The organism is Streptomyces sp. NPDC021224, assembly GCF_044332905.1.
Lineage (GTDB): Bacteria > Actinomycetota > Actinomycetes > Streptomycetales > Streptomycetaceae > Actinacidiphila.
In genome coordinates this window covers 400,374-458,044 of sequence record NZ_JBIRPW010000005.1, presented here as the reverse complement: position 1 = coordinate 458,044, position 57,671 = coordinate 400,374, and the positions used below count along the sequence as shown (strand labels likewise).

The following is a 57,671-nucleotide window of genomic DNA, read 5'->3' as shown; positions in this document are numbered from 1 at the left end:
CGCCGAACACTCATGGGCTGTACAAGTCCTTCGGAATACTCACGGCGACACGCCAGCCGCCCAACCCGGGCAAACGGGAAGTGAAGTGATGATGACTCACAGACCACGCAAACCCGCTGCCAGGAGAGGCGGCGCGGCACTCGCGCTCGGCGCGCTCTCCGCGGCATTCCTCGTTGCGCTGCCCCCCGGCACCGCGGCGGCCGACAGCGGAATTCCGGCTTCCCCTTCCACTGCTGCGCCCGCGAGCAATTCGGCACACAAAGCACTCTCGGCCGACGAGGCGGCGGCAAAGGCCCAGTCGACGGGCCGCCCGGTCGTGGCCTCGGCCCTGACCACCGCGGTGTCGCAGACGACGGCCAACCCGGACGGCACCCTGACGCTGACTCAGACCGCCGCTCCCACCCGGGTACTCAAGGACGGCGCCTGGACGGCGATCGACCCCACCCTGACCGCCAACCCGGACGGCACGCTGTCCCCGAAGGCCGCCCCCAGCAGCGTGGTCCTCTCCGGCGGCGGCACCGGGCCGCTGCTGTCCCTGCACACCGGTGGCCAAGGCTTCACCCTCACCCTGCCCACCAGCCTCCCCGCGCCCACCCTGTCCGGTCCCAGCGCCGCATACGCCGGTGTCCTGCCCGGCGTCGACCTCACCGTCACCGTCGACCCCAGCGGCGGCGTCAGCGACGTCTTCACCCTCCACACCCCGGCGGCGGCGCGGAACCCGCAGCTCGCCACGCTGCTGAACGCCGACATCGCCACCACCCCCGGCCTCACCGTCGGCTCCGACGCCAACGGCACCGTCCAGGTCAAGGACGCCGCCGGGCACCCGATCTACACCGCCCCCACCCCGCTGGCCTGGGACTCCGCCGACACCGCCGCTGCGACCCCGGACACCACCGCGGAGATCGCCCCGGCCACCGCGAACGCCCTTCGCCGTGACGCGTCCGGCGCCCGCCCCTCCTCGGCCCTGCGCCGCGGCGCCGCCGCCCGCAACGGGCGCGTGGGCGTCACCGCCGGGCACGGCAGACTCGCCCTCACCCCGCCCGCTGCCCTGCTCGGCGCGAGCGACACGCAATACCCCGTCTACCTGGACCCGACCTATTCGCCTTCCTACGGTTCCACCGGCTGGGCGAGCCCCGGATCCGGAGTGCCCTCCCAGAATTTCTGGAAGAGTTCGGTCTCCTACACCGGTGACGCGGAGGTCGGCCCCAGCGGCGACGTCCAGGACGAGGCGATCAGCCTTTTCAATTTCCCCGTGACGACATCGCTGAAGACGGCGAAGATCTACAGCGCCTCCTTCGACATCACCGAGACCTATTCCTGGGCATGCCCCACGTCCGGGCACAACCAAACGGTCGACCTCTACGCCCCCACAAAAGTCCTGTCGTCCTCCAACGCCACATGGAACAGCTGGTCCGGCAGCCTCGGCAGCAAGGTCGACTCCCATTCCTTCGCCCTCGGGTACAACAGCGGCTGCCCGGCAGGTGGCGCACCGCCCTTCGACGTCACGAGCACCATCGCGAAGGACCTGACAGCCGGAACCACCACACAGACCCTGGCGATGCGGGCGGACAGCCACACCGACAACTACGCCCTCAAGCGCTTCAAGGCCGGCTCGGCGCAGCTCGTCATCACCTACGACAAATACCCGAACACTCCCAAGGGGCTTTTCACCTCCCCGAAGACCAATTGCAAGGACACGCTCCTCGGCGACACCGCCGTCAGCCTCTACGCCCCCGTCTCCACCCCCACGGGCGCGGCACTGACCACGACGTTCACGCTCTACAAGACCGCGGACACCGCCAAGACCAACCTACTGACCTCGGCAAACGGAATCGCCGCCCGCACCTATCACGGCGCGTCCGGACAGAACGCGGTACTGAAGCTCCCGGAAACGTTCTTCAAGAAAGTCGCGTCCGGCGGGCTCGGTACCTTCAGCTGGACGGTGACCACCTCCGACGGCACGCTCAGCTCCAAGGCCTCGGCCACCCCCTGCACCTTCGGCTGGGACGCCAGCCGTCCCGGTGCCCCGGACATCGCCCCGGCCACCGCGCCGCGTGACGGCGGCCGGATCTGCCCCACGCTCGACGACCCCGACACCGGGGCGGTCCAGCCCATCGGCGCCCGCTGCTCGTTCAGCATCACCCCGCCCTCCGGCCAGTCCGTGTCGGGGTACGCCTACCAGATCAACCAGTCCTCTCCGGTGACGGTCGACGCGAAGGGCGCGCTCACGATCACCGTGCCGGTCAGCCGGCTCGTCAACACCCTCACCGTCACCGCGTTCTCGCCGGGTGGCAACCTCGGCCAGCCCGCGTCCACCGAGTTCCTCGGCACCGCGATCACCCCGGCGGCCGCGGACGGCGACGTCAACCTCGACGGCACGCCCGACCTCGTCACCGTCGGCGGGCCGGGCAGCTCGCTCCCGTCCGGGGCGTGGCTGGCCGCCGGGCACCCGTACGGCAGTGTGAGCGAGGCCGCGACGGACATCGGCGTGGGCGGTCTCCAGACCGACGACGAGGCGGGCACGCCGAAGCCGTCCGACTGGGACGGCGCCCAGGCCGTCACCGGCGACTTCTGCGGCAACGGCGCCCAGGACGTCCTGGCCTACTTCAGCGCTGACGGCAGCGGTGCGGTCGTGTGCAACGACGGGAGCAGCGGTGCCCTCGCGCCGGGCAACCCGACCACGATCGGCACGTCCTCGGCCCCGTACGAGATCCCGGACGGCACCTTCACCGACGCGGACGGCACCCCTGCCACCCAGGTCGTCACCGCGGGCGACACCAGCGGCGCGCACACCGGACTCCCCGACCTGCTCGCGACGATGGACAACACGCTCTACCTCACCTACAGCTTCACCGCCAACGGCTACGGCTTCCTCCTCGACCCCGACTGGGGCACCTGCGCGAGCTGCTACGCCCTCACCGCGCTCAACACCCCGGACGGCACCCAGGACTGGGACAGCTGGACACTCACGACCTCCCAACTGTCCACCGGGACCGCGCTCTACCTGTGGAACCCCGCCACCGGCGAACTCGACCTGTGGACCGGACTCGGCATCAGCGCCGACGGCACCACCCTCACCACGGCCGGCCGGATCCAGCTCGCCGCGGCAGGCTGGAACCAGGCCCCCGCGCACCCGCTGACCCTGCGCGCCGCCGACCTCGGCGGTGACGGCAACCCGTCGCTGTGGACGGTCGACCGCACCACCGGCCACGTCACCCCGTACCTCTTCAACGGCACCACGCTCACCCCGCAGACCGCGCAGACCGTCTCCAACCCCTCGCACGTCTGGCCGCTGAAGGACGGCACGGACGGCCAGGCCACCACGGCGGCCGACACCGTCGGCACCCTCGACCTGCACGGCGGCACGGGCGCCACCTGGAACGACAGCGACGACCAGCACAGCCCGGACGCCGCCTTCAACGGCACCAGCGCCGGGGTCCTCACGTCCACCGGCCCGGCGGTGACCACCAACGCGGCCTTCACCGTCTCCGCCTGGGTCAAGCCCGAGACGCTGGACACCAAGGTCCTCGAACAGGAAGCCACCGTCGAGCCCGGCTTCGTGCTGTACTCCAACTCCACGGACAACAGCTGGCGCTTCGCCATGGCGACGTCCGACACCGGCCCGACGTGGGACATCACGCAGTCCCGCACGAACGCCGCGATCCCCGGTTTCTGGACGCACCTGGTGGCCAACTACGACCCCGGCACGTCCACCATGGCCCTCTACGTGGACGGGGCGCTCCAGGGCAAGGTCAAGCACACCAAGACGTCCTGGAACGCCACCCACTCCTTCGACATCGGGGAGTTCTTCAGCAGCGGCAGCCGCAGCAGCTTCTTCAAGGGCCAGGTCTCCGACGTGCAGACCTGGAACTCCGTCCTGACCGCCGCGCAGATCGCCGACCTGTCGGGAGCGCGCCCGGCCGCCACGCCCTCCGGGCCATTGGCGTCCAAGGTGCCCGGCGTGTGCGCGGACGACCCCTCCGGGGCCACGGCCAACGGCACCAAGGTCCAGGTCTACACCTGCAACGGCAGTCCCGCGCAGAACTGGACCGCCTACCCCGACGGGACGCTGCACCCCGGCAGCCACGCCAAGATCTGTGTGGACGTCGCCTCGGCGGGCACCACCGCGGGCAGCCTCGTCCAGCTCGACGCGTGCAGCACCTCGGCAGCGCAGCAGTGGCAGGTGCTCGACGACGGGCAGGTCAAGAACGCCCACTCCGGGCTGTGTCTGGCCGACCCCGGCTCCACGACCACGCTCGGCACCCAGCTCGCGCTGGCCGCCTGCGACAACGGAACGGCCGTGACCTGGTCGATCCCGCAGACCGGTGCCGTCAACGAATGGATGCTCAACGAGACCGGTGGCACCACCGCGCACGACGCCGTCGCCGCGGATACCGCCACCGCCACCGGCGGCGTCACCTGGGGCACGAGCACCGACAGCGCCGGCCGTACCATGCCGGCCGCCACCTTCGACGGCACGGGCTCGCTCGGCACCCAGCACTGGGGCGTGGACACGACCGGCAGCTTCGCGGTCTCGGCCTGGGTGAACGTGACCGACCTCTCCAAGTACCAGACCATCCTGTCCGAGGGCGGCACCACCAGCTACGCCTTCGACCTGTACTACTCGCCCGTCTACCAGGCGTGGATCTTCAACCGCTCCGCCACCGACACCACCAACCCCACGCTGGTGCGCTCCAAGTCCACCGACAACCCGGCGATCCCGGCACCCGCGGTGAACACCTGGACGCTGCTCACGGGCGTGTACGACGCCACCACCGACCCCGCCCACCCGACCGTCCGCCTCTACGTCAACGGCATGCTGGCCAGCGCGATCCCCTTCCCGTACACCCCCTGGGACACCCACAGCCACCTCGACATCGGCCGGGACTTCTTCAACGGGGCCTACAACCCCGACGACCTGGTCACCGGCTCCCTCGCCGACGTCCGGCACTACGACCGGCCGCTCACCGACCAGGAGGCCTACGCCCTCTACGACGACGGCACGGGCATCCCGGCCTCGGCCGCCCACTGGCGCCTCGACGAGGCGAGCGGCAGCACCGCGGCCGACGCCGTCGGTGACGCGCACGACGCGACCCTGCACGGCACGGCGGCCTGGAACACCGCCGACCACGGCGGATCCCTCGCGCTGGACGGCACCACCGGTTACCTCGACACGGCGGGGCCGGTGCTCGACACCGGCAACAGCATGACCGTCTCGGCGTGGGTGAAGCTGAAGGACACCAGCGTCAACAGCACCTTCGTGGCCGCCGACGGCGTGCACACCAGCGTCTTCCAGCTCTACTACTCCACCACCTACGGCTGGACCTTCAACCGGCTCGGCTCCGACGTGGACACCCCCGTCATCACCCGGTCGTACAGCGGGACCGCCGCCGTGCACACCGGGGTGTGGACCCATCTGGTCGGCGTCTACGACAAGGGCTCGGGGACGGTCCGGCTGTACGTCGACGGCATCCCCCAGACCCCCAACTCCTTCACCACCCCCTGGACGGGCGAGGGGAACTTCCAGCTGGGCCGCCGCCGCTCGGCGGGCGTCTACGGCGAGTACGCCAAGGGCTCCCTCGCGGACGTGACCCTCTGGAGCACCGCCCTGACCCCGACCCAGATCGCCAACCTCGGCTGACGAGACCGTCCCCGGCACGTCCCGTGGTTCCGGGCTCCTTCCCGGGAGCCCGGAACCACGGGACGGCCGGCAAAGGAAAGACGTGATGATGGCTCACCCAAGACGCAAGTCCGCTGCCAGGAGAGGCGCCGCCGTGCTCGCGCTCGGCGCGCTCTCGGCGGCATTCCTCGTGGCCCTGCCACCCGGCGACGCGACCGCCGACAGCGGAACACCGGCTTCCACGTCCGTGAGCAGCCCGGCGCACCACGCCCTCTCGGCCGACGAAGCCGCGGCGAAGGCGGAGTCGACCGGGCGACCGGTCGTCGCCTCGGCCCTGACCACCGCGGTGTCGCAGACCACGGCCAACCCGGACGGCACCCTGACGCTCGCCCAGACGGCCACGCCCACACGCGTGCTGAAGGACGGCGCCTGGACCGCGATCGACCCGACCCTGACCGCCGACCCGGACGGCACGCTCTCCCCGAAAGCCACCCCGAGCAGCGTGATCCTCTCCGGGGGCGGCACCGGGCCGCTGCTCTCCCTGCACACCGGCGGCCAGGGCTTCACCCTCACGCTGCCGGTGTCGCTCCCCGCGCCCACCGTGTCGGGGGCGAGCGCCGAGTACGACGGCGTCCTGCCCGGCGTCGACCTCACCGTCACCGTCGACCCCAGCGGCGGCGTCAGCGACGTCCTCACCCTCCACACCCCGGCGGCGGCGCGGAACCCGCAGCTCGCCACGCTGCTGGACGCCGACATCGCCACCACCCCCGGCCTCACGGCCGCCTCCGACGCCAACGGCACCGTCCAGGTCAAGGACGCCGCCGGGCACCCGATCTACACCGCCCCCACCCCGCTGGCCTGGGACTCGGCGGAAGCGGCGGACACCGCGGACACCGCCACCGCGAACGCCCTCCGCCGTGACGCGTCCGGCGCCCGCCCCTCCTCCGCCCTGCGCCGCGGCGCCGCCGCCCACAGCCGGCAGGTGGGCGTCACCGCCGGGCACGGCAGACTCGCCCTCACCCCGCCCACCGCACTCCTCGACGCGAGCGACACCCGCTACCCGGTCTTCGTCGACCCCACCTACTCCCCCGCCTACGGCGCCACCGGCTGGGCCAGCCCCGGCTCCGGCGTCCCCTCGCAGAACTTCTGGAAGAGCTCCGTCTCCTACACCGGTGACGCGGAGGTCGGCCCCAGCGGCGACGTCCAGGACGAGGCGATCAGCCTTTTCAATTTCCCCGTGACGACATCGCTGAAGACGGCGAAGATCTACAGCGCCCATTTCGACATCACCGAGACCTACTCGTGGGCGTGCCACACCTCGGGCCACAACCAGAAGGTCGACCTCTACGCCCCCGCCAAGATCCTGTCGTCCTCCAACGCCACATGGAACAACTGGTCGGACGCACTCGGCACCCGGGTCGACCAGCAGGACTTCGCCCTCGGGTACGGCAGCGGCTGCCCGGCGGGCGGCGCACCGCCCTTCGACGTCACGAGCACCATCGCGAAGGACCTGACAGCCGGAACCACCACACAGACCCTGGTCATGCGGGCGGACAGCCACACCGACAACTACGCCCTCAAGCGCTTCAACCCGAAGACGGCGCAGCTCGTCATCACCTACGACAAGTACCCGAACACCCCCAAGGGCCTGTTCACCTCACCCCCGACGAACTGCTCGAACACCGTGCTGGGCGACACGGCCGTCAGCCTCTACGCCCCCGTCTCCACACCCACCGGCGCGGCACTGACGACGACCTTCACCCTCTACAAGACCGCGGACACCGCCAAGACCAACCTGCTGACGCCCGCGAACGGGATCGCCGCCGACACCTACCACGGCGGTTCGGGGCAGAACGCGGTGCTGAAGCTTCCGGAGGCGTTCTTCAAGGCCCGGGCGGCCGGGGCGAGCACGTCGTTCACCTGGCGGGTGCAGACATCGGACGGCACCCTCACCTCGGCCTCGTCCGCCACCTGCGCCTTCTCCTGGGACGCCAGCAGGCCCGGCGCCCCCGGGGTGAGCCCGGCGGTCTCGCCGCCGGACGGGAGCCACACATGCCCGACGCTCGACGCGTCCGACGTGGGCTCGGCGCAGTCCCTCGGCGCCCGGTGCTCGTTCGACGTCACCCCGCCCACGGGCGGCGCGATCTCGGGCTACGCCTACCAGCTCAACCAGTCCGCCCCGGTGACCGTGGACGCGACCGGTCCGACGACCATCACCGTGCAGGTCAGCCGACTGGTCAACACCCTCACCGTCAACGCCGTCTCCCCCGGCGGCAACCTGGGGTCGCCCACCTTCGTGGAGTTCACCGGCACGGGGATCACCCCACCGGCCCGGGACGGCGACATCAACCTGGACGGCACGCCCGACCTCGTCACGGTCGGCGGCCCGGGTACGGCGATGCCCTCGGGCGCATGGCTGGCGACCGGCCACCAGGACGGCACCGTGGCCCCGGCGGCGACCGACATCGGCGCCGACGGCCTGCAGAAGGACAACCTCGACACCACCGCGCCGCCCGCCGACTGGGACGGCGCACAAGCGATCACCGGCGACTTCTGCGGCAACGGCGCCCAGGACGTCCTGGCCTACTTCAGCGGTGACGGCAGCGGGCGAGTCGTCTGCAACGACGGCAGCAGTGACCCGCTGGAACCCGGCAACCCCACGACGATCGGCCAGTCCTCGGCGCCGTACGAGATCGCCCCCGGCTCGTTCCCCGGCGCGGACGGCACCCAGGCCTCCCAGGTCGTCGCCGCGGGCAACACCAGCGGCGCGGACACCGGGCTCCCCGACCTCCTCGCCAAGGCCGGTGACCAGCTCTACCTGGCGTACAGCTTCGCCGCCAACACGTACAGCACCGGCTCCGACCCGGGCTGGGACGACTGCTCCTCCTGCTACGCACTCACCTCGCTCACCTCGCCCGACGGCACCATGGACTGGGACAGCTGGACGATCGCGACCGCTCAGCTGGACTCCGGCACCGCCATGTACCTGTGGAAGCCCGCCACCGGTGAACTCGACCTGTGGACGGGCCTGTCGCGGACGCCGGACGGCACCTCGCTGACGACGACGGGCCGGTACCGGATCGCCCAGAGCGGCTGGCACCAGAATCCGTCCGACTCCCTGTCCCTGCGGGCCGCCGACCTCACCGGCCAGGGCGTGCCGTCGCTGTGGGCGGCCGACCTCACCACCGGCGAGGTCACCTGTTCCACGCCGTCCGCCCTGGCCGACGCCCCGGAACTTGACGCCACGACCACGAAGCTGCTCACCGCCGACCACTCCTGGCAGTTCGCGGACATCGGCGACAACGACGACGGCGCGGTCTTCACCGGCAGCGCGGACAGCACCGGCTCCCTCACGCTCGCCCCGGTGGCGTCGGGGACACCCGCCGCCCGCTGGAACACCGGCGACCTGTTCAGCCCGGACGTGCTCCTCAACGGCACCGCGGCGAGCGACCTGCACGCCGGGGCGGCCATCGGGCTGAAACAGAGCTTCACCGTCTCCCTGTGGGCGAACCCCTCCGCGTACGGCGGGGCCGTCCTCTCCCAGGACGGCACTTCGTACTCCGGCGTCAGCATCCGCGCCACCGCGGGCGGCTGGCAGGCGAGCCTCAGCACCGCTGACGGCTCGACAAGCGCCGCGGACGTCATCACCGGCGGCCGTACCCAGCTCAATACCTGGACCCATCTGACGCTCACCTACAACAGCGCCATCGGCGTCGCCGACCTGTACGTGAACGACACCTACGTGGCCACCGGCGCCCACGCGGCCCCGGCCTCCGGCGCGAGCGGCGGCTTCCACCTCGGCAGCGACCTCGTCGGCAAGAACCGCGCCGACTTCTACGCCGGGCAGGTGGCCGACGTCCAGGTCTGGGCCGGCCACGCGATCGCTCCCCCGCAGCCCTCGACCCCGCCCGGCTACCACCAGGCCGTCACCCCCACCCGGATCCTGGACACCCGCACCGCGGCCGGTCTCGTCCACGCGAGCCACAACGTCACGGCCGGGACCGCCACGGTGCCCGGCGGCTCGGTCGTCCAGCTCCAGATCAGCGGCGACACGGTCACCCCCGCCGTCGCGGGAGCCCCGACGAAGATCCCGGCCTCCGTCACCGCGGTCGCCGTCGAGGTGACGGCGGCGAACGAGCAGGACCACGGCTACGTCACGGCCTACGCGGACGGGGCCCAGCAGCCGCTGTCGTCGTCCACCAACTTCGCCCCCGCGGTCACCACGACCGGCTACCAGATCGTGCCCGTCGGCGGCGACGGGAAGATCGACCTCTACACGCACGGCAACACGACCAGCGACATCGCCCTCATCGTCGATCTCACGGGCTACTTCACCAGCGACGCCACGCTCACCGGCGACGAGACCTACCACCCCCTCCCCACCGCGAGCCGGATCCTCAACACCTCCGTCAGCACGGCGGGAACCAGCCTCACCGCCACCGGCACGGTACCGGCCAACACCACGTTCACCCTGGACGTCGCGGGCAAGGGCGGGATACCGGCGAACGCCACCGGGGTCGCCCTCAACATCACCACGTCGGGTGCCACGAGCGCCGGTTACCTCGGCGTGTACGCCAACGGCAGCACACCGGCCGATCCCGTCACCAGCCTCACCTACGGCACCGCCACGCCACGGGCATCCATGGCCGCCGACACGCCGACAGGCACCGGCGGGAAGATCACCGTCAGCAACCACAACGGGGTCACCGCCGTCATCGTGGACGCCTCCGGCTACTACCTCGCGGGGACGTCGGGGCAGACCTACCACGCGGTCAACCCCACCCGCCTGGTGGTGACGTCCAACGGCGTCGGCGGGCTGCCGCCCGGCCCCGTCACGTCGAACGGCACGTACACGCTCTCGCAGGCCGACGTCCGGCAGATCACCACGGCTGCCAGGCCCACGCTCGCCCTCATGCTCACGGAGGCGTCGGGCACCGACTACGGCTACCTCACCGCCTACCCGGCGGACGGTTCCCTCCCCCCGACGTCCAACCTGAACTGGGTCGCGGGCGACACCAACGCGAATCTCGCGGTCGTGCCGACGAGCGCGGACGGCAAGGTCGTCTTCTCCAACCACAGTCCCGGCACGCTGAACCTCATCGTCGACTGCAGCGGCTACTTCGCCGGCTGAGCACGCGGTCCCGTCCTGATCAACGCACAGAAAAGAGCACAGCAGTTGGACATCCAGATCGAGAGCCGCATGACGGTCGAGGACATCACCGCGGCGTCCTTCCACATCCAGCGCTGGGAGACGATGCGGATCCTGCCGGGAGCCGTCGTCTTCGCGGTGGTCGCCGTGCTGACCGCCTTCACGGTGCCCGTGGTCGCGATCGTGTGCGGGCTGGGCCTCGCCGTCGTCCTGGGGCTGCACCTGAAGTGGCGGCGGGACGCCCAGCGGATAGCGGAGAGCGCGGTACGGCTCGCCGATCCGTACTCCGTGCGCTTCACCGACACCAAGGCGACCTTCGCGCAGAACGGCAGCGCGGCGGAGTACCCGTGGAAGGAGATCGCGTACGTGACGCGGTCGAACGCCGCGTGGATCGTGGTGCCGGACGACCCGCGGGAGGTCTTCATGCTGCCGCACCGGGCGCTCTCGGCGTCGCAGACGGGTGAGTTCACCCGGCTGCTGTCGGGCTGGCCGCAGCGCAAGTACCGCAAGGCCAGGCTGCCGGAGCCGAGGATGCCGCGGTTCTGACCGGCGTACGGCAGCGGGCCCCCGCCGGGTGATCCGGCGGGGGCCCGCTGCTGCCCCGGGCTCAGCCGCCGACGTAGGCGGCGAGGTGTTCGCCGGTCAGGGTGGGGCGGGCCGTGACCAGGTCGGTGGGGGTGCCCTCGAAGACGATGCGGCCGCCGTCGTGGCCGGCGCCGGGGCCCAGGTCGATGATCCAGTCGGCGTGGGCCATCACCGCCTGGTGGTGCTCGACGACGATGACGGACTTGCCCGCGTCGACCAGGCGGTCCAGGAGGGCCAGGAGCTGGGCGACGTCGGCGAGGTGCAGGCCGGTCGTGGGCTCGTCCAGGACGTAGACGCCGCCCGTCTCGCCCATGTGGGTGGCGAGCTTGAGGCGCTGGCGCTCGCCGCCGGACAAGGTGGTGAGGGGCTGGCCGATGGTGAGGTAGCCGAGGCCGACGTCCACCAGGCGGCCGAGGATCGTGTGGGCGGCGGGGGTGCGGGCGTCACCGTCCGCGAAGAAGTCCGCGGCCTCGGCGACGGACATCGCCAGCACCTCGCTGATGTCGCGCCCGCCGAAGGTGTACTCCAGCACCTCCGGCGAGAAGCGCTTGCCGTCGCAGTCCTCGCAGGGGGTCGCGACGCCCGCCATCATCGCCAGGTCGGTGTAGACGACCCCGGCGCCGTTGCAGGTCGGGCAGGCGCCCTCGGAATTGGCGCTGAAGAGCGCGGGCTTGACGCCGTTCGCCTTCGCGAAGGCCTTGCGGATCGGGTCGAGCAACCCGGTGTACGTCGCCGGGTTGCTGCGGCGCGAGCCGCGGATCGGGCTCTGGTCGATCGACACGACGCCCGCCTCCGCGGCCTGCGCGCTCCTCATGAGCGAACCGTGCACGAGCGAGCTCTTCCCGGAGCCCGCCACGCCCGTCACGACGCACAGCACGCCGAGCGGGATGTCGACGTCCACGTCCTGGAGGTTGTTGGCGTCGGCGCCGCGCACCGCGAGGGTGCCGGAGGGCTTGCGCACCTCGTCCTTGAGCGTCGCCCGGTCGTCGAGGTGGCGGCCGGTGGTCGTCCCGCTGGCGCGCAGCCCCGCGACGCTGCCCTCGTACGTGACCGTGCCGCCCGCGGCGCCCGCTCCCGGACCGAGGTCCACGACGTGGTCGGCGATCTCGATCGTCTCCGGCTTGTGCTCGACGACCAGCACCGTGTTGCCCTTGTCGCGCAGCCGCAGCAGCAGGCCGTTCATCCGCTGGATGTCGTGCGGGTGCAGGCCCACCGTGGGCTCGTCGAAGACGTACGTGACGTCGGTGAGCGACGAGCCGAGCTGCTTGATCATCTTCACGCGCTGCGACTCGCCGCCCGACAGCGTGCCCGCGGGCCGGTCGAGCGCCAGGTAGCCGAGGCCGATCTCGGTGAAGGAGTCCAGCGTCAGCGACAGCGCCGCCAGCAGCGGGGCGACGGACGGCTCGTCCAGGCCGCGCACCCACTGCGCGAGGTCGCTGATCTGCATCGCGCACGCGTCCGCGATGCTCACCCCGCCGATCTTCGACGACCGCGCGCCCTCCGCCAGCCGCGTGCCGTCGCACTCCGGACACGTGGTGAAGGTGACCGCGCGCTCCACGAAGGCCCGGATGTGCGGCTGGAGCGACTCCTTGTCCTTCGACAGCATCGACTTCTGGATCTTCGGGACGAGCCCCTCGTAGGTGAGGTTGACGCCCTCGACCTTGACCTTCGTCGGCTCCCGGTAGAGGAAGTCCTGCATCTCCTGCTGCGTGAACTCCGCGATCGGCTTGTGCGGATCGAGCAGCCCGGACTCGGCGTAGACCCGTACCGTCCAGAAGCTGTCCGACTTCCAGCCGGGGATCGTGAAGGCGCCCTCGGCGAGTGACTTCGAGTCGTCGTAGAGCTGGCTCAGATCGATGTCGGAGACGGTGCCGCGGCCCTCGCAGTGCGTGCACATGCCGCCCGTGCGGTTGAAGGTCGCCTTCACGGCCTTCTTCGCGCCGCGCTCGACGGTGATCGCGCCGGACGCGTGGACCGAGGGCACGTTGAAGGCGTACGCGCTGGGCGGGCCGATGTGCGGGGTGCCGAGGCGGCTGAAGAGGATGCGCAGCAGGGCGTTGGCGTCGGTGGCCGTGCCGACGGTGGAGCGCGGGTCGGCGCCCATCCGCTGCTGGTCGACGCTGATCACGGTGGTCAGGCCCTCCAGCACGTCCACGTCGGGCCGGGAGAGCGTCGGCATGAAGCCCTGCACGAAGGCGCTGTACGTCTCGTTGATGAGCCGCTGCGACTCGGCGGCCACCGTGTTGAAGACCAGCGAGCTCTTGCCGGAGCCGGACACGCCGGTGAAGGCGGTCAGCCGGCGCTTGGGGATCTCGACGTGGACGTCCTTGAGGTTGTTCACGCGGGCGCCGTGCACACGGATCACGTCATGGCTGTCCGGGCCGGTGCCCGCGCTCGTTCCCGCGTCCGTTCCCGTTCCTGTTCCCGCTTGTGCGTCCGTCCCCGTCATCGCGCTCTCCCTCGTCGGTGCGGCCGTACTGCCCGCCGCCACCGTAGCCGGGCGCGGGGACGGGACGCTTCTCCGTTCCTGACCCGCGGGCGGGGCGTGCGGACACGCCGAAGGGCGGCGGGGCCGGTGTGGCCCCGCCGCCCTTCTTCCCGTGCTTTCGCCGGTGACGGATCAGTACGCGGAATTCACGTTGTCCATCGTGCCGTAACGGTCGGCGGCGTAATTGCAGGCGGCGGTGATGTTCGCGACCGGGTCGTAGATGTTGTGCGACGTACCGGCCACGTGGAAGCGGTTGAACGTCGGGTCGATCACCTGGAGCAGACCCTTCGAGGGAATGCCGTTGCGGGCGTTGATGTCCCACAGGTTGATCGCCTTCGGGTCACCACTGGACTCGCGGATGATGTTGCGGTGGATTCCCTCGTACGTGCCGGGGATCCCCTTCTTGTGCATGATGTCGAGCGACTCGCGGATCCAGCCGTCCAGGTTGTTCGCGTAGTGCTTCGCGGCCGGCTTGGACGCGGGCTTGGACGCGGTGGTGCTCTTCTTCGGCGCGGCCTTGGGCGCGCTCTTCTTCGGGGCGTCGGCGCGGTGCGACGAGCGGTTCGCAGCGGCCTCGGCCTTCGCGCGCTCGTTCGCCTCGGCGGCGGCCTTCTTCTTCGCGGCCGCGCCCGCGGCCTCCTTCTGGGCCTGCTCGGCCTTGGCCGCCTTCTGCTGCGCGGAGTCGGTGATCGCCTTCTGCGACGCCATACCGGTCTGCGCGCCCAGGTCCTTGGTGGGCGTACCGGTGGAGACGGAGAACCCGGTCGGGTCGCCCGCCGCGGTCGCCGAACCGGCTCCGGCGGTCGCCTCCAGGCCGGTGACGGTCAGCACGACCGCTGCGGCGGCGACAGCGCCGGCTGCGGTGATCTTGTGCTTCTTCGACATCTGCTGGAACTTCGCGAACGACGGGAGCTTCTTCGGGATCGTGGGGAGCTGCATGGAGAAATTACCTCTTCCGTAGCGGGACCCCTGAATTGTTAGGTGGCGGGGATCCGCCGGTCAACGACCCGCACTACGGCATGCATTCGTAGGACGCTTTCGGAAGTCCCATATTCCGTGCGATACGGCGGCCGAGGTCCACTAAGCGGCTTAGTATGTGACGCACGTCCCGTCGAGGACGTCACAAGGGGGCGCCCCCGCTCTCACCGCGAGTGAGAACGGGGGCGCCGGACGTGAGCGAATTGCGGCGGTCTTTGTGACCGCGGTCACGCGGAATTGAGGACGGAAAGGAAAGGGGGTGGGCTCCTGCGGTTCCTCAGCGGCCCGCGGGCTCGGGCGCGGGGGCCCCGGAGGGCGCGGGCACCGCCTTGTCGCCGCCGCCGGAGCGCGACGGCCGGACGAGCACCAGCACCAGCAGGCCGCCGAGCAGGCCCGCGACGGCCGCCCACACCGAGATACGGTCCAGGGCCGCCGCGTACGCCGCGTGCGTGGAGCCGCCGTGCCCGGCGACATGGCGCAGCCGCGCGGTGAAGACCGCGCCGAGGACGGCGACACCCAGCGTCATCCCCAGCTGGCGCGCGGTGTTCAGCGCCCCGCCCGCCATGCCCGCGCGGTGCGGCGGCACCGCGTCCACCGCGGCAGCGGCCAGCACCGGCGTGGTCAGCCCGACACCCACCCCGGTCACCGCGAAACCGGCGGCCAGCGAGGCCGCGCCCGACGAGGTGTGCACGGTCAGCGCCAGCAGGCCGCAGCCCGCGCCGATGATCACCAGGCCCACGCCGATCGGCAGCCGCGCCGGGAAGCGGTGCATCACGCGCCCGGCGATCGCCGCGACCACGAAGGCCGTGGCCGCCATCGGCATCATCGCCAGGCCGCCGCGGATCGGGCTGAGGCCCAGCACGTTCTGCAGCCACAGGGAGAAGTAGACGAAGCCGCTGAAGGCCGCCGCCTGGTACAGCAGGCCGCCCACGAGCAGGCCGCTGAAGCCGGGGCGGCGCAGCAGGGCCAGGTCGATCATCGGATGGGCCGAGCGCGCCTCGATCGCGACGAAGCCGACGGCGGCGACCGCGCTCACCACGAAGGCGGCGACCGTCAGCCCGTCCGTCCAGCCCGCGTCACCGCCGCGGATCAGGGCGTAGGTGACGGCGGCCACGGCGACCGTGAAGGCCGCGGCCCCCGGCAGGTCCAGCCGGCCCGTGCCGCGCCGGCCGTGATCGGGCAGCACCCGCAGGGTGAGCAGCACCGCGACCGCCGCGATCGGCAGGTTGACCAGGAAGATCGCCTGCCAGCCGAAGCCCTGGGTGAGCAGCCCGCCCAGGATCGGCCCGGCCGCGGCGGCGGCACCGTTGACCGCGCCCCACACACCGAACGCGACCCCGCGGTCACGCCCCTGGTAGGAGGACGCCACCAGGGCGGCGGAGGTCGCGAACATCGCCGCGCCGCCGATGCCCTGTACGCCCCGCGCGGTGATCAGCGCGGCGGCGTTCGGCGACAGGGCCGCGCCCAGCGAGGCCACGGCGAAGAGGACGAGCCCGGCCGCGTACAGCCGCCGGTGCCCGAAGAGGTCGCCCAGCGAGCCGGCCACGAGCAGCAGCGCGGCCAGCGCGAGGGCGTACACGTCCACCACCCACTGGAGGGAGGAGAAGGGTGCGTCGAGGTCGGACGCCATCCGCGGCAGCGCGACGTTCACGATCGTGACGTCGACCAGCAGGATGAAGGCGCCCAGGCAGATCGCCACGAGGGGCAGCCATTTGCGCATGGGACGGGGCTCCGTTTTCGGCTCGTTCGGGGGTGCGGGTCGGGTGCGGGCGGTTCGCTTGCGGGGGTCGGGGTACGCGGCTCGGGGATGAGGCCGGTCCGGGTGGGCCGGGGTCCGGGTGGCGCCCGTGCTCCACTGCTCCGGTACTGACACCGCCGGACGGCCCTTCCGGGCGGTCGCCCGGCTGTCCGACCGTCCAAGCGTGCGGCCCGCGTACCGAAATCCTCGTCCGATCCGCCCTGGCTGGCGGAATCCGACACGCAGTAGGCTCATCACGTGGAATCCGACACGACATGGGCACCCTTGCGCGTCTTCGACCCGCTCGACCAGCAGATCGTGCAGGCCCTGCAACTTGACGGGCGCGCCCCCTTCCGCCGCATCGGCGAGGTGCTCGGCGTCTCCGACCAGACCGTGGCCCGCCGGCACGCCAGGCTGCGCGAGACCGCCGGACTGCGTGTGCTCGGGCTGACCGAACCGCTGCGGATGGGGCTCACGCCCTGGTTCGTCCGTGTGCGCTGCACGCCGGACGCCGCCCAGCAGATCGGCGAGGCCCTCGCCCGGCGTACCGACACCCGCTGGGTGAGCCTGCTGTCCGGCGGCACGGAGATCGGCTGCATGACCCATGTCTCCGACCCGGCGGCGGACCCGCACGCCCTGCTCCTCCAGAAGCTGCCGCGCACCCCGCGCGTGGTCCAGGTCAGCGCGCACGCGCTGCTGCACGTCTTCTTCGGCGGCGAACTCAGCCCGTACAGCAGGCTCGGGCCGCTCACCCCCGACCAGGTCGCGGCGCTGCGCCCGGCGCCGCCCGCGGAGAGCACGGAACCGCTCCTCCTCGACGAGGGCGACCGGCGGCTGCTGGAACTGCTGGCGCGCGACGGCCGCACTGCGGCGGCGGAGCTGGCGGCCGCCACCGGGTGGTCGCCCACCACGGTCCGCCGCCGGATGACGGAGCTACGGGCGTCCGGCGTGCTCTACTTCGACCTCGACTTCGCCCCGGGCCTGCACCCGAACGAGCTGCGGACCTTGCTGTGGCTGGAGGTCGAACCGGCCCACCTCGCAGCGGCGGGAGCGGCGCTGGCCGCGCACACGGAGGTCGCCTTCGCGTCGGCCACCACGGGGACGTCGAACCTCTACGTGTGCCTCCTGTGCCGGGACGCGCCCTCCCTCTACCGCTACCTCACCGGTCCGGTGGCCGCCCTCCCCGGCGTCCGCCGCACCGAGACGGCCCCCATCCACCGCACCCTCAAGGGCGCGGGCCCCTTCTTCGTCCCGGGCCGCTGATCCCCCGGACGAAGAAGGGGCCCGGTCAGAAGCCGAGGCGGCGCAGCTGCTTGGGGTCGCGCTGCCAGTCCTTCGCGACCTTGACGTGCAGGTCGAGGAAGACCGGCGTACCGAGCAGCGCCTCGATCTGCTTGCGGGACTTCATGCCGACCTCCTTCAGGCGGGCGCCCTTGGGGCCGATGATGATGCCCTTCTGGGAGGGCCGCTCGATGTAGACGTTGGCGTGGATGTCGACCAGCGGGCGGTCGGCGGGCCGGTCCTCACGCGGGGCCATCTCCTCCACGACGACGGCGATGGAGTGCGGCAGCTCGTCGCGCACGCCCTCCAGCGCGGCCTCGCGGATCAGCTCGGCGACCATGATCTGCTCGGGCTCGTCGGTGAGGTCGCCCTCGGGGTAGAGGGCGGGGCCCTCCGGGAGCAGCGGGACCAGCAGGTCCGCGAGCAGGCCGACCTGCTCGCCGGAGACCGCCGAGACGGGCACGATCTCCGCCCACTCGATCCCCAGCTCGCGGCCGAGCTTGTCGACGGCCAGCAGCTGCCCGGCGAGCGCCTTGGAGTCGACCAGGTCGGTCTTGGTGACCACCGCGACCTTGGGGGTCTTGCGAATCTCGGCCAGCTCGCGCGCGATGTACGTGTCGCCGGGGCCGAGCTTCTGGTCGGCGGGCAGGCAGAAGCCGATGACGTCCACCTCGGCCCAGGTGCTGCGGACGACGTCGTTGAGGCGCTCGCCGAGCAGCGTGCGGGGCTTGTGCAGGCCGGGGGTGTCGACCAGCACGAGCTGGGCCTCGGGGCGGTGGACGATGCCGCGCACGGTGTGCCGGGTGGTCTGCGGCCGGTTGGAGGTGATCGCCACCTTCTGGCCGACCAGAGCGTTCGTGAGGGTGGACTTTCCGGCGTTGGGGCGGCCCACGAAGCAGGCGAAGCCGGACCGGTGGGCGGGGCCGGTGGCGGGGGTGCGAGCGCTCATGGCCCTCATTCTCCCCGATGGCGGCGGTGCGCGCGGACGCGCGGCTCCCTGCGGCGGCGCGGGCGGGCTCGGCCCGGCTGCGCGGGCGCGCGGACGGGCGCCCGCGGCGGCCGCAGCCTCACGCATCGTGAGGATGGCGTAATGCCCACGCAACACGAAACACGGCGGAAACACCCGCGCCCACATCCGGAAACGCGCACCCGTGACGCTTCCGTACAACCGCCTGTGGAAGGACCCCGCCCGTGCTGCTGCTGTCCTCCGGCCCCTCCGGCCAGACGGCCGTGAACGCCGCCGACACCGCGTGGCTGCTGGCCGCGACCGCCCTGGTGCTGCTCATGACGCCCGGCCTCGCGCTCTTCTACGGCGGCATGGTCCGCAGCAAGAGCGTCCTCAACATGCTGATGATGAGCTTCGTCTCGATCGCGCTGGTCACGCTGGTGTGGCTGCTCGCCGGATACACGCTGGCCTTCGGGCACGACGCGGGCGGGCTCGGCCTCATCGGCGACCTGAAGAACGTCGGCATGCACGGCATCGGGCCGACCGCGATGCACGGGCACGTGCCGACGCTGCTCTTCGCGACCTTCCAGCTGACCTTCGCCGTGATCACGGCCGCGCTGATCAGCGGGGCGGTCGCCGACCGGGCGCGGTTCGGGGCCTGGATGGTCTTCGTGCCGGTGTGGACACTCGCCGTATACGTCCCCGTGGCGCACTGGGTCTTCGCCGACGGCGGCTGGGTCGTCTCGAAGCTGCACGCGCTGGACTACGCGGGCGGCACGGTCGTGGAGGTGTGCTCGGGCGCCTCCGGGCTGGCGCTGGCAATCGTGCTGGGGCCGCGGCTGGGCTTCCGCAAGGAGGCGATGCGGCCGCACAACCTGCCGCTGGTGCTGCTGGGCGCCGGACTGCTGTGGTTCGGCTGGTTCGGCTTCAACGCCGGATCCGCGCTGGGCGCCAACGGCATGGCGGGCGCGGCCTTCCTCAACACCCAGACCGCGGGCTGCGCGGGCCTGCTGGGCTGGCTGGCCGTCGAGAAACGGCGGGACGGGCACGCCACGACGCTGGGCGCCGCCTCCGGCTCGATCGCGGGCCTGGTCGCGATCACCCCCTCCTGCGGCAGCGTGGACGTCCCCGGTGCCGCGCTCGTCGGTCTCGCGGCGGGCGTGCTGTGCTCGTACGCGGTGAGCTGGAAATTCCGCTGGGGCGTGGACGACTCGCTGGACGTCGTGGGCGTCCACCTCATGGGCGGCATCGTCGGCACCGCCCTGATCGGCCTGCTCGCCACCGAGTCCATGACCGGCGGGCCGGAGGGCCTGTTCTACGGCGGCGGCCTGGCGCAGCTGGGCCGCCAGCTCACGGCGATCGGGGCGGTCGGGACCTACGCCTTCGCTGTCACGTACGCGATCGGCAAGGTCATCGACCGGCTGCTGGGCTTCCGGGCGAGCGAGGAGCACGAGAGGAGGGGCCTGGACCTCACCGTGCACGCCGAGACCGCCTACGATCACGGCGTACTCACGCACGGTACGTCGCACGGCGCCGCCGCCGGGCACGCCGCCGCAGCGCAGGCCGCGCACGACAGGAGCCCCTTGGGATGAAGCTGGTCACCGCCGTCATCAAGCCGTACAAGCTGGACGACGTGAAGACCGCCCTGCAGGAGATGGGCGTGCAGGGCATGACCGTGACCGAGGCCAGCGGCTACGGCAGGCAGCGCGGCCACACCGAGGTCTACCGGGGCGCCGAATACCGCGTGGACCTCGTGCCGAAGGCGCGCATCGAGGTGCTGGTGGAGGACGCGGAGGCGGAGGCCGTGATCGCGGCGGTGGTCGCGGCGGCCCGCACCGGCAAGATCGGCGACGGCAAGGTGTGGTCGGTGCCGGTCGAGACGGCCGTCCGCGTCAGGACCGGCGAGTTCGGCCCCGACGCCCTCTGAGGCCCCCCGCGGTCAGCCCGCGGTGACCTGCGCGCGTATCGAGCCGTCCGGCGCCGCCGTGATCACCGGCACCGCGGCGCCGCCCAGATCCCGGACGGCGGCACGGTCGGCGTCGGACGCCGCCTCCGCCTCCGTCACGACCGCGGCGGCCTCCAGCGACTTCGCGCCGCTCGCGACGGCCATGGCGACGGCCGTCTGGAGCGCGCTCAGCCGCAGCGACTCCAGCGCGACGGTGCCCGCCACATACGTGCGCCCCGTCTCGTCACGCACCGCGGCGCCCTCGGCCACCCCGTTGCGCGCGCGGGCCGAGCGGGCGAGGGTGACGAGCTTGCGGTCTTCCGGGTCCGACAGCTCGGCTGCCTGCTGCTGATCGCTCATACGCGCGATCATAGGGCGTCGCGCGCACCCCGCCCTTTCTCCCCTGTGGATTGCGCTGCGTGACCGCACCTGCGCACCCGGCGACCCAACCCCCTGACGATGCTCGGCACCTTCTCCCCCTGAGCCCCGCGGACCGCCCGGCTCACTCCCCCGTCCCGTCCTCCCCGGGGTGCGGCTGCGGGGGCAGGGGTTCGACCAGGACCGTGCCGATGCGGTTGCGGCGGCCCGCCTGGGTCTCGGCGGTCAGGCGGAGGGCGGGGGTGGGGTGGTCGGGGGTGGTGTCCTCGGGGAGGGGGACGACGACCGTGGCGCCGGGGATGGGGACGCGGCCGAGGGACTTGGCCAGCAGGCCGCCGACCGTCTCGACGTCGTCGTCGTCCAGGAGCACGCCGTACAGCTCGCCCAGGTCGCCGATGTCGAGCCGGGCGGTGACCCGGTAGCGGCCCTCGCCCAGGGCCTCGACCGGCGGGGTCTCCTGGTCGTACTCGTCGGTGATCTCGCCGACGATCTCCTCCAGGATGTCCTCGATCGTGACGATGCCCGCGGTGCCGCCGTACTCGTCGACGACGACGGCGACGTGGTTGCGGTCGCGCTGCATCTCGCGCAGCAGGTCGCCGGCGTTCTTGGTGTCGGGGACGAAGGCCGCCGGGCGCAGCACGCTGGTGACGGGCTCGCTCTCGGCGTCGCGGTTGATGTGGGTGCGCCGGGCGAGGTCCTTGAGGTAGACGAAGCCCACGACGTCGTCCTCGCTCTCGCCGGTGACCGGAATGCGGGAGAAGCCGCTGCGCAGCGCCAGCGTGGTGGCCTGCCGGATGGTCTTGAAGCGCTCGATCATCACCAGCTCGGGGCGCGGCACCATGACCTCGCGCACGATGGTGTCGCCCAGCTCGAAGACGGAGTGCACCATGCGGCGCTCGTCGTCCTCGATGAGCGACTCGGACTCGGCGAGGTCCACGAGCGCGCGCAGCTCGGCCTCGCTCGCGAACGGGCCGCGTTTGAAGCCCCTGCCGGGGGTCAGCGCGTTGCCGAGCAGGATCAGCAGCCCGGGGACGGGGCCCATGACGCGGGCCAGCGGAAGCAGCACGTACGAGGCGGCGGTCGCGGTGTTCATGGGGTGCTGGCGGCCGATGGTGCGCGGGGAGACGCCCACCGCGACGTACGACACCAGCACCATGACGCCGATCGCGACGACCAGCACCTCCCAGGTGCTGGTGAAGGCGCGGTAGCAGACGACCGTGATGAGCACGGCCGCCGCGGTCTCGCACCCGACCCGCACCAGCAGCGCGACGTTGAGGTAGCGAGTCGGGTCGGAGGCCACGGCGAGGAGGTTGGCGGCGCCCCGGCGGCCGGAGCGCACCGCGTCCTCGGCGCGGAAACGGGAGATCCTGGCGAGCGCGGTCTCGGCGCAGGCCGCGAGCCAGGCGACGATGACGAGCAGGACGGCGGAGACGATCATGAGGCGTCCACGTGCGGTAGCCGTGCCCCCGCGTCAGTGGGTGGTGGGCGCGGGCGAGGGGCCCGTCAGTCCGTGCTCGGCCCGCCAGCCGTCCAGAATCGCCTTCTGGAGGCCGAACATCTCGGCCTTGTCCTCGGGCTCCTCGTGGTCGTACCCGAGCAGGTGCAGCACCCCGTGCACGGTGAGCAGCTGCAGCTCCTCGTCCATGCTGTGCCCGGTCGGCGCCTCCTCGCCCTGCTTCTTCGCGACCTCGGGGCACAGCACGATGTCGCCGAGCAGCCCCTGTGCGGGCTCCTCGTCCTCCTTGCCGGGCCGCAGCTCGTCCATCGGGAAGGACATGACATCGGTGGGGCCCGGCAGGTCCATCCACTGGATGTGCAGCTGCTCCATCGCGTCGGCGTCCACCAGGATCACCGACAGCTCCGACAGCGGGTGGATGCGCATGCGGTGCAGCGCGTAGCGGGCGGCGTCGAGCACCGCCTGCTCGTCGACCTCCCAGCCGGACTCGTTGTTGACGTCGATCGCCATGATGGTGTGATCCGGCTACTTTCTCTTGGGGCGTGCGCCGCGGCCGCCGGCGGGGTCGCCCGAATCGGCCGCCGCGAGCGCGTTGTCGTACCGCTCGTACGCGTCCACGATCCGCCCGACCAGCTTGTGGCGCACCACGTCGGTGCTGCTCAGCCGCGCGAAATGGACGTCGTCGACGTCCGCGAGGATGTCCTGCACCTGGCGCAGGCCGCTCTTGGTCCCGTTCGGCAGGTCGACCTGGGTGACGTCACCGGTGATGACGATCTTGGAGTCGAAGCCGAGCCGGGTCAGGAACATCTTCATCTGCTCGGCGCTGGTGTTCTGCGCCTCGTCCAGGATGATGAAGGCGTCGTTGAGGGTGCGGCCGCGCATGTACGCCAGCGGGGCGACCTCGATCGTGCCGGCCGCCATCAGCCGGGGGATCGAGTCGGGGTCCAGCATGTCGTGCAGGGCGTCGTAGAGCGGGCGCAGGTAGGGGTCGATCTTCTCGTAGAGGGTGCCGGGCAGGAAGCCCAGGCGCTCGCCGGCCTCGACCGCGGGGCGGGTCAGGATGATGCGGTTGACCTGCTTGGACTGGAGGGCCTGGACGGCCTTGGCCATCGCCAGGTAGGTCTTGCCGGTGCCGGCCGGGCCGATGCCGAAGACGATGGTGTGCTTGTCGATCGCGTCCACGTAGCGCTTCTGGTTGAGCGTCTTGGGGCGGATCGTGCGGCCGCGGCTGGACAGGATGTTCTGCGTGAGCACCTGGGCCGGGGTCTCGGCGTCCTCGTCGGCGGCGGTGCCGTTGGCGCGGAGCATAGCGATGGAGCGCTCCACCGCGTCCTCGGTCATCGGCTGGCCGGTGCGCAGGACGAGCATCATCTCGTCGAACAGCCGCTGGACCAGGGCCACCTCGGCGGCCTCGCCGACGGCGTTGATCTCGTTGCCCCGCACGTGGATGTCGACGGCCGGGAAGGCCTGCTCGATCACCCGCAGGAGAGAGTCGCCAGATCCCAGGACGGTCACCATGGGGTGCTTGGCCGGTACGACGAAGTGGGCGCGCGCCGGCTGCGGCTGCGGCTGCTGCTTTGTCGGTGTCTGAGTCATGGGCCGGCGCTAGGGCCTGCTCATCCCGCTTTCTGCTGATCGACGAGCCCGGTGGGGCGTGGTAATCCAAGCCTACGACGTGGGGCCTCGGCCGCCGAGGGGATTTGCCGTTGTCACCGGCGGCCGGGCACGCACCCGCCGGGCTCAGGCCCGGCGGAAGCCGATCGTCGGCACCGCCCGGGGCAGCGGCCAGCGGCGCGGGGCGGGCGGGATCAGCGCGTCCAGGAAGGCGTAGCGGCACAGGGCCTCGGCCGGGGTCGCCGGATCGGCCTTGGCCCGCGTCCACCACGCGGCGACCTCCGTCCAGCCCGGCGCGGACAGCGAGCCGCCGAACTCCTGGACGGACAGCGCGGCGCACAGCGAGCCGAAGGCCAGCCGGTCGGGCAGCGGCCAGCCCGCGAGGCTGCCGGTGACGAAGGCGGCCACGAAGACGTCCCCGGCGCCGGTCGGATCCAGCGCGTCCACGATCAGCGCGGGCACCTCCGCCGTCTCGCCACTGCCCGCGTCCACCGCGACGGCGCCCTCGGCACCGAGCGTGACCACGGCGAGCGGCACCAGCTCGGCGAGCTTGTACGCGGCCGCCCGCGGGCTGGTGGTGCGGGTGTAGCGCATGGCCTCCTGCGCGTTCGGCAGGAAGGCCGCGCAGTGCCGCAGCTCGGCCAGATCCGCCGGATCCCAGCGGCCGGTGTCGTCCCACCCGACGTCGGCGAAGACCGCCGTGCCGGACGCGGCCGCACGGGCGACCCACTCGCGGTCAGGGTCGGGCGCGGGCTCCTCGTCCGAGGCCCGCTCGCGCTGCCCGAGGGAGGCCACCGCGGCCCGCGCGGGCGGCGGGCACGCGGGCACCGGCTCCTTCTCGGGCGGCGGCGCCCGGTGCCCGTGGCTGACCATGGTGCGCTCGCCCTCGTACGCCATCGACACCGTGACCGGGGAGTGCCAGCCGGGGATGCGGCGGGAGGGCCCCAGGTCGATGCCCTCGCCCTGCGACAGGCTCTCCCAGCAGTAGTCGCCGTACATGTCGTCCCCGAAGGCGGCGGCGAGCGTCGTGCGCAGGCCGAGGCGGGCCAGGGCGGTAGCCATGTTCGCCACGCCGCCGGGGCTGGAGCCCATGCCGCGGGCCCACGACTCCGTACCCCGCACGGGTGCGCTGTCCAGGCCGGTGAAGATGATGTCGAGGAAGACGGTGCCGGTGAGATAGACATCGGTCGCCGGGTCCCCCGCGGCGCGCACCGCGCCGAGCGGATCGAGGACGGGCTGGTCGTGCATGCAAGACACTGTGCCCGATACCACTGACAGTGACGAGCATCCAGGGAACGGAGTACGGGTGAAGCTCACCATTCTGGGCGGCGGAGGCTTCAGGGTGCCGCTCGTGCACCGGGCGCTGGCCGGGGACGACCTGATCGACGAGGTCGTGCTGCACGACGAGGACCCGCTGCGGCTGCGGGCCGTCGCCGCCGTGATCGCCGGGGCGGGGACGGGCGGGCCCGCCGTACGGCTCGCCGACGGGCTGGACGACGCGGTGCGCGGCGCGGACTTCGTCTTCTCCGCGATCCGGGTGGGCGGCACCGCGGGCCGGGTGCGCGACGAGCGGCTGCCGCTCGCCGAGGGCGTGCTCGGACAGGAGACGGTGGGCGCGGGCGGTGTCCTGTACGGGCTGCGCACCCTGCCGGTCGCGGTACGGATCGCCGAGCGGGTCCGGGCGCTGGCACCGGACGCCCTGGTGATCAATTTCACCAACCCGGCGGGCATGGTGACCGAGGCGATGGCGCGCGTGCTGGGCGACCGCGTCATCGGCATCTGCGACTCGCCCGTGGGCCTGGTGCGGCGGGCGGCGCGCGCGGCGGGCGCCGACCCGGACGCGCCGGACTTCGGCTACGACTACGTCGGCCTCAACCACCTGGGCTGGCTGCGCCGCCTGACCTCCGGCGGCCGCGACCTGCTGCCGGGCCTGCTCGCCGACCCGGCCGCCCTCGGCGGCTTCGAGGAGGGGCGGCTCTTCGGCCCGGACTTCCTCGCCGCGCTGGGCGCCCTGCCCAACGAATACCTGCACTACTACTACTTCCGCCGCGAGACCCTCGCCGCGGTGCGCGCCGCCGACGAGACGCGCGGGGAGTTCCTGGACCGGCAGCAGGGCGCGTTCTTCGCGGCGGCCGACCGCGACCCGGGCCGCGCGCACGAGCTGTGGGAGGCGGCCCGGCGCGAGCGCGAGGAGACCTACGGGGCCGACTCCCGCGCGGCGAGCGGCGGTTGGCAGCGCGACCCGCACGACCTGGACGGCGGCGGCTACGACCGGGTCGCGCTCGCGCTCATGCGGGCCGTCGCCCGGGACGAGCGGACCGAGCTGATCCTCGACGTCCGCTCGGGCGGCGCGCTGCCCTTCCTGGACGCCGACGCCGTCGTGGAGGTGCCCTGCGCGGTGGACGCCGCCGGGGCGCGCCCGCTGCCCGTCGCACCGCCGGACGAGCACCAGGCGGGCCTGATGCTGGCCGTCAAGGCGGTGGAGCGGGCGGCGATCGACGCGGCGCTGACCGGCTCCCGTACGGCGGCGCTGCGCGCGCTGGCCCTGCACCCGCTGGTGGACTCCCCCGCGGCCGCGGCCCGCATCCTCGACGCGGCGGGCCACTGAGGCGCGGACCGGGCCCGTACCGCCTGTCGCCGAGCCGCGGACCGGTCCCGTACCGCCCGGCCGCCGCACCGCGGGCCGGGCCCCGTACGGTCGCGCGCGCCCGGCCGCGGCAACGGGCGGCACCCGGACGGCGTTTGGGGAAACACCAGGGAAACACCATCTGACCTGCGTTGTGACGATACGCGCGTAGACCGTCCTTGACCTGCCGGGAACCGGGGGTCTAACTTGCCGCGCATCAACCAGCGTTGAAGGAGCACCGCCATGCCCCTCGTCCGTCCGTCCCGCCGTTCGCTGGCGCTCGCCGCCGCCGCAGCCACCCTGGGCGCCGCCTTCTACGGCGTCGGAGCCGCCACCGCGGACCCCTCGGTGCCGCGCAGCGACAAGGAGATCCCCAACCTCACCAACGTCGTCAACGACATCAAGGCCTACTACGGCGACACCGTCGTGGGCAGCGAGCACTACGCCTCCGCGGACAGCAACTACGCCCGTCAGCTCGCCGGCATCGAGGCCAAGGCGAAGGCGGACCTCACGCACGCGCTCACGCACGCCAAGGGCGGCAAGCACGGCTCCCACGGCGCGAAGCCCGCGATCGTGCTGGACGTCGACGACACCAGCGTGCTCACGTACAACTACGAGCTGGAGGTCGGCTTCAACTACACCCCGGCCAGCAACCAGGCCTACCTGGACACCAAGGACATGCCGCCGGTCTTCGGCATGGACACCCTCACCAACTGGGCCGCGGACCAGGGCGTGACGGTCTTCTGGATCACCGGCCGCCCGGAGGCGCAGCGCGCCGACACCGTGCGGAACCTGTCGGCGGTCGGCTACACCGCGGCCCCCGACACCGCGCACCTGTACCTGAAGAACACCGCGAACCCGCCCGCCTACCTGGCGTGCGGCGCGACGTGCACGACGATCGAGTACAAGTCGGGGACGCGCGCGCACATCGAGTCGCTGGGCTACGACATCATCGGCAACTTCGGCGACCAGTACAGCGACCTGTCCGGCGGCCACGCCGACAAGTCCTACAAGCTGCCCAACCCGATGTACTACCTGCCGTAACCGTAGGCTCAGCCGCAGCCCGCACAGGACCCCGGTGCCGCGTCGTGGACGGACTCACACGCGGCGCGGCACCGGCACCCGCGTCAGGTCCGCGGCCACCGTCAGCTCGCCCTCGAACCCGGCGGCGCGCGCCTCGGCCGCGAAGCCGTCCGGCTCGGGGTAGCGCTGCGAGAAGTGCGTGAGCACCAGGTGGCGCACCCCGGCGTCGCGCGCGACCGCGGCGGCCTGGCCCGCCGTCAGATGGCCGTGCTCGGCGGCGAGCGCGGCGTCGGCCTCCTGGAACGTCGACTCGATCACCAGCATGTCGCAGCCCGCGGCGAGTTCGGGCACCGCCGGGCACATCCGGGTGTCCATGACGAAGGCGAAACGCTGGCCGCGGCGCGGCTCGCTGACCTCCTCCAGCGTCACCCCGCGCAGCTCGCCGTCCTGCTGGAGGCGGCCGACGTCGGGCCCCGCGATGCCGTGCTCGGCGAGCTTCGCCGGCAGCATCCGGCGGCCGTCCGGCTCGGTGAGCCGGTAGCCGTAGGACTCCACGGGATGCGACAGGCGGCGCGCCTCCAGGGTGAAGGCGGGCGTGACGGCGAGGACGCCGCCCTCGCCGCTCACCGGCTGCTCGCGGATGTCGCCCGCCTCGCGATAGGCGGTGGCGTGCCGCAGCCGGTCGAAGTACGCCTGGCCGCTGGCCGGGTAGTGCGCGGCGACCGGGTGCGGGACGCGGTCCAGGCTGATGCGCTGGAAGACGCCCGCGAGGCCGAGCGAGTGGTCGCCGTGGAAGTGCGTGACGCAGATCCGCGTCAGGTCGTGCGCGGCGACCCCGGCGTGCAGCATCTGCCGCTGGCTGCCCTCGCCGGGGTCGAAGAGGATGCCCTCGCCGTCCCAGCGCAGCACGTAGCCGTTGTGGTTGCGCTGCCGCGTCGGCACCTGGCTGGCGGTGCCGAGGACGACGAGTTCACGGGCCATCGGGCGCGGCTCAGACCAGCCGCTGGAGGTCGCGGCCGCCCAGCACGTGGGCGTGCGCGTGGAAGACCGTCTGGCCCGCGCCCGCGCCGGTGTTGAAGATGATCCGGTAGCCGGTGCCGTCGACCTTCTCCTGCGCGGCGACCTCGCCCGCCTCGCGCAGCACGTCCGCGACCGCGCCCGGGTCGCCCGCGGCGAGCGTGGCCGCGTCCGGGTAGTGCACCCGCGGGATCACCAGGACGTGCGTGGGCGCCTGCGGGTTGATGTCCCGGAAGGCGAGCGTGGTGGGCGTCTCGCGGACGATCGTGGCCGGGATCTCACCGGCGACGATCTTGCAGAACAGGCAGTCGGCCTGGGGCTCTCCCGCCATGGCGCGGGGCTCCCTTCTCGGGGGGCTACGGGGCTTCGCATCGTACCGGCAGCGGGCGCACGGGCCGTACGCGCGCGGGTGCGCCGCCGCCGGACGCCGCCGCTGACGGCCGTACGCGCGCGGATGCGCGTACGGCCCCCGGACGGCCCCCGGACGGCCTACAGCGGCGGGTGCTCCGGCGGGGTCTTCGCGGGGCTGTCGGCCAGCGCGCGCAGCGCCAGCTCCACCGCGGTGTCCAGCTGCGGGTCCTCGCCCGCGGCCCACTGCTGCGGGGCGCACACCACCTCGACGTCCGGATCGACGCCGTGGTTCTCCACGTCCCAGCCGTAACCCTCCAGCCAGAAGGCGTACTTGGGCTGCGTCACGCCCGTGCCGTCGACCAGCTGGTAGCGGCTGTCGATGCCGATGACGCCGCCCCAGGTGCGGGTGCCGACGACCGGGCCGATGTCCAGCGCGCGGATCGCCGCGTTGACCACGTCGCCGTCGGAGCCGGAGAACTCGTTGGCCACCGCCACCACCGGGCCGCGCGGGGCGTCCAGCGGGTAGCTCATCGGGCGGCTGCCGCGCGGCACGTCCCAGCCGATGATCCGCCGGGCCAGCTTCTCCACCACCAGCTGCGAGGTGTGCCCGCCGCGGTTCTCCCGCACATCGACCACCAGGCCCTCGCGGGCGACCTCCACCCGCAGGTCGCGGTGCAGTTGCGCCCAGCCGTTGCCGACCATGTCCGGCACGTGCAGATAGCCCAGCCGCCCGCCCGACGCCTCGTGGACGTGCGCGCGCCGCCCGGCGACCCAGTCGTGGTAGCGCAGCGGCTCCTCGTCCTCCAGCGGCACCGCCACCACATGGCGTACGGCGCCGCCCCCCGCCGGCTGCACGGTCAGCTCCACCGGCTTGCCCGCGGTGCCGACCAGCAGCGGGCCGGGCCCGGCGACCGGGTCCACCGGCACCCCGTCCACCGCGAGCAGCACGTCGCCCGCGCGCACCGCCACGCCCGGGGCCGACAGCGGCGAGCGGGCCAGCGGGTCGGAGGACTCCCCCGGCAGCACCCGCGCCACCGTCCACAGCCCCTCCGCCGTACGCGCCAGGTCCGCGCCCAGCAGGCCCTGGCGGTGCAGCGGGTCGCGGTAGCCGCCGGGCGGCGAGACGTAGGCGTGCGAGGTGCCCAGCTCGCCGTGCAGCTCCCACAGCAGGTCGACCAGGTCGTCGTGGGTGGCGACGCGGTCCACCAGCGGGCGGTAGCGCTCGGCGACACCGTCCCAGTCCTGGCCGCCCATGTCGGCGCGCCAGAAGTTGTCCCGGGCCAGCCGGTGGGTCTCGGCGAACATCTGCCGCCACTCGTCCTGCGGCCGCACCGTCACCCGGACCCGGGACAGGTCCACGGTGACCGCGCTGCCCGAGTCGTCGTCGGAGTCGGCCTTGCTGTCGGCGGGCACCACCCGCAGCCGCCCGCCGGTCCGCAGCAGCAGCTTGGTGCCGTCGCCGGTGACCGCGAAGCCGTCGGCGTCGTCGGCGATCTCCTCCAGCCGCAGCTGCGCCAGGTCGTAGCGCTCCAGGGCGGTGCCCGGCGGCTGCGCGTCCGGGGTGGCCAGGCCCGAGCCCAGCACGCCGGTCAGCGGGTGGCGCAGCCACAGCACGCCGCCCTTGGCCGCGCGCAGGCCCGAGTAGCGGGCCGCCTCGACCGGGAAGGGCACGATGCGGTCGGCCAGCCCCACCGTGTCCACGGTGGTGGCCGGGACCCGCGGGCCGTCGCCCTTGCCCTCGCCGTCGGGCTTGTCCCGGGGCTTGTCGTCCTCGCCCGCGCCGCCCGGGGCGTCGTCCTCCCCGTCGTACGGGCGGCCCTGGCGCTGCGGGCCGAAGGGCGACGGCGTGGTGGCCGCCAGCGTGATCAGGTACGGGCGGCAGGCGTTGGTGAAGGCCAGGTCGAAGACGTGCGCGTCGTAGACCGGGTCGAACGAGCGCTCCGACAGGAACGCCAGGTGGCGGCCGTCCGCGGTGAAGGCGGGCGAGAAGTCCGCGAAGCGCAGCGGAGTGGCGTCGACCACCGTCAGATCCGCCGTCGAGGCCAGCTTGAGCTGCCGCAGCTCACCCGGTCCCGGCGCCGACCAGGCCAGCCACGCCGAGTCCGGCGAGAACGTCAGACCCGTCGCGTCCCCGGCGTCGCTCGCGGCGACCTCCCGGATCTCGCCGGTCTGCGTCTCCACCAGCAGCACCCGGCCGTCGTGCGACGCGACGGCGATCCGGTGCCCGTCCGGCGAGACCTCCATCGCCAGCACCCGGCCCAGCCGCCCCGCCGCCAGCCGCCGCGGCGCCGCACCCGGCGGCAGGCCCAGCGCGGGCGCCAGCTCCAGGGCGTCCTCGCCCTCCGCGTCCGTCACCCACACCACGTGCTGCTCGCCGTCCGCGCCACCCGGCGCGAAGACCCGCGGCAGCCGGGTGCGCACCCCGGGCTCGGCCGCCAGCACCCGGGCCGGACCGCCCCGGTGGGTGACCCAGTGCGTGGTGCCGCGCACCTCGACCGCGCTGCCCCGCCCGGTGTGGTCCGGCCGGGCGCCGCCCAGGTAGTGGGCCGCGCGCACCGGATGCGGCTGGAGGTCGGCCCGCTGGCCGCCCAGCGCGACGTCCAGCACGCGCGGCTCGTCGTCCAGGCCGTCCAGGACGTGCAGGACGCCGCCGCTGGTCCAGGCGACACGGGTGCCGTCCGTCCCCGCGTGGCGGGCGTAGAAGCCCTCCAGGCTGCTGTGGCGGCGCAGATCCGTACCGTCGGGGAGGCTGGAGTAGACCGCGCCCACGCCCTCGTGGTCGGACAGGAAGGCGATCCGGTCGCCCACCCACATCGGGCACTCGATGTTGCCGTCCAGCCCCGCGTGCACGCGTACGAAACCGCCGTCGCCGCGCGCGTCCAGCCACAACTTGCCCGCGGTGCCGCCCCGGTAGCGCTTCCAGTACGCCGCCTCCCGGCCCATCGGCACGGACAGCAGCAGCACCGCGCCGTCCGGCCCGTACGCCACGTCGCCGACCGGCCCGTACGGCAGCAGCTCACCCGGCCCGCCGTCCAGCGGCACCGTACGCGCCCACGTCCGGCGGCCCGACGCCTGGCCGTGACCCGACGTCACCACCAGTGCGCCGTCCGGCGTCCAGCCGCGCACCGCCGTGCGCGGGTCGCCCCAGTACGTCAGGCGCCGCGACGGGCCGCCGTCCAGCGGCGCCACGTGCACCTCCGGAGCGCCGTCCCGGGTGGACGTCCACGCCAGGCTCGCGCCGTCCGGTGCGATGCGGGGCCGGCCCACCGGCATGTTGTCCGCGCTGACCCGCCAGGCACGGCCGCCGTCCAGCGGCGCGACCCACACGTCGTCCTCGGCCGTGAAAGCGATCAGCTCACCGTGCGGATGCGGGTGCCTCAGATACGAGGGCTGGTGATTCGGTGTCGGGTGCGTCACCCGACCACATTAACTTCGATCAACTCCCCGCAGTATGCCGCCGGTCGCAGTTCCCCAGCCCCTCGACGGAGAAAACCCGCCTCGCGCCGACCGTCGCCGTCAGCCTGCCGCGCACGCACAGGTCGTCGAGCTGCTCGGTGACGTCGCCCGTCACGGAGATCTTGCGGTCGTCGTCGGTGCGGCCCACGCAATCGACGCTGGCGTGGTGCGTTTTCGACTGGGCGCTGCACGAGAGCCACTGGACGTCGACGCCCTTCTGCTCCAGGTGGTGCGTCGCCAACCGGTCCGTCGTCACGGAGACGGCACTGGTGCCGAGGCCGTCTGCGGGCTCGCACGCGGTGGCGGCTGCCGCCGCCGCTGCAATGAGGGCGGCGACCGCCCATGTCCTTCTGCCCATTCCCATACGCTTCACGGTGCTGCGGCTTCGGGTGCGGGTCCATCCCCCGCACGGTCGATTCACCCCTTACGGGACAAGGTCCCCCCTCTGGGGGTGAGTTGGCGCGTCCGCGGGGGCCCCTTGCGGTGGCGTTCGCGGCCTTCCCGCCCCCACGCGCCCCGAGAACGCTCGCCCTGCGTGCGGAAACCGCAAGGAGCACCCCGGGGCGGGGTCAGGACCAGCGGTGGGTGCGGGTCTGGAGGAGGGAGACCGCGGCGACACCCGCCGTGGAGGTGCGCAGGACCGTGCGGCCCAGGCGGTACGGGGAGGCGCCGGCCTCCGCGAAGGCGGCCAGCTCCTCGGGGGCCACCCCGCCCTCGGGGCCGACGACGAGGACGACGGACCCCGCGACGGGCAGCGCCGCGGTCGCCAGCGGCAGCGAGCCCTCCTCGTGGAGGACCCCCGCGAAATCGGCCGCGCGCAGCAGCTCGCCCAGCTGACGTGTCGTCACCAGGTCACCGACCTCGGGAAACCTCAGCCGCCGGGCCTGCTTCGCGGCCTCCCGCGCCGTCGAACGCCACTTCGCGAGCGACTTCGCCCCCCGCTCCCCCCGCCACTGCGTCACGCAGCGCGCCGCCGCCCACGGCACGACGGCGTCGACCCCGGCCTCGGTCATCGTCTCGACGGCGAGTTCGCCGCGGTCGCCCTTGGGCAGCGCCTGCACCACGGTGATCCGCGGCGTCGGCTCCTCCTCGGCCCGGATCTCCCGCACCTCGACGTCGAGTTCGTCCTTGCCGCGGGCCGCCGCGACGACGCCGTACGCGCCGCGCCCCGCCCCGTCCGTCAGGACGACCTCCTCGCCCGCCTGGAGCCGCCGTACGGACACGGCGTGCCGTCCCTCGGGCCCGTCCAGCGTGACGAGCCCGGGGCCGCGGTCGAGCACGGCGGGCTCGGCCAGGAAGACCGGCGCGGTCATGCCGCCACCTCCCGGGCGGCCCGCATCTCCTCGGCCAGCAGCTCCACGAGCCGCCCCGCGGACTCCTCGCGGGCCAGCCGGTGGCCCTGCCCGGCCCACAGCGCCATGCCCTGCGCGTCACCGGCCGCCGCGGCGGCCTTGCGCAGCGGCGCCGTCAGATGGTGGACCTGCGGATAGCCGGGCGGCGCGTACGGGCCGTGCTCGCGCACGAAACGGTTGACCAGGCCCCGGGCCGGGCGTCCGGAGAAGGCCCGGGTCATCTCGGTACGGGTGAAGACCGGATCGGTCAGCGCCTGCTTGTGCAACAGGCTCGCCCCCGACTCCGGGCACACCAGGAACGCCGTGCCGAGCTGCGCCGCGTCCGCGCCCGCCGCGAGCACCGCGGCGACCTGGCCGCCGCGCATCAGCCCGCCCGTCGCGATCAGCGGCAGCGTCACCGCCTCGCGCACCTGCGGCAGCAGCGCGAGCAGGCCGTCGCCGGTGCCGTCGAGCAGCGGCTCGTCGCGGTGCGTGCCGCGGTGGCCGCCCGCCTCCACACCCTGCACGCACAGCGCGTCCGCGCCCGCGGCCTGCGCGGCCTGCGCCTCCGCCACGGTCGTGACCGTCACGACGGTGTACGTGCCCGCCTTGCGGAAGGCGTCCAGCACCCTGCGGGCGGGGCAGCCGAAGGTGAAGCTCACCATCGGGACGGGGTCCTCCAGGAGGATCGCCACCTTGGCCTCGTACGCGTCGTCCAGACCCGCCTCCGGGTCGCCGAGCGGCACGCCGTACCAGGACTCCTCACCGGCCAGCTGCTCGGCGTACACCGCGACCGCGGAGGGGTCCGTCGCCGTCGGCTGCGGCAGGAAGACGTTCACCCCGAAGGGCTGCGCGCTCTGGTCGCGGAGCTGGCGGATCTCCTCGTACATCGCCTCGGGCGTCTTGTAGCCCGCCGCGAGGAAGCCGACCCCGCCGGACGCGGCTACCGCCGCGGCGAGACGAGGGTTCGCCGCGCCGCCCGCCATCGGGGCCTGCACGATCGGATGTGCCGAGAATGTCGGCAGCCTTGACGCAGCCATGCGCTCACCCTATGTCCTCGCCGGACGAGCCCCTCTGCTGCGCCGGGCACCCGTTTTTCGGGGGGCGCGTGCCGCGCCGGGCAACCGTTTTCAGGTTCGCGGGGAGGCCGCGCGTGCCGCGCCGGGCAACCGTTTTTAGGGGCGCGGGGAACTGCGCGACAAGCCCCCACCGGGGCGCGGGTCGTCACCGACCCAGAGGGTCTCTTCGGTCCGATCCGGACCACCGGCCGGTGGTGGGCTGAGCGCGCAGTTCCCCGCGCCCCTGAAAAACGCGTGCCCGGCGCGGCAAAGGCACCGCCCTCCGCGCCCGGCGAAAAATGCGGCCCGCGCGGCAAAGGCACCGCCCTCCGCGCCCGGCGGGATCGCTTGCCGGCCCACGCAGGGTGGAGGGAGAGCGGCGCGCGCTCAGCGGCCGTTGAAAGCGTCCTTCAGGCGCGAGAAGAGCCCCTGCTGGCCGGGGGCGAACTGCCCGGTGGGGCGTTCCTCCCCGCGCGCCTTCGCCAGGCGGCGCAAAAGCTCCTCCTGCTCCGCGTCGAGCTTGCTCGGGGTCAGGACCTCGACGTGGACGACGAGGTCGCCGCGGCCGCCGCCGCGCAGGTGGGTGATGCCGCGCTGGTGGAGCGGGATCGACTGGCCGGACTGCGTGCCGGGCCGGATGTCGATCTCCTCCAGGCCGTCCAGCGTCTCCAGCGGGCACTTCGTGCCGAGCGCCGCCGCGGTCATCGGGATGGTGACCGTGCAGTGCAGGTCGTCGCCGCGGCGCTGGAAGACGGGGTGCGGGGTCTCGCGGATCTCGACGTAGAGGTCGCCGGCGGGGCCGCCGCCGGGGCCGACCTCGCCCTCGCCCGCGAGCTGGATGCGGGTGCCGTTGTCGACGCCCGCGGGGATCTTGACGGTGAGGGTGCGGCGGGAGCGGACCCGGCCGTCGCCCGCGCACTCGGGGCAGGGGGTGGGCACGACGGTGCCGAAGCCCTGGCACTGCGGGCAGGGCCGGGAGGTCATGACCTGGCCGAGGAAGGACCGGGTGACCTGGGAGACCTCGCCGCGGCCGCGGCACATGTCGCAGGTCTGCGCGGCGGTGCCGGGCGCGGCGCCCTCGCCGTTGCAGGTGCCGCAGGTGACCGCGGTGTCGACCTGGATGTCCTTGGTGGTGCCGAAGGCGGCCTCTTCGAGGTCGATCTCCAGCCGGATCATGGCGTCCTGCCCGCGCCGGACGCGCGAGCGCGGACCGCGCTGCGACGACTGGCCGAAGAACGCGTCCATGATGTCGCTGAAGTTGCCGAATCCGCCGCCGAAGCCGCCGCCCGCGCCGCCGCCGGTGGCGGACAGCGGGTCGCCCCCGAGGTCGTAGACCTGCTTCTTCTGCGGGTCGGAGAGCACCTCGTAGGCGGCGTTGATCTCCTTGAACCGCTCCTGCGTCTTCGGGTCCGGATTGACGTCAGGGTGCAATTCCCGGGCAAGTCGGCGGAATGCCTTCTTGATCTCATCGGGACCTGCGTCGCGGCGTACGCCCAGGACGGCGTAGTAGTCCGTGGCCACTTACGACTCCGCCAGGATCTGTCCGACGTAACGTGCCACTGCGCGTACCGCTCCCATCGTTCCGGGGTAGTCCATGCGGGTCGGTCCGACCACGCCGAGTTTGGCGACTGCCTCGTCGCCGGAACCGTAGCCGACGGCCACGACCGAGGTGGAATTGAGGCCCTCGTGAAAATTCTCATGCCCGATCCGCACGGTCATCGCGGAGTCGGTGGCCTCGCCGAGCAGTTTCAGCAGCACCATCTGCTCTTCCAGTGCTTCGAGCACGGGTCTGATCGTGAGCGGGAAGTCGTGGTTGAACCGGGTGAGGTTCGCCGCGCCGCCCAGCATGATGCGCTCTTCTGGACGCTCGACGAGCGTTTCCAGCAGGGTGGACAGGACTCCGGCGACGGCGGGCCGGTCGTCGGCCTCGAAGCTCTCCGGCAGGTCCGCCACCAGCGGGGGGACGTCGGCGAAACGGCGGCCGACGACCCGGCTGTTGAGCCGCGCCCGCAGATCCGCGAGCACGGTCTCGGTGACCGGGGCCGCGCAGTCGACGAGGCGCTGCTCGACCCGGCCGGTGTCGGTGATGAGCACGAGCATGAGCCGGGCGGGCGCGAGCGCGAGCAGTTCGACGTGCCGGACCGCGGAGCGGGTCAGCGACGGGTACTGCACGACGGCGACCTGCCGGGTGAGCTGTGCCAGCAGCCGTACGGTGCGGGCCACGACGTCGTCGAGGTCGACCGCGCCCTCCAGGAAGTTCTGGATCGCGCGGCGCTCGGCGGACGACAGCGGCTTGACGCCGGCCATCTTGTCGACGAAGAGCCGGTAGCCCTTGTCGGTGGGGATGCGGCCTGCGCTGGTGTGCGGCTGGGCGATGTAGCCCTCGTCCTCCAGCACCGCCATGTCGTTGCGCACGGTGGCGGGCGAGACGCCGAGGTTGTGGCGCTCCGTGAGCGCCTTGGAACCGACCGGCTCCTCGGTGCCGACGTAGTCCTGGACGATGGCGCGCAGGACCTCGAGTCTGCGTTCGCTCAGCATCGCGCACCTCCAGCCGCTCGTTCTCGTGCCGTGTCCGTCACCCTGGCGGGCCCTGGCACTCCGCCGTTTCGAGTGCCAGCTTCCCCGGAGCCAGTGTACGGCGAGGCAGCAAGGGCTCGGCAAGGGTGCGCGGCGCACCGGGTCCGGGGAGGCGGCGGCGGACGGCCCCGCGGCGGCGATACGGTCACCCCCGTGGAATCTGTGGACGGTACGGAGGGTCCGGGTACGGGCGGTTCGGGCGGTACGGGTGGTACGTCGTGGGAGCAGCTCGCCCCCGGGGTCGCCCGGCGCCGGCTGCCGCATCTCGACGTCACGATCGGCCTGGTCGTGGGCGCCGACGCGGTGCTGCTGGTGGACACCGGCTCGACGCTGCGCGAGGGCGCCGAGCTGCGCGCGCAGGTCGCCGCGCTCACCGGGCGCGATGTGACGCACATCGCCCTCACGCACGGCCACTTCGACCACGTCCTGGGCACCGCCGCCTTCCCCGGCGCCGAGATCTACGCGCACCGCGCGCTCGGCGCCCGGCTGCGGGCGGAACGGGACGCGCTGCGCGCCTGCGCCGTCGCGTACGGCACCGATCCGGCCGAGGCCGCGGAGGCGGCGGCCGCGCTCGCCCTGCCGACCCGGCCCGTCGCCGGCGAGACCGTCATCGACCTGGGCGAACGCGTCGTGCGGCTGGTCCACCCCGGCGCCGGGCACACCGCGCACGACCTGGTCGTGGTGGTCCCGGGCGGCACCGTGAGCGATCCCACGGTGGTCTTCTGCGGCGATCTCGTCGAGGAGTCCGGCGAGCCCCAGGCGGACGACGACGCCGTCCCGGACCGCTGGCCGGACACCCTGGACGCGCTGCTCGCCCTCGGCGGCGAGACCGGCCGCTACGTGCCCGGCCACGGCGCCGTGGTCGACGCGCGCTTCGTCCGCGCCCAGCGGGACGCGCTCGCCGAGCGGTTCGCCGCCGGGAGCTGACCCGGGCTCGTTACGATCGCCCGCATGCGCAGCAGGACGTACGACGGCGATCTCACCCCGCCCTGGAAGAAGCCGGCCCCCGTGCCCGAGGTCCCGGCCGACGCCGACCTCGTGGTCGAGGAGGCCACGACGGGCTTCTGCGGGGCGGTGGTGCGCTGCGAGAAGACCGCGGAGGGCCTGACCGTCACGCTGGAGGACCGCTTCGGCAAGCACCGGGTCTTCCCGATGGTGCCGCGCGGCTTCCTCATCGACGGCCGCACCGTGACGCTGGTACGCCCGCAGGGCGCGCCGAAGCCGCGCGGACCGCTGCTGTCCGCGTCCGGCTCCATCGCGGTGCCGGACGCGAAGGCCCGGGTGGCGCGCGCCGGGCGGATCTACGTCGAGGGCAAGCACGACGCCGAGCTGGTGGAACGGGTGTGGGGCCACGACCTGCGGGTCGAGGGCGTCGCGGTGGAGTTCCTGGAGGGCGTCGACGACCTGCCGTCCGTGGTCGCCGCCTTCGGCCCCGCGCCGGACGCGCGGCTCGGCGTCCTCGTCGACCACCTCGTGCCCGGCTCGAAGGAGTCCCGCATCGCCGCGCAGGTGTCCGGGGCGGACGTGCTGGTGGTGGGCCACCCCTTCGTCGACGTCTGGGAAGCCGTCAAGCCCTCCTCGGTGGGCATCCCCGCGTGGCCGCGCGTGCCGCGCGGCCAGGACTGGAAGACCGGGGTCTGCGACGCGCTCGGCTGGCGCATGAGCACGGGCGAGGCGTGGGCCCGCATCCTGGAGGGCGTGCACTCGTACAAGGACCTGCGGCCCGAGCTGCTGGGCGCGGTGGAGCGGCTGATCGACTTCGTGACCGTCCCGTAAGTCCCGCCGGGCTAGTCCGTCAGGTCGCGGACCACCGCGTCGGCCAGCAGGCGGCCCTTGAGCGTCAGGACCGCGCGGCCGGCGGCGTAAGGGGCGGGCGCCAGGAGGCCGTCCCTTACCGCGCGGGCGGCCGCGGCGGCGCCCGCCTCGGTCAGGACGTCCAGCGGGCAGCCCGCCGCCAGCCGCAGTTCCAGGAGGACGCGCTCGACGCGGCGGTCCTCGGCGCTCAGGATCTCGCGGCCCGCGCCGGGCGTACGGGCTTCGGCGAGGGCCTGGGCGTACGCGCCGGGGTGCTTCACGTTCCACCAGCGCACACCGCCGACGTGGCTGTGCGCGCCGGGGCCCGCGCCCCACCAGTCCGCGCCGGTCCAGTACAGCTCGTTGTGGCGGCACCGGGCCGCGTCCTCGGTCGCCCAGTTGGAGACCTCGTACCAGGAGTAGCCCGCCGCGGCGAGCCGCTCCTCGGCGATCAGGTAGCGGTCCGCGTGCTCGTCGTCGTCCGTCATCGGCACCTCGCCGCGGCGGATGCGCGAGGCCAGCCGCGTACCGTCCTCGACGATCAGGGCGTACGCGGAGACGTGGTCGGGGCCCGCGCCGATCGCCGCGTCCAGGGACGCGCGCCAGTCGTCGTCGGACTCCCCCGGCGTGCCGTAGATCAGGTCCAGGTTGACGTGCGCGAAGCCCGCGGCCCGCGCCTCGGCGACGCAGGCCTCCGGGCGGCCCGGGGTGTGCGTGCGGTCCAGCACCTTCAGCACGTGCGGGCGGGCGGACTGCATGCCGAAGGACATCCGGGTGAAGCCGCCGGCGCGCAGCTGCGCGAGATACGCCGGGTCGACGGACTCCGGGTTCGCCTCCGTCGTCACCTCCGCGTCCGGCGCGAGCCCGAACTCGTCACGGATCGCGCCCAGCATGCGGACGAGGTCCGCGGCCGGGAGCAGGGTGGGCGTGCCGCCGCCCACGAACACGGTCTCGACCTGCCGCGGGTCGTCACCGAGCACCTTGCGGGCGAGCCGGATCTCGTCGATCAGGACGTCGGCGTAGTTCTCCCGCGAGGCGAGCGCGCCGCCGGAGCCGCGCAGCTCGGTCGCGGTGTAGGTGTTGAAGTCGCAGTACCCGCAGCGGGTCGCGCAGTACGGGACGTGCAGATAGAACCCGAGAGGGCGCGCCGCCGCGCGGGCCAGGGCCTGTGCGGGCAGTGCCCCGTCCCGGGGCACGGGTTCCCCGTCGGGCAGTACGGAAGGCATCCCCCCAGTATCCGTCACCCGGCGGGTGCTCCTCCCGGCACGCTCCGGGCTGCCACGTGCGGTGGCGTTCGCGACCTTGCGCCCGGTGGTGGGTTGCGCGCGCAGTTCCCCGCGCCCCTGGTGGGTGCCCTCACCACGCAGGGTGAGCGTCTTCAGGGGCGCGGGGAACTGCGCGACCGGCCACGGCGGCGGGAAGGTCGCGGGCACCACCGCGAGCGGCACCCCGGGGCGTACCCCCCTACGCCTCGCGGGAGCCCGCGTACATCTCCTCGACCAGCGGGGCGAACTCCCGCTCGACGACGGGGCGCTTGAGCTTCAGGCTCGGTGTGAGGTCGCCGTGTTCGACGTCCAGGTCACGGGGCAGGACCCGGTACTGCCGAATCTGCTCCCACCGCTGGAGCCCCTCGTTGACGCCCTGCACGTAGCCGTCCATGAGGACGCGGACCTCGTCGGTGCGCACGACGTCGGCGTACGCCCGGCCGCCGAGGCCGTTGTCCTCGGCCCACGCGAGGAGCGAGGGCTCGTCCAGGGCGATGAGCGCCGTGCAGAAGCTGCGGCCGCCGCCGAGGACGAGGACGTTGCTGACGTACGGGCACACCGCCTTGAAGCGGCCTTCGACCTCGGCGGGGGCGATGTACTTGCCGTTGGAGGACTTGATGAGGTCCTTCTTGCGGTCGGTGATCTTGAGGAAGCCGTCCGGGGAGAGCTCGCCGATGTCGCCGGTGTGGAACCAGCCGTCCGGCTCCAGGACCTCCGCGGTCTTCTCGGGCAGGCCGTGGTAGCCCTGCATGATGCCGGGACCGCGCAGCAGGACCTCGCCGTCCTCCTCGGCGATGCGGACCTCCAGGCCCGGGAGGGCCTTGCCGACGGTGCCGGTGCGGTAGTTCTCGCCGGGGTTGACGAAGCTCGCGGCGCTGGACTCGGTGAGGCCGTAGCCCTCCAGGATGTGGATGCCGGCGCCGGCGAAGAAGAAGCCGATCTCGGGGGCGAGCGCGGCGGAGCCGGAGACGCAGGCGCGCAGCCGGCCGCCGAAGGCCTCGCGGATCTTGGAGTAGACGAGCTTGTCGGCGAGCGCGTGCCGGGCGCGCAGGGCGACGGGGGCGGTCGGGACGCCGGTGAGCCGCATGCTGTTCTGCGTGGCCTTGGCGTAGTCGCGGGCGACGCCCGCGGCCCACTGGAAGATCTTGTACTTGGCGGGGCCGCCGGCCCGCGCCTTCGCGGCGACGCCGTTGTAGACCTTCTCGAAGATGCGCGGCACCGCGGCCATGTAGGTCGGCTGCACGACCGGCAGGTTCTCGATGATCTTGTCGACCCGGCCGTCCACCGCGGTGATGTGCCCGACGGCGATCTGCCCGGCGGTGAGCACCTTGCCGAAGACGTGCGCGAGCGGCAGCCACAGGTACTGCACGTCCTCGGGTTCGAGGAGGTCGACGCCCTGGATGGCGCGGGCCATGTACGACCAGCAGTCGTGCGGCAGCCGTACGCCCTTGGGGCGGCCGGTGGTGCCGGAGGTGTAGATGAGGGTCGCGAGCTGGTCCTTGGTGAGCGCGGCGACCGCGTCGGTGACGGCCGCGGGGTGCTGCGCCAGGTAGGCGTCACCGCGCTTCTCCAGCTCGGTGAGGGAGAGGACCCAGCCGTCGCCGGACTCGTCGAGCGCGTCCTCGGCGTCGATGACGACGACGTGCGCCAGCTCGGGCAGCTCGGAGCGGCGTTCACGGGCCTTGGCCAGCTGCGCGGCGTTCTCCGCGATGAGGACGCGGCTGCCGGAGTCGGCGAGGATGAACGCGGTCTCCTCGGCATTGGTGCTGGGGTAGACCGTCGTGGTGGCCGCGCCCGCGCACAGCACGCCGAGGTCGGTGAGGATCCACTCGACCGAGGTGTTGGCGGCGATCGCCACCCGCTCCTCGGGGCGTACCCCCAGGTCCATCAGTCCGGCGGCGATCGCGTGCACCCGGCGGGCGGCGTCCGCCCAGGTGAGCGACTTCCAGCCGTCGGGACCCTCGCCGCTCTCCGGCGGCACCGGGTAGCGGTACGCCTCGGCGTCCGGGGTGTCCGCGACCCGCTCCAGGAAGAGCGCCGCCACGGAGGGCGGCCGGTTCTCTAGCAACGTCTGTGTGTCGGTCACCGTCATCCTCCGGGCACGAGCGCGTTCTTCTTAACTCACCAGTAACCTATCCGTCGGATCAGAGTAGAGGCCCGGCGCCCGGCGCGTAAGGGGGAAACCCCAGCGCATCGGGGCCGGGCCGCGGGACGGGCTACTTTTCTCGGTCTACTTCTTGGACTTGGAGTCGCCGCCGTCGGAGTCGGTGGAGAGCACCGCGATGAAGGCCTCCTGCGGCACCTCGACGCTGCCGACCATCTTCATCCGCTTCTTGCCCTCCTTCTGCTTCTCCAGCAGCTTGCGCTTGCGCGAGATGTCACCGCCGTAGCACTTGGCGAGCACGTCCTTGCGGATCGCGCGCACCGTCTCACGGGCGATGACCCGGGCGCCGATCGCGGCCTGGATGGGCACCTCGAAGTTCTGCCGCGGGATGAGCTCGCGCAGCTTGGCGACGAGCCGCACACCGTACGCGTACGCCTTCTCCTTGTGGGTGATCGCCGAGAAGGCGTCCACCTTGTCGCCGTGCAGCAGGATGTCGACCTTGACCAGGTCGGCGCTCTGCTCGCCGGTGGGCTCGTAGTCCAGCGACGCGTAGCCGCGGGTCTTGGACTTCAGGTTGTCGAAGAAGTCGAAGACGATCTCGGCGAGCGGCAGGGTGTAGCGGATCTCGACCCGGTCCTCGGAGAGGTAGTCCATGCCGAGCAGGCTGCCGCGCCGGTTCTGGCACAGCTCCATGATCGCGCCGATGAACTCGGTCGGGGCGAGCACCGTGGCCCGCACGACCGGCTCGAAGACCTCGTCGATCTTGCCCTCGGGGAATTCGCTCGGATTGGTGACGACGTGCTCCTGGCCGTCCTCCATCAGCACCCGGTAGACGACGTTCGGCGCCGTCGCGATGAGGTCCAGGCCGAACTCGCGCTCCAGCCGCTCACGGATCACGTCCAGGTGCAGCAGGCCCAGGAAGCCGACGCGGAAGCCGAAGCCGAGGGCCGCGGACGTCTCCGGCTCGTAGACCAGGGCGGCGTCGTTGAGCTGCAGCTTGTCGAGGGCCTCGCGCAGCTCGGGGTAGTCCGAGCCGTCCAGCGGGTAGAGGCCGGAGAAGACCATCGGCTTGGGGTCCTTGTAGCCGCCGAGCGCCTCGGTGGCGCCGGAGCTCTGGGTGGTGATGGTGTCACCGACCTTGGACTGCCGGACGTCCTTCACACCCGTGATGAGGTAGCCGACCTCGCCGACGCCGAGCCCGTCGGCCGGCAGCATCTCGGGCGAGTTGGTGCCGATCTCCAGCAGCTCGTGCGTGGCGCCGGTGGACATCATCCGGATCCGCTCGCGCCTGGTGAGCTGCCCGTCCACGACCCGGACGTAGGTGACCACACCGCGGTACGAGTCGTACACGGAGTCGAAGATCATCGCCCGGGCGGGCGCGTTCGCCACGCCGACCGGCGCGGGCACGTCCCGCACCACCCGGTCCAGCAGCGCGTCCACCCCGACGCCGGTCTTCGCCGAGACCCGCAGCACGTCGGCGGGGTCGCAGCCGACCAGGTTGGCCAGCTCCTCGGCGAACTTCTCCGGCTGCGCGGCGGGCAGGTCGATCTTGTTCAGCACCGGGATGATGGCCAGGTCGTTCTCCATCGCCAGGTACAGGTTCGCCAGCGTCTGCGCCTCGATGCCCTGGGCGGCGTCGACCAGCAGGATCGTGCCCTCGCACGCGGCCAGCGAGCGCGACACCTCGTAGGTGAAGTCGACGTGGCCGGGGGTGTCGATCATGTTCAGGATGTGGGTGCCCGGGGTGCCGTCGGTGGGCTGCCAGGGCAGCCGGACGGCCTGCGACTTGATCGTGATGCCGCGCTCGCGCTCGATGTCCATCCGGTCGAGGTACTGCGCGCGCATCTGCCGCGCGTCGACGACCCCGGTGAGCTGGAGCATACGGTCGGCGAGCGTCGACTTGCCGTGGTCGATGTGCGCGATGATGCAGAAGTTGCGGATCAGCGCCGGGTCGGTACGGCTCGGCTCCGGCACGTGGGCCGGCACGGATGAAGGGGTCGCGGGCACGCAGGGTCCATTTTCTCGCGAGGCGCGGCACCCGGCGTGGGTCGGGGCGGCCTGGCTGGCTGGTCGGATCGATACGCAGCCTCCATACTCCCATGGCCGGAGGCCCCCGGGCGGTTTGGGAGCCGCCTGGTGCTGCTGGTAATCTGGGCCGCTGTGTCTCGTACCCGCGTGCCCTTCGCGCGCGGGTGACGCTGAAGACCGAAGAATTCCGAACCTGAGAAGGCTCTTTCGTGGCGAACATCAAGTCCCAGATCAAGCGCAACAAGACCAACGAGAAGGCGCGCCAGCGCAACAAGGCGGTCAAGTCCGAGCTGAAGACGGCCATCCGCCGTACCCGTGAGGCCGTCGCCGCCGGTGACAGCGCGAAGGCCCAGGAGGCCGCCCGCGCCGCCTCCAAGAAGCTCGACAAGGCCGTCAGCAAGGGCGTCATCCACAAGAACCAGGCCGCCAACAAGAAGTCGGCCATCGCGCAGTCGGTCTCCGCGCTCCAGGGCTGATCACCCGAGGTCGACGGCACAGCGGACAACCGGACCACGCGGCCCCTCTACCGCCCGGACCCGCACCACCGCGACCTCGCGCCGCACGCGGACGTTCGCCACGTGCCCGCGGCGCACGCGCACAAGCACTGCCACTGCTGCCCGTCCGGGTCCTCCCGGGCGGGCAGTACGCATGTACGCGTGTCGGTGGGTGTCAGTATCCTCACCGTATGTCGACGCCGCCGCAGCCTGGGCAGCCGGGCCCCCAGCCGTACCAGAACCCGCAGATACCGGGCCAGCTGCCGGGCCAGGTGCCGGGCCAGCCTCCGGCGCAGCCGCCGACCGGCGGCGGTTACGGCGCGCCCGTGCCCGCCCAGCACAACCCCTACGCCCAGACCTCGCCCGGCTTCGGCCCCCCGCAGCAGCCCGGCCCCTACGGGATGCCGCAGCAGCCGGGAGCACCCGGGATGCCGCCGGCGCCCGGCGCCGGCGGACCGGCGGGCGGCGGACGGGGCACCGCCGGGAAGGCCGTGCTGTGGGCGGTCGTCGGTGCCGCGGTGGCCTCCGCGCTGTGGGCCGGCGGGGTCTTCGTGCTCGGCAAGGACTCCTCGTCGGCGCCGAGCCTGCGCGGCTACAAGTCGGTCAAGGACCTGTGCACCACCGCGGACCTGAGCGCCTTCAAGGAGCAGTACCCGAAGGACGACGACAGCCCGACGACGTACACCAGCGACCGGCCCACGCTGGTGCAGATGTACTGCAGCAAGGGCCTGGACCAGGAGGACACGTCGGCCTCCACCGGCTACGTGTCGATCGAGGCGGACCTGCACCGCAAGGCCGACCCGGCGCCGGAGTTCGAGGACCGCTGGCGGAGCTTCGGCGACCACGGCCCGGATCCCGACGACAACTACAAGGTCACCGCGGTGGACGGCTTCGGCGACGAGGCCTATCTGGTCACCCAGGACACGGTGCCCAAGAGCTCCGACTCCGACAGCTCCGCCTCGGGAGACCGCACGGTGGTGCTCGCGGTGCGCGACGGCGCGCTGACCATGACGCTGTCCTGGGACATCTACTCGGTGGAGGCCACCGACGACGAGCCCTCGCTCGACCAGGGCACCGAGTGGGTCAAGGCCGCGACGAAGGCGACGATGGCCAACCTCAGGAAGTGACCGTCCCGCCGCGGACCCGTCCCGGCTCGTCCCTGCCGCTCGCGACCGCCGCGCCCCCGGTCAGCCGCGGGCGCGGGCGGCGCGGGCGATCGTGACCACGGCCTTCTCCAGCGCGTACGCCGGATCGGCGCCGCCGCCCTTGACCGCCGCGTCCGCCTCCGCGACCGCGCGCAGCGCCACCGAGACGGCGTCCGCGTTCCAGCCGCGCATCTGCTGCCGGACCCGGTCGATCTTCCACGGCGGCATGCCCAGGTCACGGGCGAGCTGCCCCGGATTCGCCCCGCGCGGCGCCGAGGCGAGCTTGCCGATCGCCCGCACCCCGGAGGCCAGCGCGAAGGTGATGCCGGGCGCGGGCTGCCCCACCGCGAGCGCCCAGCGCAGCCGCTCCAGCGCCTCGGCCGCCCGGCCGGTCACGGCGAGGTCGGCGACCTCGAAGCCGGTGGCCTCGGCCCGGCCGGTGTAGTAGCGGCGCACCACCGGCTCGTCGATCGTGCCGTCGGTGTCGGCGACGAGCTGGGCGCACGCGCTCGCCAGCTCCCGCAGGTCACTGCCCAGCGCGTCGACCAGCGCCTGCGCCGCCTCGGGGGTGGCCGACCGGCCCAGCGTGCGGAATTCGCCGCGGACGAAGGCCAGCCGGTCGGCGGGCTTGGTCATCTTCGGGCACGCCACCTCGCGCGCGCCCGCCTTGCGCGCCGCGTCCAGCAGCGGCTTGCCCTTGGCGCCGCCCGCGTGCAGCAGCACCAGCGTGATCTCCTCGGCGGGCGCGGCGAGATACGCCTTGAGCTCCTTGACCGTGTCCGCGGAGAGATCCTGCGCGTTCCGCACCGCGATGACCTTGCGCTCGGCGAAGAGCGACGGGCTGGTCAGCTCCGCCAGGGTGCCGGGCTGGAGCGCGTCGGGCGCGAGGTCGCGCACATCGGTGTCGGGGTCGGCCTCGCGCGCCGCCGCCACGACCTCGCGCACGGCGCGGTCGAGCAGCAGCTCCTCCTGGCCCACGGCGAGCGTGAGGGGGGCGAGCGGATCGTCGGAAGCGGTCTTCTTGGCCATCGCGGACCAGCATCGCACGCCCCGCCGACAGTCCGGTCCTGCGGTGGTGCGGGGGCGGTGCGGGGGGGCGCGGGGGGGGTTGGTGCGGGGGCGGTCCGGTCCACCGGAAGCCCCGCTCCGGCCGCCGGTATGGGGGTCCGGCGGCCGGGGCGGGGGGAGGCGGGACCCGGCGCCGCGTCCTGGCGCCGGGCCCCGCGGCCCGGGGGTGGTACGGGGGGTCAGCTCGCGGAGCAGGAGACCGTGGGCCAGGTGGTGGAACCGTTCTTCTGGACGGTCACGCCCCAGTTGTTGCCGCTGCCGTTGGGCTTGGCGACGAGCGTCTGCGCGTTGGGGTAGCTCGCGGTGATGTTCCAGGTGGACAGGATCTTCTCGGGCGCCGGGACGTTCATCGTGACCGTCCAGTTGCTGGAGCCGGTGACCGCCACGTTGAGGTTGTAGCGGTCGCTCCACGAGGTGCCCGCGGACAGCGTCGCGGTGCAGCCGCCGCCCGTTCCGCCGGTGGTGCCGCCGGTCGTGGTGCCGCCCGTCGTCGTCCCGCCGGTCGTCGTCCCGCCGGTGCCGGAGCCGCCGCCGTCGGGGGCGACCGCGCGGCCGGTCTGCGGCGAGATCATGCCGGCGCACAGGCCGCGGCTGGCCAGGCCCTGCGCGATGCGCGGAATGGCGGCCAGGGTGTTGGCGGGCCACTCGTGCATGAGGATGATCTGCCCGTTGGTGAGCCGGGCGTTGGCCGCCACGATGGCGTCGGTGCTCGCGCCGTTCCAGTCCTGCGAGTCGACGTCCCAGATGATCTCGGTCAGGCCGTACTTGGCCTCGACGGACTTCAGGGTCGCGTTGGTCTCGCCGTACGGCGGCCGGAAGAGCTTGGGTGTGCCGCCGCCTGCGGCCGCGATCTTCTGCTGGGTCTGGCCGACCTCGGAGTCGATCTGCGCCTGGCTCTCCTGGATCAGGTGCGGGTGGGTGTAGCTGTGGTTGCCGACCCACATGCCGGCCGCGATCTCGGCCGCGACCTGCGACGGGTAGGAGGCGGCGTACTGGCCTTCGTTGAACATCGTCGCGCGCAGACCGTTCTGCTTGAGCGCGTTGAGGATCGCCGGGGTGTGGTCGTTGGAGGGGCCGTCGTCGAAGGTCAGGCCCACGTAGCCATTGCAGGTAGCTGCCTGCGAGGGGGTGGAGTTGACGGTCGAGGCGACGACGCCGGTCGCGGCGAGCGCCGCCACCGCGAAGCCGGCGATCAGGGTGCGGGGGATGGTGCGGGGCGTGTCATTCATGGGGGGATCTCCTCTGCGGGCGGGCGGCCGCGCCGGGCCGCCCGCCCTCGGACGAGGGATGAGACGGTGCGTCAGTTCGCCTGGCAGGAGAAGGACGGCCACGTGGTGGAGCCGTTCTTCTGGATCGTCAGGCCCCAGTTGTTGCCGCTGCCGTTGGACTTGGCCACGAGCGTCTGGGCGTTGGGGTAGCTGGCGGAGACGTTCCAGGTCGCCATGACCTTCTCCGGGCTCGGCACGTTCGCCGTCACGGTCCAGTTGCTGGCACCGCTCACCGAGACGTTGAGGTTGTAGCGGTCCGACCAGTTCTCCGCGGCGCTGACGTTGGCGGTGCAGCTGCCGCCCGTGCCTCCGTTGCCGCCGGTCGTGCCGCCCGTCGTCCCACCGGTGGTGCCACCGGTGGTGCCGCCGTTGGAGCCGCCGCCGCTGGAGCCGACGGTGATGTTGGAGCTGCCGGAGGACTGGTAGCCCTCGGTGGCGAGGATCTCGTAGTTCGGGGTGCCGAGGTTCAGGCCCGCCTGCGACCACGCGTTGAAGATGGTGGAGACGGTGATGGTGCCGCCGGTGCGCTTGGCCTGGCGGACGGCCCAGTACTGGTAGAACGTCGCCGTGCCCTGGATGGAGGGCTGGTTGACGCGCTGGGTGCGGTACAGGTCGTACGTGCTGCCGTCACTGTTGACCGAACCCAGCCGGGTGGCGCCGGAGCTGGGGTTGTAGTTGCCGTAGTTCTCGACGATGTAGTACTCGATGAGCGGGTTGGTCGTCCAGCCGTACAGCGACAGGTAGCAGTTGCCGCTGCAGTTCCACGAGCCCGAGTACGTCACGGGCGAGGTGTTGCCGGGGTTCCAGCCCTTGCCGGCCACGAAGTTGTTCACGTTGTTCCACGTGGTGCTGTACTGGCCGCCGGAGCCCATCGTCATCGAGGCCTGGCCGCTGTTCTGGCTCCAGAACGAGTAGAAGTACCCGTTGTTGGTGCCGGTGCTGTTGGTGTTCACGGTCGTGTCGGCACTGGCGGTGCCCGGCATGACAAGGGCGGCGACGCCGACGAGCGCGGTCGTCAGGAACGCACTGAGGAGCAGGCGTATCCGGCCCTTGGCAGCGGTGGGGGGACGGTTCACAGGTGTCCTCCTGGAGGATGTGCCCGCGTGGGTGCGGGCAGCGCGACATGGCCCCGTGGCGCGGGGCGGGTCACTTGTGGGGGATGGCTCGGACACCCCGCTCGGCGGCTCGTGCGGAAGGGCCCGGAAAAGCCCGGACCGCGGTGCGGTCCGGGTGACGGGTGGTGCGGTCTCACCGGCGAACAGTGTTGATCCGCCCCCGTCAACTGTCAACAGTTTCGGCGAAGTTTGCGAAACCTTCGACTGGCGCGGCAAGGCCTGGCACAGTGTTGTGCCAGGCCACGGCGTACCGAAGGGGGGTCAGCGACGAGAGCGCCCAGAGATGGCGGGGTTGTTGCCCCCGAGATCGCGGAGGTCGGCTCCGAAATTTTCGTAGATATTTCCGGACGCTTGCGCGGTGAGGGCGCTCAGACCGCCGGGACCGTGGCCGGGGGGCGGGTCATGAAGACGTCCACCGGGTCCTCGGAGTCGACGGTGAAGCCGTGCCGCTCGTAGAGCCGGCGGGCCGGGCTGCCCTGGAGCACGTTCAGACGCACGGTCTGCCCGCGGGCGTCGGCCTGCGCCAGCACCGCCCGCAGCACGTCGGAGCCGAGACCGCGGCCCTGGTGGTGCGGGGCGAGATAGAAGTGCTCCAGCCACTGCCGGTCGTCCCCGGCCGGGCGCAGCGTGACGGAGCCCGCGAAGTCGTCGCCGACGACGATGATCGCGGTGTGCGCGGTCGAGAAGGAGTCGCGCAGCCGCTGCCGCACCCGGTGCTCGTCGTAGCGGCCCAGCCGCTCCAGATCCGGGCGCATGACCACGGCCCGCAGGTCCGCCAGCGGCTCCAGGTCCGCCTCGGTGGACGGGCGCAGGTGCCAGGACGGCTGTTGCGCGGGGACGCGGGGCGCGGCGGCGGTCATGCCGGAAGTATGCCATCGCACCCCCGCTGACCTGCGACGGGGCCCGTCGCGGTCAGGCGTCCCCCGGCGCGGTCAGGCGGGGTGGGCGGACGGCGCGGGCTTTTCCGGCTCCTCGGGCTCCGGCAGCCGGCGCAGCCGCGGTATCGGGGACGGCAGCAGCCACAGCGCGCCGAGCGCGGCCGCCACGGTCACGATCCACAGCGCGGGGCGCAGCCCGATCGCCGAGCCCAGCAGGCCGCCGGCGAGCGCGCCGAGCGGGCGTACCCCGTAGTTGACCATGCGGAAGGCGCCGGACACGCGCGAGCGCAGGGCGTTGGGGATGACGGCGGCCTTGAGCGTGTCCGCGCTGATGTCGAGCAGCATCACGCCGACCCCGGCCGCGAACTCCGCGACGAAGAAGGCCGCCAGCACCATCGGCGTCGGGCCACCCGCCATCGGCACGAGCACCAGCGGGACGGGGAAGGCGACCGCGCCCAGCGTCAGGGCCGGCCCGATGCCGATCGCCCGCACGATCCGCCCGCTGACCACCGAGCCGAGCAGGCTGCCGAGCGCCCCGGCGCCGATGACCAGGCCCAGCGTCCCGGCGCTCAGCCCGAGGCCGTCCACCGCGTAGAGGACGACGAGGGTGCTGAAGGCGAAGTTGAAGAGGTTGATCGTGGCGACACAGGACAGCATCGGGCGCAGCAGCGCGGAGCGCCCGATGAAGCGCAGCCCCTCGGTGAGCTGACCGCGGGCGCGCGGGACGGCGGGCGGCTCCTCGGGCGCTATCCGGGCGAGCTGCCAGGCCGAGACGACGTACGAGACCGCGTCCACGAGCAGCGCCAGCGGGGCCGCGAGCAGCTGCACCAGCAGACCCCCGGCGCTGGGCCCGGCCATGAAGGAGAAGGCCCGGCTGCCGCTGACCAGCGAGCTGCCCGTGACGTAGCTCTGCCGGTCGACGAGCGCGACGAAGAGCGTGGCGTTGCAGACGTCGAAGGCGACGGCGAGGGTGCCGACGGCGAAGACGACGACGCAGAGCTGGGCGAAGGTCAGCACACCGAGGGCGTAGGCGAGCGGGACGGACGCCATGAGCGCGGCGCGGGCGAGGTCCGCGGCGATCATCGTCCGGCGCCGCCGCCCGCGGCGGTCCGCCCAGACCCCGCCGTGCAGCGAGAAGAGCAGCGCGGGCAGCAACCCGGCGAAGCGCAGCCAGCCCATGCCGGTCGGCCCGGTGTGCAGCACCAGGACGGCGGCGAGCGGCACGGCCAGATAGGTCACCTCGTCGCCGAAGAGGGAGACGGTCTGACCGGCCCAGTAGCGGCGGAACTGCCGCTCGCGCAGCAGCGCGGGCGCCCGGCCCGCGAGCGCGCGGACCGCGGTGGCGGTGCTCACGGCGCCTCCCCGGGGGCGGGCTCCGGCCCGGCGTCCGCGGGCTTCCCCGGCTGCTCGGGGGTGACGTAGCCGGTGTGCAGATAGGCCACCCGGCGGGCGGTCGGCGGGCGGTGCGCCGGGTCCTGGCCGCGCTGCGCGTACTCCGCGATCACCGCGGTGACCCTTTCCCCCAGCTCGGACAGCTCCTCGGGGGTGAGGTAGAGGATCGCGTCGGAGTACGCCTCGGCCTGCTGCCACTGCGGGGGCAGCGTGTGCCGCAGCTCGCGGGCCCGCATCAGGCGGTTGAACTGCGACTCCGCCACCGCCACGCTCAGCGCCTCGGCGGCGTCCGCGACCGCCGGATCCTCCGAGTAGGTCGGCCAGTCGGTGTACGACGCGGTGGCGCGCCACGGCTTCTCCCGCCCCGACGCCCCCGGCTCCGCCTCCTCGACGAGGCCGTACTTCGCCAGTATCCGCAGGTGGTAGGAGCAGCTGGCGACGGACTCCCCGGTCAGCTCCGCCGCCCGCGTCGCCGTGAACGGCCCCTCCGTGCGCAGCAGGCCGACCAGCGTCATGCGGGTGGGGTGCGCGTACGCGCGCAGGGCGCGCGGATCGCTGAGGTGGATCTGGTGGTCGCGCGGCGTCTCGGACATGTTTCTCACGATAACTTTCTCAAGACTTCTTTAGCAAGAAGGCTTTAGCAAGGGATCTTTAGGATGTGGCAGGCCGGGAGGCGGGCGGGCGGAAGGCGGAAGGCCGTTCGGCCCCAGGTCAGCGGCCGAGCAGCGCGCGGACGGCGTCGGCGAATGCCAGCACGCGGGCGGTGGCGGCGTCGGATCGCCAGTGCAGGGCCCATTCCACGGGCGGGGCGTCCCGGAAGGGCACGTAGGCGACGTCGGGGCGTGCGTAGTAGCGGCGCGTCTGGGCGCCGACGACGAGCGCGCCCCGGCCCGCGCCGACGAGCGTGAGCAGCTCGTTGTACGTCGCCGCCGCCGGGCCGTGCGCGACCGGCCGCCCGGCCGGGGTGACGCTCGGCGCGCGGTCCTCCTGGAGGGACGCGGGCGCGTGGGCGGGCAGCCGCAGCAGCGTCACCCGGGCCAGATCCTCCACGGACAGCGACTCACGGCGGGCGAATGGATGGCCCGCGGGCACGGCGAGCATGCGCGCCTCACCGATCAGCACCGGCCCGGAGACGACGCCGGGGGCGTCCACCGGAAGGCCCGCCAGCACCAGGTCGGCCTCGCCCGCGCGGAGCCCGGCCACGACGTCCGCGGGCTGCACCTCACGGATGCGGACCTCGCAGCCCGGCGCCCGCTCCCGGAAGAGCTCGGCCGCGCCCGCCAGCAGCTGCCCGCCCGCAGCGCCGACGAAGGCCGCGTCCAGCGTGCCCGTGAGCCCGCGGGCCGCCTCGACCGCGGCCTCGTACGCCGCCGCGATCCGCTCCCACGCCGGCCGCAGCTCCACGACGAGCCGGCTGCCGAGCGGCGTCAGCTCCACCCGGCGGCTGGTGCGCGCGAACAGCGGGGCGCCGACCCGGCGTTCGAGCTTCGCGACCGTCTGGCTGACCCGGGCGGTGGAGACGCGCAGCCGCTCGGCGGTCCGGCCGAAATGCAGCTCCTCGGCCAGCGTGAGCAGCGTCTCCAGCTCCTGCCGCTCCAGCACCGCGCCGCCCCCGCATCGTCAAGTTGGACTCGACGATCGTTGCACAGCCCGACATTGATCCGGCCGCCGCGCCCGGCGAAGGTCGGGTCAGCACCGATCCGGCTCAGCCGGCCGACCCGCACCAGGAGCGAGCGATGTACGTCACCGGACCCCACGCCCTCACCGCCCCCGCCGCCGACACCCCGGCGGTCCTGCGGGAGCTGCGCGACCGCACGGAGATCCTCGACGCCCTGCTGCGTTTCGGCCTCGGCCAGGACCTCCGGGACGCCGCGCTCTTCGCCTCCGCCTTCGCGCCCGACGCCGAGGTGGACTTCGCCCCCGCCTCCGCGAAGTGGGGCGGCACCGCCCCGCTGCTGGCCGGGCGGGACAGCATCGTCACCACCATCCTCGGCCTCTTCGCCGGACGCGTGGACACCACCCACCAGGTCACCAACCCGCGCATCGCGATCGACGGCGACACCGCCCGCCTCACCGCCCTCGTCGAGGCCCAGCACCTGCTGACCGCCGACCACGGCACCTTCGCGCTGCTCAAGAACCCCTACGCGGTGGACCTGGTGCGCGACGGCGACAGCTGGGTGATCCGCCGGATGCGCATCGACAACGCCTGGTACACCGGGGACCCCACCGCGATCTTCGGCGCCTGACCGCCGCCAGGGCCGGCCGCCCCTCCCCCGCCGCGAGCAGGCCGCCGCCCCCGCGGCGCGGCACCGAGGCGCGCAGCCCGCCCGGACCCGCGATGACGGCGACGGGCCCGTCCCGGTCCGTCCGCAGCACGGTGGCGCCCAGCGCCCGCAGCGCCGCGACCGTCCCCGGCGCCGGGTGGTGGTAGGTGTTGTGCGCCCCCACCGAGACGAGCGCCAGCCGCGGGTGCAGCCGGGCGAAGAACGCGTCGTCCCGGAACGCGCTGCCGTGGTGCGGGACCTTCAGCACGTCCACCCGCGGCAGATCCGGCACCGACGCCAGCACCTCGCGCTGCGCCTCGGGGCCCAGATCCCCGGCGAGCAGCAGCGTCAGGCCGCCCGTGCGCACCAGCAGCGCCACGCTCGCGTCGTTGGGGTCGTCGTCCGGCAACTCCCCCGCGTCCGGCGGCGGCCACAGCACCCGCCACGCCAGCGGGCCCACCGCGCGCTGCTCCCCCGCCGCCGCCCGCAGCACCGGCACACCCGCGGCCGCCGCCTCCCGCCGCACCCGCGCGGCCTCCGGCGCCGGTTCGTCCAGCACCGTCGTCTCGATCGCCCCGACCGCGCGCCCGCGCAGCACACCGCCGAGGCCGTCCGCGTGATCGGCGTGAAAGTGCGTCAGGATCAGCAGCGGCACCGAAGTGACCCGCAAGTCGCGCAGACAGCGGTCGGCGAGCGCCGGATCAGGACCGGTGTCCACGACCACCGCGCTGCCCGGCCCCGCGGACAGCGCCAGCGCGTCGCCCTGCCCCACGTCGCACATCGCGAACCGCCAGCCCGCGGGCGGCCACCGCGCCTCCTGCCCCGGCAGCGGCACGGGCAACGGCAGCGGCCGGGTCAGCGCCAGCAGCACCAGCAGGGCCGCTCCCGCCGCGGTCCACGGCCGCGCCGCGAGCCCCCGCAGCAGACGGCCGCCCCGCGCCGCCACCGCGACCGCGACCGTCAGCCCCGCCAGCAGCGCCGCGCCCGCCCAGCCGCCCGGCCAGCCCATCTGCGCGCCCGGCAGCGCGGCACCGTGCCGGGCCACCGCCGCGATCCACCGCACCGGCCAGCCCGCCGCCCACGCCGTGGCCGCCGCCGCGGCCGGGGACAGCGGCGCCAGCACCAGCGCGCCGAAGCCCAGCACCGTCGCGGGCGCGACCGCGGGCTCCGCCAGCAGATTGCACGGCACGCCCACCAGGCTGAGCCGCCCCGACAGCACCACCAGCAGCGGGGCGCACGCCGCCTGCGCCGCACCCGCCGCCGCCAGCGCCTCCGCCGCCCGCGGCGGCACCCCGCGGCGGCGCAGGGCCGCGCACCACTGCGGTGCCAGCGTCAGCAGCGAGCCCGTCGCCAGCACGGACAGGGCGAAGCCGTACGAGCGGGCGACCGGCGGATCGCACAGCACCAGCAGCAGGACCGCGCCGCACAGCGCGGGCAGCAGCGACCTGCGGCGGCCCGTACCGATCGCCAGCAGCGTGATCAGGCCGCACACCGCGGCCCGCAGCACGCTCGGGCCCGGGCGGCACACCAGCACGAACGCGCCCGTCAAGGCCGCGCCCAGCACCGCCGTCAGCCGCAGCGGCACGCCCAGTGCCGCCGCCAGGCCGCGGCGTTCCGCCCGTACGGCCTCGGCCGGGGGGCCGATCAGGAGCAGCAGGACGATCGTGAGGTTCGCCCCCGACACGGACGTGAGGTGTGCGAGGTCCGTCGCCTCGAACGCCTCCTTGAGCGACGCGGGCAGTGCACCGGTGTCGCCCGTCACCAGACCCGGGAGCAGTCCGCGGACGTCCGCGGGCAGACCGGCGCTCGCCGTGCGCAGCCCGCCGCGCAGCCGGGCCGCGACCCGCTGGGACGTGCTCGGCGGGCTCAGCACGCGGGGCGGGCCCGTCGGGCGCAGTATCGCCGCGGACTCGCCGGGGCGGGTCGAGGGGGCGATGCGGGCTGCCACCCGCAGGGTCGTCGACGGCACGAGCCGTGCCCACACCGGGGGGCGGGTGTCGTCAGCCAGCACCACGACGGGTGTGCGGGTCCTCGTCGGGCCGACGCGGATCGCTTCCGCGGGGACCACCACGGTCGGGGCTCGCCCTGCGGGGGCGCGGGAGCGGGCGGTGAACGGGTCGCCCGTGACCCGCAGTACCACCTCCGCGTGTGCCCGGCGGGCGGCCAGGTCCGGGAGGGGGCCGCGGTGGAGGTCCGCGTCCGCGAGCGCCGCGGTGGTGGCTGCCGCCACGAGGCTCAGCAGGGTTGCCGCTGCTGCGGCGGTGAGTGTGCTTCCTCGGGGGTGGGCGGGCCCGAGCCGCCTTGCGGCTGCCGCCGCGAGCGCGTACGCCGCTGCCGCGGCGGTGGCCGTGAGGAGGACGGTCCTCCACCCCGCGGTGGGCGTCAGGGCTGCCGCCGCCCAGGCCGCCAGGGCGGGTGGGACGAGCCGCAGGTCCGGCGGACCCTCCTGGCGCGGGTTCGCCGCGCCGAGTCGTGATTTCGCCGCCGCGTGCACGGGCGCCTGCGGCGGGCGTTGCCCGTTCCGAGCTTCCTCCGCAGGGGCCTGCGGCGTGCGGGGGTGGGCTCCCTCCTGTCGCTTGCTCGGCGTTGTCCGGCTGCCCGTCTCGTCGCGGCTGAGCGCGCAGTTCCCCGCGCCCCTACGGTCCTGCCGCTTGCTCGACGCTGCCTGACTGTCCGTCTCGTCGGGGCCGAGCGCGCAGTTCCCCGCGCCCCTACGGTCCTGCCGCTTGCTCGGCGTTGCCTCACCATCCGTCTCGTCGGGGCTGAGCGCGCAGTTCCCCGCGCCCCTGCGGGGCGCTGACCCACCCCGTGCGGGAGACGACCCGCCCTCCGAGCCGGGCGCCCCGGTCCCCGTGGCCCCCAGGCCCTGCCCCTTGCTCGGCGTCGCCCGGCTGCCCGTCTCGTCGTGGCCGAACGCGCAGTTCCCCGCGCCCCTGCGGGGTGCTGGCCCACCCTGTGCGGGGGGCCCGAGCCGGGATGGGGGGCCGGTCCCTGTGGGGGGCGTGGTCGCGTCGTCCAGGTGGGGTGGGGTCATGGGTGGACCAGGGGTTTGAGGGTGGTGAATTTGCGGTCGCCGATGCCGGGGACTTGGCGGAGTTGCTGGAGGGTGGTGAAGGCGCCGTGCTGGGTGCGGTAGTCGAGGATGTGCTGGGCCAGGACGGGACCGACGCCGGGGAGGGCGTCGAGTTGGGGGGCCGTGGCGGAGTTGAGGCTCAGGGGGGTGGTGGGGGTGCCGGACT

Annotated in this window: 42 protein-coding genes (1 of these 42 only partly in view); 13 read left to right on the top strand and 29 right to left on the bottom strand. The window is 73.1% G+C overall.

Annotated elements, in window-relative coordinates; genetic code table 11:
- The first annotated feature begins 316 nt into the window (after positions 1 to 316).
- The 3 genes from ACH4PY_RS16155 (at position 317) to ACH4PY_RS16145 (ending at position 11,315) form a co-directional block, all read left to right on the top strand.
- The gene (locus ACH4PY_RS16155; RefSeq protein WP_398181862.1) at positions 317 to 5,641 is read left to right on the top strand and encodes a LamG-like jellyroll fold domain-containing protein; all 5,325 of its coding nucleotides are present in this window, start codon (positions 317 to 319) and stop codon (positions 5,639 to 5,641) included.
- Positions 5,642 to 5,726: 85 nt separating this feature from the next.
- Entirely contained in the window at positions 5,727 to 10,751 is a 5,025-nt protein-coding gene (locus tag ACH4PY_RS16150; protein WP_398181859.1) for a LamG-like jellyroll fold domain-containing protein, read from the top strand.
- A 45-nt stretch (positions 10,752 to 10,796) separates the two neighbouring features.
- Positions 10,797 to 11,315, top strand: a complete 519-nt coding sequence (locus tag ACH4PY_RS16145; protein WP_398181856.1) for a YcxB family protein — start codon at positions 10,797 to 10,799, stop codon at positions 11,313 to 11,315.
- A 61-nt stretch (positions 11,316 to 11,376) separates the two neighbouring features.
- On the opposite strand, the gene ACH4PY_RS16140 is transcribed toward ACH4PY_RS16145, so the two are convergent.
- The 3 genes from ACH4PY_RS16140 to ACH4PY_RS16130 form a co-directional block, all read right to left on the bottom strand.
- Positions 11,377 to 13,803, bottom strand: coding sequence for an ATP-binding cassette domain-containing protein (locus tag ACH4PY_RS16140; RefSeq protein WP_398181853.1), 2,427 nt, complete (start codon positions 13,801 to 13,803; stop codon positions 11,377 to 11,379).
- Positions 13,804 to 13,974: 171 nt separating this feature from the next.
- On the bottom strand, positions 13,975 to 14,781 hold the full coding sequence (locus ACH4PY_RS16135; RefSeq protein ID WP_398181850.1) for a transglycosylase SLT domain-containing protein: 807 nt from the start codon (positions 14,779 to 14,781) through the stop codon (positions 13,975 to 13,977).
- A 316-nt stretch (positions 14,782 to 15,097) separates the two neighbouring features.
- Positions 15,098 to 16,540, bottom strand: a complete 1,443-nt coding sequence (locus ACH4PY_RS16130) for an MFS transporter (RefSeq protein WP_398181846.1) — start codon at positions 16,538 to 16,540, stop codon at positions 15,098 to 15,100.
- A 276-nt stretch (positions 16,541 to 16,816) separates the two neighbouring features.
- Here ACH4PY_RS16130 and ACH4PY_RS16125 point away from each other — a divergent pair, with 276 nt between their 5' ends.
- Complete coding sequence (locus ACH4PY_RS16125) at positions 16,817 to 17,821, top strand: Lrp/AsnC family transcriptional regulator (protein WP_398181843.1); 1,005 nt, start codon at positions 16,817 to 16,819, stop codon at positions 17,819 to 17,821.
- Between the two features lie 25 nt (positions 17,822 to 17,846).
- Here ACH4PY_RS16125 and era read toward each other — a convergent pair whose 3' ends face one another.
- Complete coding sequence (gene era, locus ACH4PY_RS16120) at positions 17,847 to 18,797, bottom strand: GTPase Era (RefSeq protein ID WP_398181840.1); 951 nt, start codon at positions 18,795 to 18,797, stop codon at positions 17,847 to 17,849.
- 236 nt (positions 18,798 to 19,033) lie between these two features.
- Between era and ACH4PY_RS16115 the strand changes: the two genes are divergently transcribed.
- Positions 19,034 to 20,377, top strand: a complete 1,344-nt coding sequence (locus ACH4PY_RS16115) for an ammonium transporter (protein WP_398182151.1) — start codon at positions 19,034 to 19,036, stop codon at positions 20,375 to 20,377.
- Positions 20,374 to 20,712, top strand: coding sequence for a P-II family nitrogen regulator (locus ACH4PY_RS16110; protein ID WP_398181837.1), 339 nt, complete (start codon positions 20,374 to 20,376; stop codon positions 20,710 to 20,712). Before ACH4PY_RS16115 ends, ACH4PY_RS16110 begins: the two co-directional genes overlap by 4 nt.
- Positions 20,713 to 20,724: 12 nt before the next feature.
- Here the strand turns inward: ACH4PY_RS16110 and ACH4PY_RS16105 are convergent, their stop codons facing one another.
- The 5 genes from ACH4PY_RS16105 to ACH4PY_RS16085 form a co-directional block, all read right to left on the bottom strand.
- The gene (locus ACH4PY_RS16105) at positions 20,725 to 21,102 is read right to left on the bottom strand and encodes a cytidine deaminase (protein ID WP_398181834.1); all 378 of its coding nucleotides are present in this window, start codon (positions 21,100 to 21,102) and stop codon (positions 20,725 to 20,727) included.
- A gap of 130 nt (positions 21,103 to 21,232) precedes the next feature.
- Positions 21,233 to 22,546, bottom strand: coding sequence for a hemolysin family protein (locus ACH4PY_RS16100; protein ID WP_398181831.1), 1,314 nt, complete (start codon positions 22,544 to 22,546; stop codon positions 21,233 to 21,235).
- A gap of 33 nt (positions 22,547 to 22,579) precedes the next feature.
- Positions 22,580 to 23,074: an rRNA maturation RNase YbeY gene (gene ybeY / locus ACH4PY_RS16095; protein ID WP_398181828.1), complete on the bottom strand. Its 495-nt coding sequence runs from the start codon at positions 23,072 to 23,074 to the stop codon at positions 22,580 to 22,582.
- A gap of 15 nt (positions 23,075 to 23,089) precedes the next feature.
- On the bottom strand, positions 23,090 to 24,160 hold the full coding sequence (locus ACH4PY_RS16090) for a PhoH family protein (RefSeq protein WP_398181825.1): 1,071 nt from the start codon (positions 24,158 to 24,160) through the stop codon (positions 23,090 to 23,092).
- Between the two features lie 144 nt (positions 24,161 to 24,304).
- Positions 24,305 to 25,426, bottom strand: coding sequence for a PfkB family carbohydrate kinase (locus ACH4PY_RS16085; protein ID WP_398181823.1), 1,122 nt, complete (start codon positions 25,424 to 25,426; stop codon positions 24,305 to 24,307).
- A 58-nt stretch (positions 25,427 to 25,484) separates the two neighbouring features.
- Between ACH4PY_RS16085 and ACH4PY_RS16080 the strand changes: the two genes are divergently transcribed.
- Together ACH4PY_RS16080 and ACH4PY_RS16075 are read left to right on the top strand one after the other, a co-directional pair.
- Positions 25,485 to 26,786: a 6-phospho-beta-glucosidase gene (locus ACH4PY_RS16080; protein ID WP_398181820.1), complete on the top strand. Its 1,302-nt coding sequence runs from the start codon at positions 25,485 to 25,487 to the stop codon at positions 26,784 to 26,786.
- 261 nt (positions 26,787 to 27,047) lie between these two features.
- On the top strand, positions 27,048 to 27,848 hold the full coding sequence (locus ACH4PY_RS16075) for an HAD family acid phosphatase (protein ID WP_398181817.1): 801 nt from the start codon (positions 27,048 to 27,050) through the stop codon (positions 27,846 to 27,848).
- Positions 27,849 to 27,902: 54 nt separating this feature from the next.
- Here the strand turns inward: ACH4PY_RS16075 and ACH4PY_RS16070 are convergent, their stop codons facing one another.
- From ACH4PY_RS16070 to hrcA, 8 genes are all read right to left on the bottom strand, one after another.
- Complete coding sequence (locus ACH4PY_RS16070; protein WP_398181814.1) at positions 27,903 to 28,808, bottom strand: ribonuclease Z; 906 nt, start codon at positions 28,806 to 28,808, stop codon at positions 27,903 to 27,905.
- Positions 28,809 to 28,818: 10 nt separating this feature from the next.
- Positions 28,819 to 29,175 carry a histidine triad nucleotide-binding protein gene (locus ACH4PY_RS16065; RefSeq protein ID WP_398181811.1) on the bottom strand — a complete coding sequence of 119 codons (357 nt, stop codon included), beginning with the start codon at positions 29,173 to 29,175 and terminating at the stop codon, positions 28,819 to 28,821.
- A gap of 158 nt (positions 29,176 to 29,333) precedes the next feature.
- Positions 29,334 to 32,612: a S41 family peptidase gene (locus ACH4PY_RS16060; RefSeq protein ID WP_398181808.1), complete on the bottom strand. Its 3,279-nt coding sequence runs from the start codon at positions 32,610 to 32,612 to the stop codon at positions 29,334 to 29,336.
- Positions 32,613 to 32,631: 19 nt separating this feature from the next.
- The gene (locus ACH4PY_RS16055; RefSeq protein ID WP_398181805.1) at positions 32,632 to 33,009 is read right to left on the bottom strand and encodes a hypothetical protein; all 378 of its coding nucleotides are present in this window, start codon (positions 33,007 to 33,009) and stop codon (positions 32,632 to 32,634) included.
- A gap of 211 nt (positions 33,010 to 33,220) precedes the next feature.
- The gene (locus ACH4PY_RS16050) at positions 33,221 to 33,964 is read right to left on the bottom strand and encodes a 16S rRNA (uracil(1498)-N(3))-methyltransferase (protein ID WP_398181802.1); all 744 of its coding nucleotides are present in this window, start codon (positions 33,962 to 33,964) and stop codon (positions 33,221 to 33,223) included.
- On the bottom strand, positions 33,961 to 35,022 hold the full coding sequence (locus ACH4PY_RS16045; protein ID WP_398181799.1) for a nitronate monooxygenase: 1,062 nt from the start codon (positions 35,020 to 35,022) through the stop codon (positions 33,961 to 33,963). Before ACH4PY_RS16045 ends, ACH4PY_RS16050 begins: the two co-directional genes overlap by 4 nt.
- A gap of 405 nt (positions 35,023 to 35,427) precedes the next feature.
- Positions 35,428 to 36,561: a molecular chaperone DnaJ gene (gene dnaJ / locus ACH4PY_RS16040; protein ID WP_398181796.1), complete on the bottom strand. Its 1,134-nt coding sequence runs from the start codon at positions 36,559 to 36,561 to the stop codon at positions 35,428 to 35,430.
- A complete protein-coding gene (hrcA, locus tag ACH4PY_RS16035) occupies positions 36,562 to 37,578 on the bottom strand; it encodes a heat-inducible transcriptional repressor HrcA (protein ID WP_398181794.1) in 1,017 nt (338 codons plus the stop codon).
- A gap of 201 nt (positions 37,579 to 37,779) precedes the next feature.
- Here hrcA and ACH4PY_RS16030 point away from each other — a divergent pair, with 201 nt between their 5' ends.
- Positions 37,780 to 38,544 (top strand): MBL fold metallo-hydrolase, encoded by a 765-nt coding sequence (locus ACH4PY_RS16030; protein ID WP_398182148.1) that lies wholly within the window; start codon positions 37,780 to 37,782, stop codon positions 38,542 to 38,544.
- Between the two features lie 24 nt (positions 38,545 to 38,568).
- Positions 38,569 to 39,393 carry a DUF3097 domain-containing protein gene (locus tag ACH4PY_RS16025; protein ID WP_398181791.1) on the top strand — a complete coding sequence of 275 codons (825 nt, stop codon included), beginning with the start codon at positions 38,569 to 38,571 and terminating at the stop codon, positions 39,391 to 39,393.
- A gap of 11 nt (positions 39,394 to 39,404) precedes the next feature.
- Here the strand turns inward: ACH4PY_RS16025 and hemW are convergent, their stop codons facing one another.
- The 3 genes from hemW to lepA form a co-directional block, all read right to left on the bottom strand.
- On the bottom strand, positions 39,405 to 40,637 hold the full coding sequence (hemW, locus tag ACH4PY_RS16020) for a radical SAM family heme chaperone HemW (RefSeq protein WP_398181788.1): 1,233 nt from the start codon (positions 40,635 to 40,637) through the stop codon (positions 39,405 to 39,407).
- Positions 40,638 to 40,875: 238 nt separating this feature from the next.
- Positions 40,876 to 42,762, bottom strand: a complete 1,887-nt coding sequence (locus ACH4PY_RS16015; protein ID WP_398181785.1) for an AMP-dependent synthetase/ligase — start codon at positions 42,760 to 42,762, stop codon at positions 40,876 to 40,878.
- A gap of 144 nt (positions 42,763 to 42,906) precedes the next feature.
- Positions 42,907 to 44,787 (bottom strand): translation elongation factor 4, encoded by a 1,881-nt coding sequence (lepA, locus tag ACH4PY_RS16010; RefSeq protein ID WP_398181782.1) that lies wholly within the window; start codon positions 44,785 to 44,787, stop codon positions 42,907 to 42,909.
- 230 nt (positions 44,788 to 45,017) lie between these two features.
- Between lepA and rpsT the strand changes: the two genes are divergently transcribed.
- Both rpsT and ACH4PY_RS16000 read left to right on the top strand, forming a co-directional pair.
- On the top strand, positions 45,018 to 45,284 hold the full coding sequence (gene rpsT / locus ACH4PY_RS16005; RefSeq protein ID WP_398181780.1) for a 30S ribosomal protein S20: 267 nt from the start codon (positions 45,018 to 45,020) through the stop codon (positions 45,282 to 45,284).
- Positions 45,285 to 45,493: 209 nt separating this feature from the next.
- Positions 45,494 to 46,429, top strand: a complete 936-nt coding sequence (locus ACH4PY_RS16000; protein ID WP_398181777.1) for a hypothetical protein — start codon at positions 45,494 to 45,496, stop codon at positions 46,427 to 46,429.
- A gap of 60 nt (positions 46,430 to 46,489) precedes the next feature.
- Here ACH4PY_RS16000 and holA read toward each other — a convergent pair whose 3' ends face one another.
- The 7 genes from holA to ACH4PY_RS15965 all read right to left on the bottom strand — a co-directional run bounded on the left by holA (position 46,490) and on the right by ACH4PY_RS15965 (position 53,770).
- Positions 46,490 to 47,476 carry a DNA polymerase III subunit delta gene (holA, locus tag ACH4PY_RS15995; RefSeq protein WP_398181775.1) on the bottom strand — a complete coding sequence of 329 codons (987 nt, stop codon included), beginning with the start codon at positions 47,474 to 47,476 and terminating at the stop codon, positions 46,490 to 46,492.
- Between the two features lie 218 nt (positions 47,477 to 47,694).
- Positions 47,695 to 48,744: a polysaccharide deacetylase family protein gene (locus ACH4PY_RS15990; protein WP_398181772.1), complete on the bottom strand. Its 1,050-nt coding sequence runs from the start codon at positions 48,742 to 48,744 to the stop codon at positions 47,695 to 47,697.
- A 71-nt stretch (positions 48,745 to 48,815) separates the two neighbouring features.
- Positions 48,816 to 49,859, bottom strand: coding sequence for a glycoside hydrolase family 11 protein (locus ACH4PY_RS15985; protein WP_398181769.1), 1,044 nt, complete (start codon positions 49,857 to 49,859; stop codon positions 48,816 to 48,818).
- A 407-nt stretch (positions 49,860 to 50,266) separates the two neighbouring features.
- On the bottom strand, positions 50,267 to 50,758 hold the full coding sequence (locus ACH4PY_RS15980; RefSeq protein WP_398181766.1) for a GNAT family N-acetyltransferase: 492 nt from the start codon (positions 50,756 to 50,758) through the stop codon (positions 50,267 to 50,269).
- Between the two features lie 72 nt (positions 50,759 to 50,830).
- Positions 50,831 to 52,129 (bottom strand): MFS transporter, encoded by a 1,299-nt coding sequence (locus ACH4PY_RS15975; RefSeq protein ID WP_398181763.1) that lies wholly within the window; start codon positions 52,127 to 52,129, stop codon positions 50,831 to 50,833.
- A complete protein-coding gene (locus ACH4PY_RS15970; RefSeq protein WP_398181760.1) occupies positions 52,126 to 52,761 on the bottom strand; it encodes a helix-turn-helix domain-containing protein in 636 nt (211 codons plus the stop codon). The genes ACH4PY_RS15975 and ACH4PY_RS15970 overlap by 4 nt, the downstream gene beginning before the upstream one ends.
- A 118-nt stretch (positions 52,762 to 52,879) precedes the next feature.
- Positions 52,880 to 53,770, bottom strand: coding sequence for a LysR family transcriptional regulator (locus ACH4PY_RS15965; protein ID WP_398181757.1), 891 nt, complete (start codon positions 53,768 to 53,770; stop codon positions 52,880 to 52,882).
- A gap of 134 nt (positions 53,771 to 53,904) precedes the next feature.
- Between ACH4PY_RS15965 and ACH4PY_RS15960 the strand changes: the two genes are divergently transcribed.
- Positions 53,905 to 54,414: a nuclear transport factor 2 family protein gene (locus ACH4PY_RS15960; protein WP_398181754.1), complete on the top strand. Its 510-nt coding sequence runs from the start codon at positions 53,905 to 53,907 to the stop codon at positions 54,412 to 54,414.
- Here ACH4PY_RS15960 and ACH4PY_RS15955 read toward each other — a convergent pair.
- Together ACH4PY_RS15955 and ACH4PY_RS15950 are read right to left on the bottom strand one after the other, a co-directional pair.
- Positions 54,299 to 56,926 carry a ComEC/Rec2 family competence protein gene (locus ACH4PY_RS15955; RefSeq protein WP_398181751.1) on the bottom strand — a complete coding sequence of 876 codons (2,628 nt, stop codon included), beginning with the start codon at positions 56,924 to 56,926 and terminating at the stop codon, positions 54,299 to 54,301. The two genes, ACH4PY_RS15960 and ACH4PY_RS15955, sit on opposite strands and share 116 nt — an antisense overlap.
- Positions 56,927 to 57,462: 536 nt before the next feature.
- Positions 57,463 to 57,671: the final stretch of a helix-hairpin-helix domain-containing protein gene (locus tag ACH4PY_RS15950; RefSeq protein WP_398181748.1), read on the bottom strand. The gene runs 493 nt beyond the window's last position; the window shows 209 of its 702 coding nt (coding positions 494–702); its start codon lies beyond the right edge, outside the window; the stop codon is at positions 57,463 to 57,465.

What these genes read in the sequence shown, in the direction of transcription:
- ACH4PY_RS16150 (WP_398181859.1), top strand. Translation starts at nt 5,727, where the DNA reads ATGATGGCTCACCCAAGACGCAAGTCCGCTGCCAGGAGAGGCGCCGCC.
- ACH4PY_RS16140 (WP_398181853.1), bottom strand. Translation starts at nt 13,803, where the DNA reads ATGACGGGGACGGACGCACAAGCGGGAACAGGAACGGGAACGGACGCG.
- ACH4PY_RS16135 (WP_398181850.1), bottom strand. Translation starts at nt 14,781, where the DNA reads ATGCAGCTCCCCACGATCCCGAAGAAGCTCCCGTCGTTCGCGAAGTTC.
- ACH4PY_RS16130 (WP_398181846.1), bottom strand. Translation starts at nt 16,540, where the DNA reads ATGCGCAAATGGCTGCCCCTCGTGGCGATCTGCCTGGGCGCCTTCATC.
- era (WP_398181840.1), bottom strand. Translation starts at nt 18,797, where the DNA reads ATGAGGGCCATGAGCGCTCGCACCCCCGCCACCGGCCCCGCCCACCGG.
- ACH4PY_RS16110 (WP_398181837.1), top strand. Translation starts at nt 20,374, where the DNA reads ATGAAGCTGGTCACCGCCGTCATCAAGCCGTACAAGCTGGACGACGTG.
- ACH4PY_RS16105 (WP_398181834.1), bottom strand. Translation starts at nt 21,102, where the DNA reads ATGATCGCGCGTATGAGCGATCAGCAGCAGGCAGCCGAGCTGTCGGAC.
- ACH4PY_RS16100 (WP_398181831.1), bottom strand. Translation starts at nt 22,546, where the DNA reads ATGATCGTCTCCGCCGTCCTGCTCGTCATCGTCGCCTGGCTCGCGGCC.
- ybeY (WP_398181828.1), bottom strand. Translation starts at nt 23,074, where the DNA reads ATGGCGATCGACGTCAACAACGAGTCCGGCTGGGAGGTCGACGAGCAG.
- ACH4PY_RS16090 (WP_398181825.1), bottom strand. Translation starts at nt 24,160, where the DNA reads ATGACTCAGACACCGACAAAGCAGCAGCCGCAGCCGCAGCCGGCGCGC.
- ACH4PY_RS16085 (WP_398181823.1), bottom strand. Translation starts at nt 25,426, where the DNA reads ATGCACGACCAGCCCGTCCTCGATCCGCTCGGCGCGGTGCGCGCCGCG.
- ACH4PY_RS16075 (WP_398181817.1), top strand. Translation starts at nt 27,048, where the DNA reads ATGCCCCTCGTCCGTCCGTCCCGCCGTTCGCTGGCGCTCGCCGCCGCC.
- ACH4PY_RS16070 (WP_398181814.1), bottom strand. Translation starts at nt 28,808, where the DNA reads ATGGCCCGTGAACTCGTCGTCCTCGGCACCGCCAGCCAGGTGCCGACG.
- ACH4PY_RS16065 (WP_398181811.1), bottom strand. Translation starts at nt 29,175, where the DNA reads ATGGCGGGAGAGCCCCAGGCCGACTGCCTGTTCTGCAAGATCGTCGCC.
- ACH4PY_RS16055 (WP_398181805.1), bottom strand. Translation starts at nt 33,009, where the DNA reads ATGGGCAGAAGGACATGGGCGGTCGCCGCCCTCATTGCAGCGGCGGCG.
- ACH4PY_RS16050 (WP_398181802.1), bottom strand. Translation starts at nt 33,964, where the DNA reads ATGACCGCGCCGGTCTTCCTGGCCGAGCCCGCCGTGCTCGACCGCGGC.
- ACH4PY_RS16045 (WP_398181799.1), bottom strand. Translation starts at nt 35,022, where the DNA reads ATGGCTGCGTCAAGGCTGCCGACATTCTCGGCACATCCGATCGTGCAG.
- hrcA (WP_398181794.1), bottom strand. Translation starts at nt 37,578, where the DNA reads ATGCTGAGCGAACGCAGACTCGAGGTCCTGCGCGCCATCGTCCAGGAC.
- ACH4PY_RS16025 (WP_398181791.1), top strand. Translation starts at nt 38,569, where the DNA reads ATGCGCAGCAGGACGTACGACGGCGATCTCACCCCGCCCTGGAAGAAG.
- hemW (WP_398181788.1), bottom strand. Translation starts at nt 40,637, where the DNA reads ATGCCTTCCGTACTGCCCGACGGGGAACCCGTGCCCCGGGACGGGGCA.
- ACH4PY_RS16000 (WP_398181777.1), top strand. Translation starts at nt 45,494, where the DNA reads ATGTCGACGCCGCCGCAGCCTGGGCAGCCGGGCCCCCAGCCGTACCAG.
- holA (WP_398181775.1), bottom strand. Translation starts at nt 47,476, where the DNA reads ATGGCCAAGAAGACCGCTTCCGACGATCCGCTCGCCCCCCTCACGCTC.
- ACH4PY_RS15990 (WP_398181772.1), bottom strand. Translation starts at nt 48,744, where the DNA reads ATGAATGACACGCCCCGCACCATCCCCCGCACCCTGATCGCCGGCTTC.
- ACH4PY_RS15980 (WP_398181766.1), bottom strand. Translation starts at nt 50,758, where the DNA reads ATGACCGCCGCCGCGCCCCGCGTCCCCGCGCAACAGCCGTCCTGGCAC.
- ACH4PY_RS15970 (WP_398181760.1), bottom strand. Translation starts at nt 52,761, where the DNA reads ATGTCCGAGACGCCGCGCGACCACCAGATCCACCTCAGCGATCCGCGC.
- ACH4PY_RS15960 (WP_398181754.1), top strand. Translation starts at nt 53,905, where the DNA reads ATGTACGTCACCGGACCCCACGCCCTCACCGCCCCCGCCGCCGACACC.